Origin of the sequence: Mycobacterium sp. 852002-51057_SCH5723018 (genome assembly GCF_001667035.1) — a bacterium.
GTDB lineage: Bacteria > Actinomycetota > Actinomycetes > Mycobacteriales > Mycobacteriaceae > Mycobacterium.
Window position 1 is genome coordinate 1 of sequence record NZ_LZIR01000046.1, and the last position, 56514, is coordinate 56514.

The 56514-nt window shown below is 69.8% G+C and carries 55 protein-coding genes (1 of these 55 only partly in view); 22 read left to right on the forward strand and 33 right to left on the reverse strand.

Features of this window, described 5'->3' with window-relative positions; translation table 11 throughout:
* From lgt to A5764_RS10735, 6 genes are all read right to left on the reverse strand, one after another.
* Positions 1–1106: prolipoprotein diacylglyceryl transferase (gene lgt, locus A5764_RS10710; protein WP_067112804.1), on the reverse strand; the 1106-nt coding region annotated here is incomplete at its 3' end.
* Complete coding sequence (trpA, locus tag A5764_RS10715; protein ID WP_067112807.1) at positions 1103–1918, reverse strand: tryptophan synthase subunit alpha; 816 nt, start codon at positions 1916–1918, stop codon at positions 1103–1105. The genes lgt and trpA, both read right to left, overlap by 4 nt.
* On the reverse strand, positions 1915–3186 hold the full coding sequence (gene trpB, locus A5764_RS10720) for a tryptophan synthase subunit beta (protein ID WP_067112810.1): 1272 nt from the start codon (positions 3184–3186) through the stop codon (positions 1915–1917). Before trpB ends, trpA begins: the two co-directional genes overlap by 4 nt.
* A 49-nt stretch (positions 3187–3235) precedes the next feature.
* Positions 3236–4054 (reverse strand): indole-3-glycerol phosphate synthase TrpC, encoded by an 819-nt coding sequence (trpC, locus tag A5764_RS10725; RefSeq protein ID WP_067112813.1) that lies wholly within the window; start codon positions 4052–4054, stop codon positions 3236–3238.
* Positions 4055–4151: 97 nt separating this feature from the next.
* Positions 4152–4829 carry a TIGR02234 family membrane protein gene (locus A5764_RS10730; RefSeq protein WP_067112816.1) on the reverse strand — a complete coding sequence of 226 codons (678 nt, stop codon included), beginning with the start codon at positions 4827–4829 and terminating at the stop codon, positions 4152–4154.
* On the reverse strand, positions 4822–6360 hold the full coding sequence (locus tag A5764_RS10735; RefSeq protein WP_067112819.1) for an anthranilate synthase component I: 1539 nt from the start codon (positions 6358–6360) through the stop codon (positions 4822–4824). The genes A5764_RS10730 and A5764_RS10735 overlap by 8 nt, the downstream gene beginning before the upstream one ends.
* Positions 6361–6413: 53 nt before the next feature.
* On the opposite strand from A5764_RS10735, the gene A5764_RS10740 reads away from it, so the two are divergent.
* Entirely contained in the window at positions 6414–6878 is a 465-nt protein-coding gene (locus A5764_RS10740) for a peroxiredoxin (RefSeq protein ID WP_067112821.1), read from the forward strand.
* A gap of 26 nt (positions 6879–6904) precedes the next feature.
* Here the strand turns inward: A5764_RS10740 and A5764_RS10745 are convergent, their stop codons facing one another.
* The gene (locus tag A5764_RS10745) at positions 6905–7999 is read right to left on the reverse strand and encodes a calcium:proton antiporter (protein ID WP_067112822.1); all 1095 of its coding nucleotides are present in this window, start codon (positions 7997–7999) and stop codon (positions 6905–6907) included.
* Between the two features lie 97 nt (positions 8000–8096).
* Here A5764_RS10745 and A5764_RS10750 point away from each other — a divergent pair, with 97 nt between their 5' ends.
* Positions 8097–9683 carry a serine/threonine-protein kinase gene (locus tag A5764_RS10750; protein WP_067112823.1) on the forward strand — a complete coding sequence of 529 codons (1587 nt, stop codon included), beginning with the start codon at positions 8097–8099 and terminating at the stop codon, positions 9681–9683.
* Here the strand turns inward: A5764_RS10750 and hisI are convergent.
* The 8 genes from hisI to hisD are packed head-to-tail and all read right to left on the reverse strand — an operon-like array spanning position 9680 to position 16073.
* On the reverse strand, positions 9680–10027 hold the full coding sequence (gene hisI, locus A5764_RS10755) for a phosphoribosyl-AMP cyclohydrolase (protein WP_067112825.1): 348 nt from the start codon (positions 10025–10027) through the stop codon (positions 9680–9682). The two genes, A5764_RS10750 and hisI, sit on opposite strands and share 4 nt — an antisense overlap.
* Entirely contained in the window at positions 10024–10818 is a 795-nt protein-coding gene (hisF, locus tag A5764_RS10760; protein ID WP_067112827.1) for an imidazole glycerol phosphate synthase subunit HisF, read from the reverse strand. The genes hisI and hisF overlap by 4 nt, the downstream gene beginning before the upstream one ends.
* Position 10819: 1 nt before the next feature.
* Positions 10820–11620: an inositol monophosphatase gene (locus tag A5764_RS10765; RefSeq protein WP_067112829.1), complete on the reverse strand. Its 801-nt coding sequence runs from the start codon at positions 11618–11620 to the stop codon at positions 10820–10822.
* Between the two features lie 5 nt (positions 11621–11625).
* Entirely contained in the window at positions 11626–12369 is a 744-nt protein-coding gene (gene priA, locus A5764_RS10770; protein WP_067112832.1) for a bifunctional 1-(5-phosphoribosyl)-5-((5-phosphoribosylamino)methylideneamino)imidazole-4-carboxamide isomerase/phosphoribosylanthranilate isomerase PriA, read from the reverse strand.
* A gap of 2 nt (positions 12370–12371) precedes the next feature.
* A complete protein-coding gene (hisH, locus tag A5764_RS10775) occupies positions 12372–13001 on the reverse strand; it encodes an imidazole glycerol phosphate synthase subunit HisH (RefSeq protein ID WP_067112835.1) in 630 nt (209 codons plus the stop codon).
* The gene (gene hisB, locus A5764_RS10780; protein ID WP_067112838.1) at positions 12998–13630 is read right to left on the reverse strand and encodes an imidazoleglycerol-phosphate dehydratase HisB; all 633 of its coding nucleotides are present in this window, start codon (positions 13628–13630) and stop codon (positions 12998–13000) included. Before hisB ends, hisH begins: the two co-directional genes overlap by 4 nt.
* On the reverse strand, positions 13627–14763 hold the full coding sequence (locus A5764_RS10785) for a histidinol-phosphate transaminase (RefSeq protein WP_067112840.1): 1137 nt from the start codon (positions 14761–14763) through the stop codon (positions 13627–13629). Before A5764_RS10785 ends, hisB begins: the two co-directional genes overlap by 4 nt.
* Positions 14760–16073 (reverse strand): histidinol dehydrogenase, encoded by a 1314-nt coding sequence (gene hisD, locus A5764_RS10790; protein ID WP_369807303.1) that lies wholly within the window; start codon positions 16071–16073, stop codon positions 14760–14762. The genes A5764_RS10785 and hisD overlap by 4 nt, the downstream gene beginning before the upstream one ends.
* Before the next feature lie 80 nt (positions 16074–16153).
* Here hisD and A5764_RS10795 point away from each other — a divergent pair, with 80 nt between their 5' ends.
* Entirely contained in the window at positions 16154–16576 is a 423-nt protein-coding gene (locus A5764_RS10795; RefSeq protein ID WP_067113008.1) for a nitroreductase family deazaflavin-dependent oxidoreductase, read from the forward strand.
* Between the two features lie 106 nt (positions 16577–16682).
* On the opposite strand, the gene A5764_RS10800 is transcribed toward A5764_RS10795, so the two are convergent.
* On the reverse strand, positions 16683–17720 hold the full coding sequence (locus A5764_RS10800) for an alcohol dehydrogenase catalytic domain-containing protein (protein WP_067112846.1): 1038 nt from the start codon (positions 17718–17720) through the stop codon (positions 16683–16685).
* A gap of 40 nt (positions 17721–17760) precedes the next feature.
* Here A5764_RS10800 and A5764_RS10805 point away from each other — a divergent pair, with 40 nt between their 5' ends.
* Positions 17761–18327, forward strand: a complete 567-nt coding sequence (locus tag A5764_RS10805; protein WP_067112849.1) for a TetR/AcrR family transcriptional regulator — start codon at positions 17761–17763, stop codon at positions 18325–18327.
* On the opposite strand, the gene A5764_RS27390 is transcribed toward A5764_RS10805, so the two are convergent.
* Positions 18217–18771, reverse strand: a complete 555-nt coding sequence (locus A5764_RS27390; protein WP_156664614.1) for an SRPBCC family protein — start codon at positions 18769–18771, stop codon at positions 18217–18219. The two genes, A5764_RS10805 and A5764_RS27390, sit on opposite strands and share 111 nt — an antisense overlap.
* A 91-nt stretch (positions 18772–18862) precedes the next feature.
* Between A5764_RS27390 and A5764_RS10815 the strand changes: the two genes are divergently transcribed.
* Positions 18863–19720: an AraC family transcriptional regulator gene (locus tag A5764_RS10815; protein WP_082951641.1), complete on the forward strand. Its 858-nt coding sequence runs from the start codon at positions 18863–18865 to the stop codon at positions 19718–19720.
* Here A5764_RS10815 and nadC read toward each other — a convergent pair.
* From nadC to nadA, 3 genes are read right to left on the reverse strand one after another with little or no spacing between them, the layout of a single operon-like run.
* Positions 19657–20511 (reverse strand): carboxylating nicotinate-nucleotide diphosphorylase, encoded by an 855-nt coding sequence (nadC, locus tag A5764_RS10820; protein WP_197501308.1) that lies wholly within the window; start codon positions 20509–20511, stop codon positions 19657–19659. The genes A5764_RS10815 and nadC overlap by 64 nt on opposite strands.
* A 2-nt stretch (positions 20512–20513) precedes the next feature.
* The gene (locus A5764_RS10825; RefSeq protein WP_156664615.1) at positions 20514–22115 is read right to left on the reverse strand and encodes an L-aspartate oxidase; all 1602 of its coding nucleotides are present in this window, start codon (positions 22113–22115) and stop codon (positions 20514–20516) included.
* On the reverse strand, positions 22115–23173 hold the full coding sequence (gene nadA / locus A5764_RS10830) for a quinolinate synthase NadA (RefSeq protein WP_067112877.1): 1059 nt from the start codon (positions 23171–23173) through the stop codon (positions 22115–22117). Before nadA ends, A5764_RS10825 begins: the two co-directional genes overlap by 1 nt.
* A gap of 48 nt (positions 23174–23221) precedes the next feature.
* Here nadA and A5764_RS10835 point away from each other — a divergent pair, with 48 nt between their 5' ends.
* Together A5764_RS10835 and A5764_RS10840 are read left to right on the forward strand one after the other, a co-directional pair.
* The gene (locus A5764_RS10835; protein WP_067112880.1) at positions 23222–23932 is read left to right on the forward strand and encodes an NUDIX domain-containing protein; all 711 of its coding nucleotides are present in this window, start codon (positions 23222–23224) and stop codon (positions 23930–23932) included.
* A gap of 190 nt (positions 23933–24122) precedes the next feature.
* Positions 24123–25463 carry a lipase family protein gene (locus tag A5764_RS10840; RefSeq protein WP_067112883.1) on the forward strand — a complete coding sequence of 447 codons (1341 nt, stop codon included), beginning with the start codon at positions 24123–24125 and terminating at the stop codon, positions 25461–25463.
* On the opposite strand, the gene A5764_RS10845 is transcribed toward A5764_RS10840, so the two are convergent.
* From A5764_RS10845 to bioB, 3 genes are read right to left on the reverse strand one after another with little or no spacing between them, the layout of a single operon-like run.
* A complete protein-coding gene (locus A5764_RS10845; protein WP_082951640.1) occupies positions 25458–26057 on the reverse strand; it encodes a DUF2567 domain-containing protein in 600 nt (199 codons plus the stop codon). The genes A5764_RS10840 and A5764_RS10845 overlap by 6 nt on opposite strands.
* Before the next feature lie 38 nt (positions 26058–26095).
* The gene (locus A5764_RS10850; protein WP_067112889.1) at positions 26096–26323 is read right to left on the reverse strand and encodes a hypothetical protein; all 228 of its coding nucleotides are present in this window, start codon (positions 26321–26323) and stop codon (positions 26096–26098) included.
* A 26-nt stretch (positions 26324–26349) separates the two neighbouring features.
* Positions 26350–27399, reverse strand: a complete 1050-nt coding sequence (bioB, locus tag A5764_RS10855) for a biotin synthase BioB (RefSeq protein WP_067112892.1) — start codon at positions 27397–27399, stop codon at positions 26350–26352.
* Positions 27400–27532: 133 nt separating this feature from the next.
* Here bioB and A5764_RS28220 point away from each other — a divergent pair, with 133 nt between their 5' ends.
* The 4 genes from A5764_RS28220 (at position 27533) to A5764_RS10870 (ending at position 31480) form a co-directional block, all read left to right on the forward strand.
* Positions 27533–27766 carry a hypothetical protein gene (locus A5764_RS28220; RefSeq protein WP_156664616.1) on the forward strand — a complete coding sequence of 78 codons (234 nt, stop codon included), beginning with the start codon at positions 27533–27535 and terminating at the stop codon, positions 27764–27766.
* A gap of 106 nt (positions 27767–27872) precedes the next feature.
* Complete coding sequence (locus tag A5764_RS10860; protein ID WP_231989675.1) at positions 27873–29729, forward strand: hypothetical protein; 1857 nt, start codon at positions 27873–27875, stop codon at positions 29727–29729.
* Between the two features lie 3 nt (positions 29730–29732).
* Complete coding sequence (locus A5764_RS10865) at positions 29733–30119, forward strand: hypothetical protein (protein ID WP_067112895.1); 387 nt, start codon at positions 29733–29735, stop codon at positions 30117–30119.
* A gap of 68 nt (positions 30120–30187) precedes the next feature.
* Positions 30188–31480, forward strand: a complete 1293-nt coding sequence (locus tag A5764_RS10870; RefSeq protein ID WP_369807304.1) for a hypothetical protein — start codon at positions 30188–30190, stop codon at positions 31478–31480.
* Here the strand turns inward: A5764_RS10870 and A5764_RS10875 are convergent.
* From A5764_RS10875 to A5764_RS10890, 4 genes are all read right to left on the reverse strand, one after another.
* Positions 31477–31983: a 2'-5' RNA ligase family protein gene (locus A5764_RS10875; RefSeq protein WP_067112897.1), complete on the reverse strand. Its 507-nt coding sequence runs from the start codon at positions 31981–31983 to the stop codon at positions 31477–31479. The genes A5764_RS10870 and A5764_RS10875 overlap by 4 nt on opposite strands.
* Complete coding sequence (gene bioD, locus A5764_RS10880) at positions 31983–32663, reverse strand: dethiobiotin synthase (RefSeq protein ID WP_067112906.1); 681 nt, start codon at positions 32661–32663, stop codon at positions 31983–31985. The genes A5764_RS10875 and bioD overlap by 1 nt, the downstream gene beginning before the upstream one ends.
* A 9-nt stretch (positions 32664–32672) precedes the next feature.
* On the reverse strand, positions 32673–33818 hold the full coding sequence (locus A5764_RS10885) for an 8-amino-7-oxononanoate synthase (protein WP_067112908.1): 1146 nt from the start codon (positions 33816–33818) through the stop codon (positions 32673–32675).
* 733 nt (positions 33819–34551) lie between these two features.
* Positions 34552–35853 (reverse strand): adenosylmethionine--8-amino-7-oxononanoate transaminase, encoded by a 1302-nt coding sequence (locus tag A5764_RS10890; protein ID WP_067112910.1) that lies wholly within the window; start codon positions 35851–35853, stop codon positions 34552–34554.
* A gap of 61 nt (positions 35854–35914) precedes the next feature.
* On the opposite strand from A5764_RS10890, the gene A5764_RS10895 reads away from it, so the two are divergent.
* The 7 genes from A5764_RS10895 (at position 35915) to A5764_RS10925 (ending at position 47071) form a co-directional block, all read left to right on the forward strand.
* Positions 35915–36370 carry a hypothetical protein gene (locus A5764_RS10895; protein WP_067112912.1) on the forward strand — a complete coding sequence of 152 codons (456 nt, stop codon included), beginning with the start codon at positions 35915–35917 and terminating at the stop codon, positions 36368–36370.
* A 327-nt stretch (positions 36371–36697) separates the two neighbouring features.
* Positions 36698–37462, forward strand: a complete 765-nt coding sequence (gene ripD / locus A5764_RS10900) for an NlpC/P60 family peptidoglycan-binding protein RipD (protein ID WP_067112915.1) — start codon at positions 36698–36700, stop codon at positions 37460–37462.
* A gap of 125 nt (positions 37463–37587) precedes the next feature.
* Positions 37588–39738, forward strand: coding sequence for an acyltransferase family protein (locus tag A5764_RS10905; protein WP_067112923.1), 2151 nt, complete (start codon positions 37588–37590; stop codon positions 39736–39738).
* Between the two features lie 46 nt (positions 39739–39784).
* Entirely contained in the window at positions 39785–42007 is a 2223-nt protein-coding gene (glgX, locus tag A5764_RS10910) for a glycogen debranching protein GlgX (protein ID WP_067112925.1), read from the forward strand.
* Positions 42008–42010: 3 nt separating this feature from the next.
* The gene (gene treY / locus A5764_RS10915; RefSeq protein WP_067112927.1) at positions 42011–44311 is read left to right on the forward strand and encodes a malto-oligosyltrehalose synthase; all 2301 of its coding nucleotides are present in this window, start codon (positions 42011–42013) and stop codon (positions 44309–44311) included.
* Positions 44304–46112 carry a malto-oligosyltrehalose trehalohydrolase gene (gene treZ / locus A5764_RS10920; RefSeq protein ID WP_067112928.1) on the forward strand — a complete coding sequence of 603 codons (1809 nt, stop codon included), beginning with the start codon at positions 44304–44306 and terminating at the stop codon, positions 46110–46112. The genes treY and treZ overlap by 8 nt, the downstream gene beginning before the upstream one ends.
* Before the next feature lie 56 nt (positions 46113–46168).
* On the forward strand, positions 46169–47071 hold the full coding sequence (locus tag A5764_RS10925; RefSeq protein WP_067112931.1) for a class I SAM-dependent methyltransferase: 903 nt from the start codon (positions 46169–46171) through the stop codon (positions 47069–47071).
* Here the strand turns inward: A5764_RS10925 and A5764_RS10930 are convergent.
* On the reverse strand, positions 47068–47739 hold the full coding sequence (locus A5764_RS10930) for a response regulator transcription factor (RefSeq protein WP_067112933.1): 672 nt from the start codon (positions 47737–47739) through the stop codon (positions 47068–47070). The two genes, A5764_RS10925 and A5764_RS10930, sit on opposite strands and share 4 nt — an antisense overlap.
* Positions 47740–47831: 92 nt before the next feature.
* Here A5764_RS10930 and A5764_RS28845 point away from each other — a divergent pair, with 92 nt between their 5' ends.
* Positions 47832–47987 carry a DUF6131 family protein gene (locus A5764_RS28845; protein ID WP_197501311.1) on the forward strand — a complete coding sequence of 52 codons (156 nt, stop codon included), beginning with the start codon at positions 47832–47834 and terminating at the stop codon, positions 47985–47987.
* 35 nt (positions 47988–48022) lie between these two features.
* A complete protein-coding gene (locus tag A5764_RS10935; protein WP_156664617.1) occupies positions 48023–48562 on the forward strand; it encodes a mismatch-specific DNA-glycosylase in 540 nt (179 codons plus the stop codon).
* A gap of 59 nt (positions 48563–48621) precedes the next feature.
* Here the strand turns inward: A5764_RS10935 and A5764_RS10940 are convergent, their stop codons facing one another.
* Together A5764_RS10940 and A5764_RS10945 are read right to left on the reverse strand one after the other, a co-directional pair.
* Entirely contained in the window at positions 48622–49872 is a 1251-nt protein-coding gene (locus A5764_RS10940; RefSeq protein WP_067112936.1) for an HNH endonuclease signature motif containing protein, read from the reverse strand.
* Between the two features lie 192 nt (positions 49873–50064).
* On the reverse strand, positions 50065–51378 hold the full coding sequence (locus A5764_RS10945) for an aminotransferase class I/II-fold pyridoxal phosphate-dependent enzyme (RefSeq protein ID WP_067112940.1): 1314 nt from the start codon (positions 51376–51378) through the stop codon (positions 50065–50067).
* A 40-nt stretch (positions 51379–51418) separates the two neighbouring features.
* Between A5764_RS10945 and A5764_RS10950 the strand changes: the two genes are divergently transcribed.
* Positions 51419–52093 carry a pyridoxamine 5'-phosphate oxidase family protein gene (locus A5764_RS10950; protein WP_067112948.1) on the forward strand — a complete coding sequence of 225 codons (675 nt, stop codon included), beginning with the start codon at positions 51419–51421 and terminating at the stop codon, positions 52091–52093.
* Here the strand turns inward: A5764_RS10950 and A5764_RS10955 are convergent.
* From A5764_RS10955 to A5764_RS10965, 3 genes are read right to left on the reverse strand one after another with little or no spacing between them, the layout of a single operon-like run.
* A complete protein-coding gene (locus tag A5764_RS10955; RefSeq protein WP_067112956.1) occupies positions 52050–52973 on the reverse strand; it encodes a phosphatase PAP2 family protein in 924 nt (307 codons plus the stop codon). The two genes, A5764_RS10950 and A5764_RS10955, sit on opposite strands and share 44 nt — an antisense overlap.
* A gap of 30 nt (positions 52974–53003) precedes the next feature.
* A complete protein-coding gene (gene ilvA, locus A5764_RS10960) occupies positions 53004–54284 on the reverse strand; it encodes a threonine ammonia-lyase (protein ID WP_067112958.1) in 1281 nt (426 codons plus the stop codon).
* A 32-nt stretch (positions 54285–54316) separates the two neighbouring features.
* Complete coding sequence (locus tag A5764_RS10965; RefSeq protein WP_067112960.1) at positions 54317–54754, reverse strand: nitroreductase family deazaflavin-dependent oxidoreductase; 438 nt, start codon at positions 54752–54754, stop codon at positions 54317–54319.
* A gap of 238 nt (positions 54755–54992) precedes the next feature.
* On the opposite strand from A5764_RS10965, the gene A5764_RS10970 reads away from it, so the two are divergent.
* Positions 54993–56514 carry the 5' portion of a LuxR family transcriptional regulator gene (locus tag A5764_RS10970; protein ID WP_067112963.1) on the forward strand. Its footprint extends 1286 nt past the window's final position, so the window shows 1522 of its 2808 coding nt (coding positions 1–1522); it begins with the start codon at positions 54993–54995; the stop codon falls past the right edge of the window.

A 56514-nucleotide genomic window follows, 5' to 3' on the forward strand; every position in this document is an offset into this window, starting at 1 on the left:
GCCTCGTCGGCATCCCCCTCGTCGGCGTGAGGCTGGTCGGGGTCTCCCTCCTCGGCTTCGGCCTCTTCGGCTTCGGGCTCCTCGGCTTCGGGCTCGGCGGCTTCAGCCTTGACGGCTTCGGGCTCCTCGGCTTCCGCGGAATCGGCCGACTCGTCGTCCGTTCCGGCCGAGACCACCTTGGTCGCCGCGGTTGCGGAGGCGACGGTCACCGGCTCGGGTACATACGAATCCTCGTCAACGTAACGGCCCCGCAGGCTCTCGGGGTCCTCGCGGCCCTTCGGCGCCAGCATGATGTACACCACCGCACCGATGAACACGAAAGTCGAAGTGAAGACGTTGATCCGGATGCCGGCGATCAGCGTGGCCGTGTCGTTGCGGAGCAGCTCGACGCCGAAGCGCCCGACGCAATAGGCCGCCACATAGAGCGCAAACAGCCGGCCGTGGCCGAGCTTGAACCGGCGATCCAAGTAAATCAACGCGGCGAAAACCAGGACGTTCCAGATCAATTCGTAGAGGAACGTCGGCTGCACCACGAACGCCACCTGCCCCGTGGAGACGCCGTCGAGCGAATGCGGGTCGACGTATCCGGACGGGTCTCGCCGGTAGAAGATCTCGAGACCCCACGGCACCGTGGTTTCCCGGCCGTAGAGCTCCTGGTTGAAGTAGTTCCCGAGCCGACCGATGGCCTGCGCCAACACGATTCCCGGGGCGATCGCGTCGCCGAAGGCGGGCAGCGGAATGTCGCGCCGCCGGCAGGCGATCCACGCGCCGACGCCGCCGAGGGCGACCGCGCCCCAGATGCCCAAGCCGCCGTCCCAGATCCGCAGCGCCGCACCGAACCCGGCGCCGCCCGGGCCCCAGTAGGTGCGCCAGTCGGTGGCCAGGTGATACAGCCGGCCCCCCACCAGTCCGAACGGCACCGCCCACAGCGCGATGTCGTAGATCACGCCGCGCTGCCCGCCGCGGGCCTCCCAGCGGCGGTCTCCGATCACCAGGCACACCACGATGCCGGCGATGATGAACAACGCGTAGGCGCGAATCGGCAGCGGCCCGAGATACCACACCCCCCGCGGCGGGCTGGGGAAATAGGCCAGCAGGTGGGTCACGAGGCGGCCGCCCGTTGCCGAACTCCGGTCGCCAGTTCCTCGGTCAGCGCGCGCAGGGCGGCCAGACCACCGCCGCCCAGCGCCGACACCAACGCGGATCCGACGATGACGCCGTCGGCGTAGCCGCCGATCTGCGCGGCCTGCTCGCGCGACCGCACCCCCAGGCCCACCCCGACCGGTATGTCGGACACCGCCTTGACCCTGCGCACCAATTCGGGCGCGGCGTGCGACACCGCATCGCGCGCCCCGGTCACCCCCATCGTCGACGCCGCGTAGACGAACCCGCGCGACGCCTCGACCGTGGTCACCAACCGCTGCGGCGTCGAGGACGGCGCCACCAGAAATATGCGGTCCAACCCATGCTCCTCCGATGCCGCCAACCACGGCGCAGCCTCGTCGGGGATGAGGTCGGGAGTGATCAGGCCGTGCCCACCGGCCGCCGCCAGGTCTCGCGCGAACGCGTCAACCCCGTAGCGCAGCACCGGATTCCAGTAGGTCATCACCACGGCACGCCCCCCGGCCCCGCTGATCGCCTCGACCGCGGCCAGCGTGTCGCGGACCCGCACTCCCCCGCGCAACGCGGCCTCGGTCGCCCTGGCGATGGTCGGGCCGTCCATCCCCGGATCCGAATACGGCACACCGACTTCGATGATGTCGCACCCGGATTCGACGAGGGCGATCATCGCATCGATGGACGTGGGCACGTCGGGGTAACCGGTCGGCAGGTAACCGATCAGGGCCGCACGATTGTCCTTGCGGCACGCATCGAAAGCGGGACCGAGCCGGTTTGCCGCGCTCTGTTCCACGGTCACTGCGCGTCCCCGTCGCCGGGCGAGAGCAGACCGAACCACTTCGCGGCCGTCGCGACGTCCTTGTCGCCGCGACCCGACAGGTTCACCACGATGACCGCACCACGCCCCAGCTCCACACCGAGCTTGAGCGCACCGGCCACCGCGTGCGCGGACTCGATCGCCGGGATGATGCCTTCGGTGCGGCACAACAGGCGGAAAGCATCCATCGCCTCGGTGTCGGTGATGGGCCGGTATTCGGCGCGCCCGCTTTCCTTCAGCCAGGCGTGTTCGGGACCCACCCCCGGATAATCCAAACCCGCTGAGATCGAATGGGATTCGATGGTCTGACCGTCCTCGTCCTGCAGCAGGTAGGAGAACGATCCCTGAAACGCCCCGGGGGAACCGCCGCTGAATGTGGCCGCGTGCCTTCCGGTTTCGACGCCGTCGCCGGCCGCCTCGAATCCGACCAGCCGCACGCCGGGGTCGTCGATGAACGGATGGAAGATCCCGATCGCGTTCGATCCACCGCCGACGCACGCCGTGACCGCGTCGGGCAGGCGGCCCGCCTGAGCCTGGATCTGAACGCGCGTCTCGAGCCCGATGATCCGCTGGAAATCGCGCACCATGGTCGGAAACGGGTGCGGGCCCGCCGCGGTGCCGAAGCAGTAATACGTGTTGTCGGCGTTGGTGACCCAATCGCGGAACGCCTCGTTGATGGCGTCCTTGAGCGTTTGCGAGCCGGTGTCGACGGAGACCACCTCGGCGCCCAGCAGCCGCATCCGGGCCACGTTGAGCGCCTGGCGTGCGGTGTCCACGGCGCCCATGTAGATCACGCAATCCAGCCCGAGCAACGCGCATGCGGTGGCCGTTGCGACGCCGTGCTGACCGGCCCCGGTCTCGGCGATCACCCGCGTCTTGCCCATCCGCTTGGCCAGCAACGCCTGGCCGAGCACGTTGTTGATCTTGTGAGAACCCGTGTGGTTCAGGTCTTCTCGCTTGAGGAAGAGACGCGCCGAGCCGGCGTGCTCGGACAGGCGGGCCGCCTCATACAGCGGTGACGGCCGGCCCGCGTAGTTGGCCTGCAGGTCGTCGAGGATGTCCAGAAAATCCGGGTTGACGCGTTCCTTCTCGTAGGCGGCGGTGACCTCTTCGATCACCGCCATCAGCGCCTCGGCGACGTACCGGCCACCGAACACGCCGAAATGACCACCCTGATCGGGATCGTGGCGGGTGGGTTCGGCAATTGCGGCACTCGAAAGCGGAAGCTCCGGGCGGGACAGCTCTACCATCACCAATGCTCAACGCGGGGACGGCTCATTGGGTTCAACGCTTCGAACGCTAGCGAGCCGGTTTCGGACAGGACGGGTGGGTGCCCGCGGTGACCAGATCGGCAACCGCCGCGCGCGGGTCACCGCTTTTGACCAGACCTTCGCCGACCAGCACGGCGTCGGCGCCCGCGCCGGCATACGCCAGCAGGTCGCCGGTGCCGCGGACCCCGGACTCGGCAATCCTGATCACGTTGCTGGGCAACCCGGGAGCGATGCGCGCAAAGCAATCCCGGTCCACCGAAAGCGTCGTCAGGTCACGGGCGTTGACGCCAATCACGTTGGCCCCCGCCTTGAGTGCGCGATCGGCTTCTTCCTCGGTGTGCACCTCGACAAGGGCCGTCATACCGAGCGATTCGGTGCGGTCCAGCATCGACGCCAGCGCCGACTGGTCCAACGCGGCAACGATGAGCAACAACATGTCGGCGCCGTGCGCGCGGGCCTCGTGGATCTGATAGGGCTGCACCACAAAGTCTTTGCGCAGCACCGGAATCGAGACGGCGGCGCGCACCGCGTCGAGGTCGTCGAGCGAGCCGTTGAAACGCCGCTCCTCGGTCAACACGCTGATGATGCGGGCGCCACCGTCTTCGTAGGCGCGGGCCAGCTTTGCCGGATCGGCAATGGTCGCCAGTGAACCCGCCGACGGGCTGGCGCGCTTCACCTCGGCGATGACGCCGATGCCGGGCTCGCGCAGGGCGGCCATCACATCCAGCGGCGGCGGCGCAGCGGCGGCGGCGGCCTTGATCTCGGAAAGGCTGATCAGCGCTTCGCGCGCGGCAACGTCGGCCCGGACTCCCTCGAGGATGGAGTCAAGCACGGATGCCGGACTCATGCCTGTGACTTCCTTCCCACTGCCATCCCGCTACCACCGTCGCTCAGCCGGTTTCGATGACGTCAATGAAGGGTAGCCGCCGTCAGCTGACGCCCGTTCACCGACCCTCGGTGTCTGACCCGCGCGCCCGATCGGTAGGGTCGCGGCCCTCGTCAAGCGCATCCCACATCATCCGCTCCGACATCTTTGGCGTCTCCGGCTCCTCCAGCATCGCCCCGTCGGCGCCTTCGCGTAGCGCATTCGATCGGCGAGTCGCGGGAGCCGCATATTTCGCGGCGCTCTCGCGGGCCGACCGCGTATCCGACGCCGACCGGAGCAACAGGACCGCCGCGACCAACGTGCACACCGCGGCGGCCACCGCGATGCCCGCTCCCCAATAGCGGCGCTCGCTTCCCACCAGCGACATCAGCGAGACATGCGCCAGCTCGGCGCCGCGCACCGCGACGTCCGGGATCACGAACAGGCTGATCCCCAAATAGGCCACCGCCAGGCTCGCCACGGCCAGCAGGCCCGCGAGCGCCCGCAGCGGCCAGCCGCGCACCGCGAGCGCCGCCACCGCTGCGGCCAGCATGAGCAGCGCCAACGGCAGCAACGCAGTCGACCACGTCGCGCCGGACAGGGTCACCTCCTTGGGCGGGCCCAGCCCGTCGAACGAGCGGATGACGACCCACGGCAGCCGCGACGCCGCCCAGAGCGCTCCGGCGGCGACCACCAGCAGCACCTGGGCGATCACGATCCTCAGCCGGCCGGGCCGAGCCGGACGGCCATCAACCATTGCTGCCCGAATCGGGTGCGGTGAGCGTCTCGGCGGCGGCGATGGCGTTGAGCACGGCGCGGGCCTTGTTGGACGCCTCGGTGTATTCGTAGGGGCCGTTGGAGTCGGCCACCACCCCGCCGCCGGCCTGCACGTACGCCGTGCCGTCACGCATCAGCGCGGTGCGGATGGCGATCGCGAAGTCGGCGTTGCCGGCGAAGTCGAGGTAGCCGACCACGCCGCCGTAGAGACCACGGCGGGTCTTCTCCACCTCTTCGATCAGTTCCATCGCCCGCACCTTGGGCGCGCCCGACAGCGTGCCAGCCGGGAAGCAGGCGGTCACCGCGTCCAGGGCGGTCCGGCCCTCGCCGAGCATCCCGGTCACCGTCGACACCAGGTGCATCACGTGGCTGTAGCGCTCGATGTGGCTGTAGTCCTCGACGCGCACGGTGCCCGGCGTGCAGACCCGGCCCAGGTCGTTGCGGCCCAGGTCCACCAGCATCAGGTGCTCGGCGCGTTCCTTGTGGTCGGCCAGCAGCTCCTTTTCCAGCAGCTGATCCTCTTCGTCGGTTTGCCCGCGCCACCGCGTGCCGGCGATGGGATGCGTCGTCGCCCGCCCGTCGGCGACGGTGACCAGCGCCTCGGGGCTGGACCCGACGATCGAAAAATCCATTCCCCCAGCGCTATTCGGAACGTGCACCAAGTACATGTAGGGGCTCGGATTGGTGGCACGCAGCATCCGGTACACGTCGATGGGCTCGACTTTGGTGTCCATCTCGAACCGCTGGGAGGGCACCACCTGGAACGCCTCGCCGGCGGCGATCTGCTCGACGAGGTAGTCGACGATCTTGCCGTATTCCTCGACGGTGCGCTGCGATCGGTGCCGGGGCTCGGGCCTGCTGAACGTGGCGACCGTCGACGGCAGCGGCTGGCCCAGCGCCGCGGTCATCACGTCCAGGCGGGCGACCGCGTCGTCGTAGGCCTCGTCGACCCGCTCGTCGGTGCCGTTCCAGTTCACGGCGTTGGCGATCAGCGTGATGGTGCCCTCGTGGTGATCGACGGCCGCCACGTCGGTGGCCAACAGCAGCAGCATGTCGGGCAGGCGCAGGTCGTCGACCGCCAGCTGGGGCAGGCGTTCCAGGCGCCGCACCAGGTCGTAGGCGAAGAAGCCGACCATGCCGCCCGACAGCGGCGGAAGCCCCGGCAGTGCCGCGGTGGCCAGCAGTTCGAGGGTGGCCCGCAGGGCCTGCAGCGGATCGCCCCCGGTGGGTGCGTCCTGCGGCACGGCGCCCAGCCACACCGCCTCGCCGTCGCGCACGGTCAGCGCCGAGGGGGCGCCGGCGCCGATGAACGACCACCGCGACCACGAGCGGCCGTTCTCGGCGGACTCCAGCAGGAACGTGCCCGGCCGGTTGGCGGCGAGTTTGCGGTAGGCCGACAGCGGCGTCTCACTGTCGGCCAGGACCTTGCGGGTCACCGGGACGACGCGGTGCGCCGCGGCCAGGTGGTGGAAGTCCTCCCGTGAGGTGGTGGCGGCGAGGTGGGCGTGCACTGAACCATCCTCGCAGATAGGCCGCTCATGCCCCGCGGCGTAGCCTGACGCCCATGAAACCTGGTGACACCGTGGCCGACTTCGAACTTCCCGATCAGACCGGAACGCCCCGCAGACTCAGCGACCTGCTGGCCGACGGCCCCGTTGTCCTGTTTTTCTACCCCGCCGCGATGACGCCCGGCTGCACCAAGGAGGCCTGCCACTTCCGCGACCTGGCCGCCGAATTCGCCGCCGTCGGGGCCAACCGGGTCGGCATCAGCGCCGACCCCGTGGAGAAGCAGGCCAAGTTCGCCGACCTGCGCAAGTTCGACTACCCGCTGCTCTCGGACACCGAGGGCACCGTCGCCGCCCAGTTCGGGGTCAAGCGTGGCCTGCTCAGAAAACTGATGCCGGTCAAGCGGACCACCTTCGTCATCGACACCGATCGCAAGGTGCTCGACGTGATCTCCAGCGAGTTCAACATGGACACCCACGCCGACAAAGCGCTGAAAACGCTGCGGGCACGGTCGTCCGCCTAGCCACTTTCCTCTGCTCGGCGCACACGTCACGGGACCATCGCCAGGAACACATACGCGGCGAGCAGCACCAGATGCACCTCCCCCTGCAGCCGGGTGGCCCGGCCGGGCACCACGGTCAGCGTGCTGACCGCGACGGTCACCGCGAGCAACACCAGCTGGGTCGGGCCGAGTCCGAGCACCAGCGGACCTTTCAGCCAGATGCTCGCCGCCGCGATGGCCGGGATGGTCAAACCGATGCTGGCCATCGCCGAGCCGTAGGCCAGGTTCAGGCTGGTCTGGATGCGGCCCCGCCGCGCCGCACGCACCGCCGCCAGCGTCTCGGGCAGCAGCACCAGCGTCGCGATGACCACCCCGACGAACGTCTGCGGGAAGCCGGCCGCCGTCACCAGGCGCTCGATGGCCGGGGATTCCTCCTCGGCCAGTCCCACCACCGCGATCAGGGCGACCAGCAGCAGCGCGAGGCTGATCAGCGCCGACCGGGCGGTGGGCGGGTCCGCGTGGCTTTGGTCGTCGTCGAACAGCCTCGGTTGGCCCTTCTGCGCGATCGGCAGGAAAAAGTCGCGATGCCGCACCGTCTGGGTGAAGGCGAACAGCAGGTACACCAACAACGAGGCGACGGCGGCGAAGATGAGCTGACCGGGCGAGAACTCCTTGCCCGGGTGGCTGGTGGTGAACGCGGGCAACACCAGGCTCAGCGTCGCCAGCGTGGTGACCGTGGCCAGCGCCGCCCCGCTGCCTTCGGCGTTGAACACGGTCACGCCGTAGCGCCGCGAACCCCACAGCAGCGACAAGCCGGCGATCCCGTTGGTGGTGATCATCAGCGCGGCGAAGGCGGTGTCCCGGGCCAGCGTGGCCGCCTCGTTGCCGCCGGAGGCCATCAGCTCGACGATGAGGGCCACCTCGATGACCGTCACCGCGCCCGCCAGCACCAGCGACCCGAAGGGCTCGCCGACGCGGTGCGCCACCACCTCCGCGTGGTTGACCGCCGCCAGCGCCGCACCGATCAAAAACGCCGCCTGGAGCGCGACCACCAACGCCCCGGACGGCTCGCCCCACGTCACCGCCAACAGGACGACGGCGAGCACCGGCACCACCAGGGTCCAGGACACGCGTTTCACCATCGCCCGCCAATTCCAATCGAAGGCCCATTTGAGAGCGGCCGGCGCCCGCTCTCGCGATTACGCCGTTGCCGCAGTGACAGCTCAGTAGCATGCTCACATGCCGGAAAGCGATGCGCGCGGCGGAGGCCTCGCAGAGAGCCTTCAAGAGGGCCAGGTGTTCGCCGGATACACGATCATCCGGCGCCTCGGGACCGGCGGCATGGGCCAGGTGTATCTGGCCCAGCATCCGCGGTTGCCGCGCCGCGACGCCCTCAAGATCCTACCCATCGAACTTACCGGCAACGACGAGTTCCGCCAGCGCTTCAACCGCGAGGCCGACCTGGCCGCCAGCCTCTATCACGAGCACATCGTCGGCATTCACGACCGCGGGGAATACGAAGGGCAACTGTGGATCTCGATGGACTACGTCGAGGGTACCGACGCGGCGCAATTGCTGCGCAGCCACTATCCGTCGGGGATGCCGAAAACCGATGTGGTGCAGATCATTTCCGCGGTCGCCGACGCGCTCGATTACGCCCATGCGCGCGGGCTACTGCACCGCGACGTCAAACCGGCCAACATCTTGCTCACCGACGCCAGCCCCCGGCGCCGGATCCTGCTCGCCGACTTCGGCATCGCCCGCGAGCTGGGTGAGATCAGCGGCCTGACCGCGACCAACATGCTGGTGGGCACCACCGCCTACTGCGCGCCCGAACAACTGCAGGGCGCCGACCTGGACGGGAGGGCCGACCAATACGCGCTGGGCTGCACCGCGTTTGACCTGCTGACCGGGTCCGCGCCGTTTCGCCACTCGAACCCGGCGGTGGTCATCACCCAGCATTTGTCGGCGCCGCCACCGCACATCAGCGAGCGGCGACCCGAACTGGCGGACCTCGACGGCCCCATCGCCAAGGCCCTCGCCAAAGCTCCCGACGACCGCTACCCGACGTGCGCCGCCTTCGCGGCGGCGCTCGGCAGCCAGCTCACTACGGCCGCGGCCGACGTGACCGCAGGCCCGACGGAGGTCATCGCGGCACCGACCGAGGTTGTGGCGAAGCCGGCGAGCGCGCCGGTGACCGAGCCCGAGAGTACGCCGGCCTCGGCGCCCGAGGCCGGCGGCGGAACGCGGCGCACGGCGATAGCGGTCGCGGCGGTCGTCGCGGCCGCTCTGGTCGGCCTCGCGGTGTTGGTCGTGGTGCGCCTGCAGGGCGAGAACCACAAGCACCCGCACGCCGGGCGCGCGCCGTCGTCGTTGGCGGCACCGCCGAGCAGCCCGGCCCCGCCGCCGGCGCCAGCCCCGGCACCGTCGGCGACGGCGATCAAACTCTCCAGCCAGATCACCGACCAATCGGGTGTGCTCGGGGCCCTGGAGTACGACGCGGTGAACCGGGCCGTCACCAAGCTCTACAACGGGCGCGGCACCCGGCTGTGGGTGGTGTACGTCCAGAACTTCGGCGGGCTCAAGCCGTTCAGGTGGGCCGAGGACACCATGCGTGCCAACAACTTCACCGACAGCGACGCCATCCTGGCCGTCGCCACCGACGAGCCGGCCTTCTCCTTCCGGGTGCCCAACGCGATCATCACCGGAAAGGCCATCGATCTCGAGATGATTCGCCGTGACCGCATCTCGCCGGCCGTCTTCCGCCACGAATGGGCCCGCGCGGCCATCGCCGCGGCCCAGGGATTGGACGTTGCGCCGAGCTAGCCTGGTGGCGGCAGCAGCACGTCGGCGTCGAAGCAGCTGTGGTCGCCGGTGTGGCAGGCGCCGCCGACCTGGTCGACCGTCAGCAGCACGGTGTCGCCGTCGCAGTCCAGCCGCACCGAGTGGACGTGCTGGGTGTGCCCGGACGTCGCGCCCTTGATCCACTGCTGGGCGCGGGAGCGCGAATAGTACGTGGCTTCACGGGTTTCCAGGGTGCGGGCGAGTGCCTCGTCGTCCATCCAGGCGACCATCAGCACGTCGCCACTGCCGCGCTCCTGCACGACGGCGGTGACGAGCCCGTCGGCGTTGCGCTTCAGCCGCTTGGCGATCTCGGGATCGAGCGTCATCGGACGGTGATCTTTTCTGCCGCCATAGCGGCCTTCACCTGCCCGATCGTCAGCTCGCGGAAGTGAAAGACGCTGGCCGCCAATACCGCATCGGCACCGGCGGCGACGGCGGGCGCAAAATGTTCCACCGCCCCGGCCCCGCCGCTGGCGATCACCGGCACCGAGACGGCCGCGCGGACCGCGCGCAGCATCGGCAGGTCGAACCCGGCCTTGGTGCCGTCGGCGTCCATCGAGTTGAGCAGGATCTCCCCGACCCCGAGCTCGGCGCCGCGCGCCGCCCACTCGACGGCGTCGATCCCGGTGCCGCGACGACCCCCGTGGGTGGTGACCTCCCAGCCCGACGGCGTCGGCTTAGGCCCCTCGGGCCCGACTGGCACCGCGCGGGCGTCGACGGACAACACGATGCACTGCGACCCGAATTGGGTTGCCATTTCTGCCAATAGATCGGGGCGGGCGATGGCGGCGGTGTTGACCGAGACCTTGTCGGCGCCCGCGCGCAGCAACGTGTCGACGTCGGCGACCGTGCGCACCCCGCCGCCGACCGTGAGCGGGATGAACACCTGCTCGGCGGTGCGGCGCACCACCTCGAGCATCGTGGCCCTGCCCGACGACGACGCGGTCACGTCGAGAAAGGTGAGCTCGTCGGCGCCCTCGGCGTCATAGGCCGCTGCCAGCTCCACCGGATCGCCGGCGTCCCTGAGGTTTTCGAAATTGACGCCCTTGACCACCCGCCCGGCGTCGACGTCCAGGCACGGGATCACGCGAACGGCAAGGCCGGTCCCGCAGTACATCTCAGTAGTCCTCCGGTTCGCCGACGCCGCGCAGGATTTCCAGGATCTCGCCGTGTGCGCCGGGCGCCGCGGCCAGCACCGAATCCGAGGCGGTGGTCCATGGTTTGCCGGCCAGGTCGGTGACGATGCCGCCGGCGGAGCGCACCTGCGCAACGCCTGCGGCGTGGTCCCACACGTGGCCGCCGAAAGTTATTGCTGCGCCGAGGATTCCGTCGGCGACGTAGACCAGGTCGATTCCGGTGGACCCGTGCATGCGCAACCGCGACGACACCCGGCTGAGGCTTTCCAGGAACGCCATCCGGAATCGTCCTGGGTACCGGCCGCGGGAGTCGGCGCTGAACGTTCCGACCGCGACCAGGCTGTCGGCCAGCTCGGTGGTATCCAGCGCCGGTTGCGGGACACCGTTTTTCATCAGCGGCCCCCCGGCGACGGCGGTGTAGCGCTCGTCGATGAACGGCAGCCAGGTCAGGCCGGCCACCGGGTCGCCGTCGTGCAGCAGGGCCAGCAGCATCGCGGCCATCGGCGATCCGGCGGCGTAGTTGAACGTCCCGTCGACGGGGTCCAGCACCCACACCCACGGCGAGTCCACGTCTGTGCCGCCGAACTCCTCGCCGTGCACGCCGATCCCGGTGGTGGCCTGCAGCGCGGAGACGACCTGTCGCTCGATCGCGAGATCGATCTCGGTGGCGAAGTCGTTGCCCTTCTTGGCAACCGCCGACTCGGCCCGATGGCCCTCCAGGAATCGGGGCACGGCGGCGTCGAGGATTGTCGATGCCACCGACACCAGGGCGTTCAGCTCCATCGCATCTACGCCCTCACCGCGGCCAGGGCCTGCGGCAGGGTGAACCGCCCGGCGTAGAGGGCCTTGCCGACGATGGCGCCCTCGACGCCCCGGTCGGTGAGGGTGGCTAGGTTTGCCAAGGCGCGCAGGTCGTCGAGGCTGGATACGCCGCCCGACGCGATCACCGGGGCCTCGGCGCGGTCGGCCACGGCCGCCAGCAGGTCGAGGTTGGGTCCGCCGAGTGTGCCGTCCTTGGTGACGTCGGTGACGACATATCGCGAACATCCTTGGCCGTCAAGGCGTTCCAGTACGTCCCATAGGTCGCCGCCGTCGGTTTCCCAGCCGCGGCCGCGCAGCCGGTGCTCGCCGTCGGTGATCTGGACGTCCAGTCCGACGGCGACCTTGTCGCCGTGCTCGGCGATCGCCCGCGCGCACCACTGCGGGTTTTCCAGCGCCGCCGTGCCGAGGTTGACCCGCGCGCAGCCGGTGGCCAGGGCCGCGGCCAGCGATTCGTCGTCGCGGATCCCGCCGGAGAGCTCCACCTGCACGTCGAGCTTGCCCACCACCTCGGCCAGCAGCTCGCGGTTGGAGCCGCGACCGAACGCGGCGTCCAGGTCGACCAGGTGGATCCACTCGGCCCCGTCGCGCTGCCAGCCGAGCGCGGCGTCCAGCGCCGAGCCGTACTCGGTTTCGCTGCCGGCCTTGCCCTGCACCAGGCGCACGGCGCGGCCGTCGACCACGTCGACGGCCGGTAACAGGATCAACGGCATCGCTACAGTCCCCCGACCCAGTTGCTCAACACGGCCGCACCGGCGTCTCCGCTCTTTTCGGGGTGAAACTGGGTGGCCGACAGCGGCCCGTCCTCGACCGCGGCCAAGAACGGCACCTGATGGGTCGCCCAGGTCAGCACCGCCCCGGGCGATCCCTCCCAGCGCTGCGCGGCGTAGGAGTGCACGAAGTAGAACCGGGCCGGGGGATCCAGGTCGTCCAGGCCCCTGAACAGCTCGCTGCCCGGCCCGGGTTTCACCACGTTCCAGCCCATGTGCGGGATGACCGGGGCGTCCAGCCGGGTGACGGCGCCGGGCCACTGTCCGCAGCCTTTGGTCTCCACCCCGAATTCCACGCCGCGGGCGAACAGGATCTGCATGCCCACGCACACGCCGAGCACCGGGCGCCCGGCCGCCACCCGCTCGGCGATGATGCGTTCCCCCGCGATCTTGCGCAGGCCCGTCATGCACGCCTCGAACGCGCCGACCCCGGGCACCACCAGCCCGGTGGCGGCCGCAGCGGCGTCGGCGTCGGCGGTCACCTCGACCGACGCGCCGACCCGCTGCAGCGCGCGCTGCGCCGATCGCAGGTTGCCCGATCCGTAGTCGAGGACAACCACCGATTTCGCTGTCATAGAACACCTTTGGTCGACGGCACGCCCGACACCCGGGGGTCGGGCTCGACCGCCTGACGCAGCGCGCGCGCCACGGCCTTGTACTGCGCTTCGGTGATGTGGTGCGGGTCGCGGCCGTACAGGACGCGCACGTGCAGGGCGATGCGGGCGTTGGAAGCCAGTGTTTCGAACACGTGCCGGTTGACCACGGTGTGGTAGGGCACCGAGCTACCGGTAATCGTGGTGTGCTGCAGGTGATCCGGCTCGCCGGTGTGCACGCAGTAGGGCCGGCCGGAGACGTCGACCGCGGCGTGGGCCAGCGCCTCGTCCATCGGGATGAAGGCGTCCCCGAACCGGCGGATGCCCTTCTTGTCGCCGAGGGCCTGCCCGAGCGCCTGACCCAGCGCGATCGCGGTGTCCTCGATGGTGTGGTGGCCTTCGATCTCGACATCGCCCTTGGTGCGCACGGTGAGGTCGAAGCTGGCGTGGCTGCCCAGCGCCGTCAGCATGTGGTCGTAGAACGGGACACCGGTGTCGACCCGGACCTGCCCGGTGCCGTCGAGGTTGAGCTCCACGATGATGTCGGATTCCTTGGTGCGGCGTTCAATACGCGCGCGGCGCGTCGCTTTCCCGGTATCGGTGGTGGTCACGGTGCTCCTACGGGGCTGGTGGTGGCTGATGCCAGGTCGGTGGCGGCGATCTGGGCGCTGGCCCGTAGAAACGCGTCATTCTCTTCGGCTAATCCCGTGGTGGCCCGCAGGTAGCCCGGGATGCCGACGTCGCGGATCAGGATGCCTGCGTCGAGGTAGCGCTGCCAGGTGGCCGGCGCGTCGGCGAACTCCCCGAACAGCACGAAGTTCGCGTCGCTCGGGATCACTCGAAAACCCATGCCACTCAGGGCCGTCGACATCCGTTCGCGTTCGGCGATCAGCGCCGCCACGCTGCTCAGCGTGTCGTCGGCGTGCCGCAGCGCGGCCCGGGCCGCGGCCTGGGTGATCGAGGACAGGTGATACGGCAACCGCACCAGCAGCATCGCGTCGATCAGCGCCGGCGTGGCGACCAGGTACCCGAGCCTGCCGCCGGCGAACGCGAACGCCTTGCTCATGGTGCGGGTGACGACGAGCTTGGCGGGATAGTCCTCGACCAGCGAGACGGCGCTGGGCTGCGAGGAGAACTCGCCGTAGGCCTCGTCGACGATCAGGATGCCCGGCACCACGTCGAGCAGCCGGCGCAGATCCGGCAGCGAAACGGATTGTCCCGACGGGTTGTTGGGGCTGGCGATAAAGACCACGTCGGGCCGGCGTTCGGAGATGGCGGCGACGGCGGCAGCGGCGTCGAGGCCGAAGTCGTCGGCGCGGGCGGTTTGCAGCCATTCGGTGCGGGTGCCGTCGGCGATGATCGGGTGCATCGAGTAGGACGGGACGAACCCGATCGCGGTGCGCCCCGGACCGCCGAACGCCTGCAGCAGCTGCTGCAGGATCTCGTTGGAACCGTTGGCGGCCCAAAGGTTTTCGACGCCGAGCGGGGTGCCCGTTTGCGCGCTGAGGTAGGCGGCCAGGTCGCGGCGCAGGGCCACCGCGTCGCGGTCGGGGTAGCGGTGCAGGTCCGCGGCCGCCTCGGCCACCGACCGCACCACGTCGTCGACCAGCGCCCTGGTGGGCGGGTGCGGGTTCTCGTTGGTATTCAGCCGCACCGGGACCGCCAATTGCGGTGCCCCGTAAGGGGATTTGCCGCGCAGGTCGTCGCGCAGCGGCAGGTCGTTCAGCGTCGGCTTTTCGGTCATCGCTCGAACCTCCGCCGTACCGCCTCGCCGTGGGCCGGCAGGTCTTCGGCCTTGGCCAGCGTGACCACGTGTCCGGACACGTCCTTGAGGGCCGCCTCGGTGTAGTCCACGACATGGATGCCGCGCAGGAAAGTCTGTACCGACAGGCCGCTGGAATGCCGGGCGCTGCCCGCCGTCGGCAGCACGTGGTTGGAGCCGGCGCAGTAATCGCCGAGGCTCACCGGCGACCACTGCCCGACGAAAATGGCTCCGGCCGAACGTATTCGGCCGGCAACGCGCGGCGCGTCGTCGGTCTGGATCTCCAGGTGTTCGGCGGCGTAGGCGTTGACGACCTTGACGCCGGAGTCCAGGTCGTCGACCAGGATGATCGCTGACTGGCGCCCGCCCAGCGCGGCCGTCACCCGCTCGCGGTGCACGGTGGTCTGCAGCTGGGTGGCCAGTTCGGCGTCGGTGGCGGCGGCCAGGTCCTCGCTCGGGGTCACCAGCACGCTGCCGGCCAGCTCGTCGTGTTCGGCCTGGCTGATGAGGTCGGCGGCCACATGCGCAGGATTGGCGGTGTGGTCGGCCAGGATGGCGATCTCCGTCGGCCCGGCCTCGGCGTCGATGCCCACCCGTGAGCGGCACAGCCGCTTGGCGGCGGTGACGTAGATGTTGCCGGGGCCGGTGATCATGTCGACGGGCTCGAGTTCCGAGCCGTCGGTGTCGGTGCCGCCGTAGGCCAGCAGCGCCACCGCCTGCGCGCCGCCCACGGCCCACACCTCGGCGACCCCCAGCAGCCGGGCCGCGGCCAGGATCGTCGGGTGCGGCAGCCCGTCAAAGCGGGCCTGCGGGGGGCTCGCCACCGCCAGCGAGCCGACACCGGCGACCTGCGCCGGCACCACGTTCATCACCACGCTGGACGGGTACACCGCGTTGCCGCCCGGCACGTACAGGCCCACCCGCTCGACGGGAACCCAGCGCTCGGTGACCGTCGCGCCCGCGCCCAGCGTCGTGGTGACGTCGGTGCGGCGCTGGTCGGCGTGCACGGCGCGGGCACGCTCGATCATCACCCGCAGGGCTTCGACGACCTCGCGGTCCAGGGCGGCCAGCGCCGCCTCCAGCGCGGCCTCGGGCACCCGCACCGTCGCGGGCCGCACCCCGTCGAACGACGACCCGAACTCCAACGCCGCCTCGGCCCCGCGCTCGGCGACGGCCTGCACGATCGGCCGCACCCTGGGCAGCACGGACTCCACGTCGGCGCCGCCGCGGGGCAGCGCGGCCCGCAGCCGCGCGGCCGTCAGCTCCGCGCCCCGCAGATCAATGCGGGCCATCGGCGACGTTTGTGTGGGGTTCACGCTGTCCATTGTCCCAGAGCAGCTCAACTGGATATCGGACCGGTAGTGTGGCCGTCATGTCCGCGAAGGATCACCCGAACAACGCACCGGGCGTCCCGATGGTATTCCCGGTCTGGTTTGAGCGCTTGCAGGTCAAGTACCTCAACCGGGCGATCAAGCCGATCACGCGCTTTATGCCCGGGACCGCGACCATCAAGCACCGCGGCCGCACGTCGGGCACGCCGTACGAGACCATCATCACGCCGTACCGCAAGGGAAACGTGTTGGCGATCGCACTGGGCCACGGCAAGACCAACTGGGTGAAGAACGTGCTGGCCGCCGGCGAAGCGGACGTGGCGCTCAGCCGCAACCGCGTGGTGCACATCACCAATCCGCGGATCCTGCCCGCCGGCTACGAGGGCCCGGACGCTCAAAGCCTGCCGTTCATGGCGCGATTTCAGCTGCGCCGGATCGGGGTTTTCGTCAGCGACATCGCCTGACTTTCGCTCTGCGATTGGGTGTGCGCTGACGGCTTTGCGGGTGAACCCACGGCGGGTGTCGGCGATTTTCCGCCCACGATTCCCACGCAAAGCCCCAGGCGCACAGTCAGCCGGCCGATGCCCTGGTGAAGACCGTCTTGCCGGTCATCGTCGGCCAGGCCGAAGGAGCGTCGTCCCATGCGACGACGCGGTCGACGGCCGGCGACAGATCGCAACCGCCGGCCAGCAGCGCGAGCACCTGCGGGATGGCGGCGCGCGCGTTCACCCGTCCGGTGATGAAGCGCACGCCGCGGGTGTAGAGGTGCAGCATCGGCAAATCCACTGTGGGCTGGTAGTAGATGCCGGTGTCGGTGCACACACCGTCCGGCCAGGTCGCGCGCAGGGTGGCGGTCAACAGCGAGGGGTCGCCCGAGGTGTGCGCCGTGACCGGATAGGGAGCCCAGGATTTGTCCGGCTTGTCCCGATCGTGGGCGACCGCGCCGAGCTTCTCCGCCGCCGCGAGCCGCCGCGGATCGGTGTCGACATAGTCGACGTGGGCACCGAGCGCGGCGGCCAGCGCCGCCGCGTAGAGCCCGATCGACAGCCGCCCGACCACCAGGACGCGGCGGTCGACCGGATCGAGCGCGGCCAACTCGGCCGCGTAGGGCCCGACGGCCCGCCAGCCGTCCGGGATGTTGTCGGACAGCGACGCGATCGAGATGGGTTCGACGCCGTCGGGAAACGGGATGAGCATCGCGTCGGCGTACGGCACCAGCACCAGGTCGGACATGAAGCCGCCGCCGTCCAGGCCGGCGAGCGGGCCCAGCCCGTACATCGCCATCAATGGCACCGAGCCGCATGAGCCCGTGGCCCCGCGCCGGCATTCGCGGCAGTCGCCGCAGCTGATCTGAAACGGCACCACCACCCGGTCGCCGGCCCGCACGGCGCTGACGCCATCCCCGACCGCTACGACCTCGGCCAGCCCCTCATGGCCAACCGCGTACCCGGGCGGAAGCGGCGCCCCGCCGTGGGCGACCGCGACGTCGAGGTCGCAACAGGCCACCGCGAGAGGCCTGACCAGCGCCTGTTCCGGCGCGGTGAGCTGCGGTTCGGGCGCCTCGCGCCACCCGTATCGCCCGGTCTCTTCGTATGTCAGCTGCCTCATCTCAGCATTCTTGAGCGATCACTCAAGTAAAGTCAATAGCGTGCCCAGACCGGATCGCAGCCGCGCGGCGCTGATCGACAGCGCCGCCACCCTGTTCCGGCGCCAGGGCTACGCGGCGACCGGGCTCAACCAGATCCTCGAGGAGGCCGGCGTCAGGCCCGGCTCGCTGTATCACCACTTCCCCCTGGGCAAGCAGCAGCTGGCCGCCGCGGTGGTGGACAGCGAGGGGGCCGGCATCGAGCAGCTGCTGCGCCGCTTCCTGGCGACCGGCCGGCCGGTGGCCGACATCATCGATCGTTGGGTCGACCTGCTGGCGGCGGGCCTGGCCGGCGACCGGCGCGACGGCTGCCCCATCGAGCCGATCGCCACCGAGTCGGTGCACGCCAGCCCGCTGGTGCGGGAGGCGTCGGCACGGGCCTTCAACGGTTGGTGCGCCGCGGTCGAGGACCGACTGCGCTCCGACGGCTGGCAAGACAACGACGCGAAAGCGGTTGCATTAGCGGTCATTTCGTTGATCGAGGGGGCGCTCATCCTGTCCAGGATCGCCGGTGCTGCCGGTGCGCTCGACGCCGCCAAGCCCGCGGCGCGCACGTTGTTGAGCCGCTAGAGGCTTTCGCCGTGCGCCTGCCCCGGGGGCCGTTGCGGCCGTGTGGGCGCTTTCGAGCGTCCGCCGGATGATCGGGGCGGCCTCCTCCATGGCGGTCAGCAATGGCCCGGCCAACTCGTCGGGCAGCACGTCGCGCGACCAGACGAACCGGCAGCGCCCCGGGCCATCGGGCACGATCTGCATCGCCGTGTTGTCGTGTTCGGGGCACACCGTGTCGCCGATCAGCGAGTAGACGATTCGGCGCGCGGTCTGGTCGCGGGCGATCAGCCGCTCGCGAGCGACGCTGCCCTTGGCGAACGTCACCACCCGGATGTCGCCGTCGGCGTGTGACGACACCACGTGGCCGTGGGCCATGCCGACCGGTCCGTCCGCCCAGTCCCCGATGACCTCCCAAACCCGGTCGGCGTCGGTCTGGATTTCGAACTCGGTGCGTATCGATGCCATGACCCCAGCTTGGCGACCGGCCGCCGCGCGGTCTTGGACATTCTTGCGGGCGGCTGTCACACCCCGGCGGTAGCCTGGCGCCGTGCTGTCGATGGCGACCCTCGCCGTCCGGCCGCAGTTCAGCCTGCAGGCGTGGACGTGCCGACCCGACCGGCCGGGCTGGTCGGCGGCCGAGCGCCCGGACGACGGACGGCTGGTGTTGGTGAGGTCTGGCCGCTTCCGGCGGCGAGCGGCGGACGGGCCGGTCGACCTCGACCCGACCGTCGGATACCTCGGCGCGCCGGGGGACGAAGACCAGTTCGCGCATCCGTGCGGCGGGGACGCCTGTACCGCGGTGCGCTTGAGCGCGACGTCGTGGCGGCAGCTCGTCGGCGAGACGGGTGGAATGCGTCACTCGACCTTCTACGTCGACGCCGCGTTGGAACTCGCGCACCGGCGCCTATTCGCCACCGCCGACATCGACTACCGGCTGGCCGAGAACCTGCTGGGGCTCACCGTCACGGCGTTGCGGCGGGCCACCGACCGGCGCATGCCGCTGGCCGACCCGCCGGTTCCCGCGGACGCCCGGCTGGTGCAGCAAGCCCGCGCCGCCATCCACGACGACCACCCGGCGGCGCGCGGCTTGTTCCCACTCGCCGAGTTCCTGGACGCGTCACCATACCGATTGAGCCGCGCTTTCCCGAAGGAGCTCGGCGTGACGCTGACGACCTATCGCAACAGAGTCAGGGTCGGCCGAGCGCTCGAGCGGCTGCAGGCCGGCACGTCGACGTTGGCCGACATCGCCGCGGCGCTCGGGTTCGCCGACCAATCGCACCTGACTCGCGTGGTGCGAGCACATCTCGGCCATACACCACGGGCGCTGCGGTGCGCGCTGCGGACCACCGACTACATGTCCAGGCCGATGTCGAGCACGCGCACGGAGTGGGTCAGCGCGCCGACGGCCAGGTAGTCAACGCCGGTCGCGGCGTATGTGGCCGCGTTGTCCAGGCTCAGCCCGCCGGACGATTCGAGCAGCACCGCGGGCGCGCGGGCGTCCCGGCGCTGCACGGCCATCTGCGTCTGCCACACCGGAAAGTTGTCCAGCAGAATCAGTTCGGGCTTTTCGGGCAGCACCGCGTCGAGCTGCTCGAGCGAATCGACTTCGACCTCGCACGGCAGCTCGGGTGCGGCGTCGCGCACCGCGCGCAGCGCGTCGACCACCGAGCCCGCGGCCGCGACGTGGTTGTCCTTGATCAGCGCCGCGTCACCAAGCCCCAGCCGGTGGTTGACACCCCCGCCGACCCGCACGGCGTATTTCTGCAGCAACCGCAGGCCGGGCAGCGTCTTGCGGGTGTCGCGGACTTTGGCCTTGGTGCCGTGCACCGCCTCGACCCACGCCGCGGTCGTGGTGGCGATCCCCGACAGGTGGCAGATCAGGTTCAGCATGGTCCGCTCCGCGGTCAACAGGCCGCGGGTCTGCGCCAGCACCGTCAGCACCGACTCGCCGGGCTGCGGCCGCGCACCGTCCTGGACGCGATCGAGCACCTCATACCCGCCGGCGCCGAGCACCTCGTCGAGCACCAGCAACGCGACGTCCACTCCGGCGATCACGCCGGGCTCGCGCGGCACCATCGACGCCGTGGCCACCGCGCCGTCGGGCACCGTGGCCAGCGTGGTGACGTCGGGCCCGTAGCGCAGGTCCTCGTGCAGGGCGCGGCCAATAGTGTCCCGCGCGGCGTCGAGCTCGCCGTCGGACAGCATCGTCAACCCACCGCCGCCAGCGCCTCCACCTGCACCGAGCCCTCGGCCAGCCGGAGCACGCTGCTGCGGGCCTGTTCGGGCGCGGCGTCGGCGTACTCCGCGCGGTGGTGGCAACCGCGGCTTTCGTTGCGCGCCAAGGCCGCCGCGGTCACCGCGCGCGCGATCAGCGTCAGCGCGACGTCCTCGAAGTCACGCCGGCCGGCGACGTGGCGGACCGGCGCGCCGGACAGCTTGTCCGACAAACGGTTCAGGCCGGCGGCATCGCGCACCACCGAGGCGTCACGGCTCATCGCGCGCTGCAGCTCGGCGCGCGGCGGTGCCGTGCAGGTCGTCATCGGCTCCGGCGCCTTGAACGGCACGGCACGCGGCCGGCCGGCCAACGCCGCGTGCGCGGCCGCCGCCTTTCCCGCGCGGCCCCCGACCACCAGACCCTCCAGCAAGCTGTTGGATGCCAGGCGGTTTGCGCCGTGCATTCCGGTGCGGGCCACCTCGCCCGCGGCGAACAGGCCGGGCAGCTCCGTCTGGCCGTACACGTCGGTGACCACGCCGCCGCAGCTGTAGTGCGCGCCGGGAACCACCGGGATGGGTTGGCTGACCGGGTCGATGCCGGCGGCCCGGCACGCGGCGGTGACGGTGGGGAACCGCCCTTCGAAGCCCTCGATGCCGCGGGCGTCGAGGAAGACGCACGGATCGCCGGTGGTCCGCAGGCGCGCGTCGATGGCCCCCGCGACGACGTCGCGCGGCGCCAGGTCGCCCATCGGGTGCACGCCCGCCGTCACCGAATTGCCTTGCCGGTCAAGCAGTATCGCGCCCTCGCCGCGGATGGCCTCGGTGACCAACGGCCGCCGGCCGCCGGCAGCGCCGCCAGAAGCGGCAAAAAGCATCGTCGGGTGGAACTGGATGAACTCGAGGTCGCTGACCGCCACGCCGGCCCACAGCGCCAGCGCGATCCCGTCGCCGGTGGAGCCCTCGGGGTTGGTGGTCGCGCCGTAAAGGTGCCCGATGCCGCCGGAGGCCAGGATCACCGAGGGCGCGCTGACGATCCCGTACCCGTCCGCGTTGCCGACCAACACACCGGTCACCCGTTCTTGGCCCAAGGCGCCGTCGTGCAGCACGCGCAGCGCGACGTGGCCGGTGCGGATATCCAGGGTGGCCGCGGCGTTGTCGAGCGCACGCTGCACCTCGGCGCCGGTGGCGTCGCCCCCGGCGTGCACGATGCGGCGGCGCGAGTGGCCGCCCTCGCGTGTCACGTCCCAGCGGCCGGGCGCGGCCTCGTCGAAACGCGCTCCCGCGCCGACCAATTCGGACACCGCGCGATAGCCGTCGGCGACGATCGAGCACACCGCCTCGGGATCGCACAGGCCCGCCCCCGCGGCCAGCGTGTCGGCGACGTGGGCGTCGACGGAATCGTCGTTGTCCGGCAGCACCACGGCGATGCCGCCTTGGGCGTAGTGCGTCGCGGTCGCCCCGCGCGCCTGGTCCGCCTTGGACAGGACGACGACGCTACGGCCGGCGCGATGGGCGGCCAGCGCGGCGGCCAAACCCGCAACGCCGGTGCCGATCACGACGACATCGGCCGCATCGGTCCAAACGGGACGGCCCATCATTCACCGCCGCCCGGCTGGCCGATCTCGATCATGCGCTGCACGCTGCGCCGGCCCGCGGCCGCGATGTCCGTGTCGACGTGCACCTCGTCGGCGCCCTCGACCAGGCAGCGTAACAGGGCGGCCGGGGTGATCATCTTCATGTACTTGCACGAAGCGCGGTCGTTGACCGCTTGGAAGTCGACTTGCGGTGCCGCCCGGCGCAATTGGTGCAGCATGCCCACCTCGGTGGCGACCAGCACCTTGCGGGCGCGCGTTTCGTGGGCCGCCTCGAGCATGCCGCCGGTGGACAGGATCTTGACCCGCTCGGCCGGAAAGGCGCCCTCGCCCGCGAGATACAAAGCCGAAGTGGCGCACCCGCATTCGGGGTGGACGTAGAGTTCGGCATCGGGATTCGCACGGGCCTGGTCGGACAGCTCGTCACCGTTGATGCCGGCGTGCACGTGGCATTCGCCGGCCCACACGTGCAGGTTCTCCCGGCCCGTCACCCGGCGCACGTGGGCGCCCAGGAATTGGTCCGGGCAGAACAGCACCTCGCGGTCGGGGTCGATGGACTCGACCACCTCGACGGCGTTCGACGAGGTGCAGCAGATGTCGGTGAGCGCCTTCACGGCGGCCGTGGTGTTGACGTAGGAGACGACGACGGCGCCGGGGTGCTCGTCCTTCCAGGCGCGCAGCTCGTCCGGGGTGATCGAATCGGCCAGCGAGCAGCCGGCCCGCTGATCCGGGATGAGCACCGTCTTGTCCGGGCTGAGGATCTTGGCGGTCTCGGCCATGAAGTGCACGCCGCAGAACACGATGGTGTCCTCGGGCGCCTCGGCGGCGATCCGCGACAGGGCCAGCGAATCGCCGACGTGGTCGGCGACGTCCTGGATCGCGGGCAGCTGGTAGTTGTGGGCGAGCACGGTGGCGCCGCGCAACGTGGCCAGCCGGCGGATCTCGGCCGCCCACTGCTCATCGCCGTCCACTCCGGCGTAACCGGTCGGCGTGTTCGCAATACGGGCGGCCATGTCGGCCCCGCTTTCGGCGAGCGAGTCCATGCGATCCAAAACCGTCATGGGGCGGGTCCTTTCGCGCGGGGAGGTTTTCGACTTACAATCGAAAACATGCGCCATACTAGCACTGAACACGAGGTGCTTGCCGTGGTGTTTCAGGTTCCCCAGGTAACGGCCGCCCCCCGAACGCAAAAACCGCAGCTGAACGTCCTGTTATGGCAACGCGCGCGCGATCCGCAGCGCGGCGCCTGGTCCCTGCCGGGCGGGCGGCTGCGCACCGACGAGGACCTGACCACGTCGGTGCGCCGCCAGCTGGCCGAAAAGGTCGACCTGAAGGAGCTGGCCCACCTGGAACAGCTGGCGGTGTTCTCGGACCCGCACCGGGTGCCCGGCGCCCGCGTGATCGCGTCGACGTTCCTGGGCCTGGTGCCCTCCCCCGCCACCCCCGAGCTGCCACCGGACACCCGCTGGCATCCGGTGAATTCGCTGCCGCCGATGGCGTTCGATCACGGTCCCATGGTGGACCACGCCCGGGCCCGGCTGGTGGCCAAGATGTCGTACACGAACATCGGATTCGCTTTGGCGCCAGGGGAATTCGCGCTTTCGACGCTTCGCGACATCTACGGTGCCGCGCTCGGCTACCAGGTCGACGCGACCAACCTGCAACGGGTCCTGGCCCGCCGCGGCGTCATCACCCAGACCGGCACCATGGCGCAATCCGGGCGTAGCGGGGGCAGGCCCGCGGCGCTGTACCAGTTCACCGACTCCCGGCTGCGGGTGACCGACGAATTCGCCGCGTTCCGGCCGCCCGGCCAGCTGTGAGCGGGCTTTGAATGCCGCCGGCTGGGTATAACCGGACACGCCGCCCGTGACACGCCGGTAGATTGGGCGTCAACACCGACGCCGGTGAGCTGCACAGATCAACGAGAACTGGCTCACAACGCGGCGCTTACGTTTTGGCTACCGCCCGTTCATACGCGACAATGCCGGATGGCCAAGAAGGGACCGACGAATGGTTGAACTCGGCAATCTGGCGGGGACGCGTGGCGCGCAGTGGATCGCGCGGCCGCCGCACGAGGAATTGCGGCGCAAGGTGCGCCCGCTGCTGCCCTCGGACGACCCGTTCTACCAGCCGCCGCCCGGCTATCAGCACGCCGAGCCGGGCACGGTGCTGCGCTCGCGGGAAGTCGAGCTGGCGTTCCTGGGCCTGATCCCGCAGCCGGTCACCGCGATTCAGTTGCTTTACCGCACGATGGACATGAACGGCGAGCCGGAAGCCACGGCGACGACCGTGATCGTTCCGGCCGGACGCGCGCCCGGGCAGAGCTGCCCGCTGCTGTCCTACCAGTGCGCGATCGACGCGATGGCGTCGCGCTGCTTCCCGTCCTACGCGCTGCGGCGCAGGGCCAAGGCGCTCGGCGCGCTGAGCCAGTTCGAGTTCTTGCTGATCAGCGCCGCCGTCGCCGAAGGCTGGGCCGTCTCGGTGCCCGACCACGAGGGCATCCAGGGTTCGTGGGGCGCGCCCTATGAGCCCGGCTACCGCGTCCTGGACGGGATCCGGGCGGCCCTGAGCTCCGAGCTGCTCGCCCTGAACCCGTCGGCGCCCATCGGGTTGTGGGGCTATTCCGGCGGTGGGCTGGCCAGCGCGTGGGCCGCCGAAATGTGCGGCGAATACGCGCCCGAACTCGACATCGTCGGGGCCGTGCTCGGCTCGCCCGTCGGCGACCTCGGGCACACCTTCCGCCGGCTCAACGGGACCTTCCTCGCCGGCCTCCCCGCGCTGGTGGTGGCCGCGCTCGCCCACATCTACCCCGACCTCGACCGGATGATCCGGAAGCACACCAACGAGGAGGGGCGCGCCCTGCTCGACTCGCTGGAGAACATGACGACCGTGCAAGCCGTCCTGAAGATGGCCGGCAAGAACATGGGCGACTATCTCGACGAGCCGCTCGAAGAGATCCTGTCCACGCCCGAGATCACGCACGTCTTCGACAGCATCAAGCTGGGCGCGGCGGTGCCCACGCCGCCGGTGCTGATCGTGCAGGCGGTACACGACTACCTGATCGACGTGCACGACATCGACCAGCTCGCGCACGCCTATTCGGCCGGCGGCGCCAGCGTCACCTACCACCGGGACGCGTTCAACGAACACATCTGCCTGCACCCGCTGTCGGCCCCGATGACGCTGCGCTGGCTCACCGACCGGTTCGCCCGCCGGCCCCTGACCGAGCACCTCATCAGGACGACGTGGCCGACGATGTTCAACCCGATGACCTACGCCGGCATGGCACGACTGGCCAAGATCGCCGCCAAGGTGATCACCGGCAGGAAGATCCCGCACCGCCCGCTATGACACCGCGGCTTCCGGCGCCTCCGGCTCCATCGGCGCCGCGGGCGAGGGCCGACCGGTCACCGGAAGCGCCCCGAGGTCGTCGCGGGCATCGGCGGCCGCCAGCACGGCATACACCAGCGCCGCGATGCCGGCGGGCCACATCAACGTCACCGCCACCTGCAGCGGCCCGTGGGAGAAGAACACCGGCGGCGCCTGGATGACGTAGGCCACCGACGGCTTTCCCAACAGCGGCACCGCATCGAAGTCGACGGCGCCGTAGCCGAGCCGCACCAACAGCGCCCCGGTCCCCGCGGCGGCCGGCGCCGCCACCACCATGCCGATCGACAGCCCGGCGACCATCGCGGGCCCCCGGTGCGCGCGCCACTGCCACACCAGCGCCGCCGCCACCACCGCCAGCACCGTCAACAGGCCCAGCATCAGGCAGGGCGCGTCGAAGAAGTGCTCGGATTCGGCGCCCAGGTAGTCGTGGACGCGTTCGCCCGCGCGGGTGATGGCCACCACCGCGCGGATCGGCGGGGCGATCCAGGCCCACATGCCGCCGAGCGCCGCGCCGGTCACGGCCACGCCCAGTGCCGCAATGACGATCGCGCGCATCCGCGACCTGTGCGGTACGGATGCCTCAGGCCTCTGGGTCACCGCTGCGCCTCCAGGTCGGCCGAGTCAACCCGCCCGTGCCGCGAGCACTGTGCCCGCCACCCGTCGGGACGCACCTGAACCACCATCCGGCGCCCGCATTCCGCGCAGAACCGGGGCGGCTCGAGGCCCAGCTGCGCCGCCGTCGGCACGGCAGTGCCCCCCAATTCCCCGGTGTAGACGTTGTAGATGCCCGCGCTCACCGGAGCGCCCAGATCCCCAACCACGGTTTCTCAGTTTCTAACAAGCTGGCTTACAAACTCGCATTGAGCGCCTTGAGCGGCATCTGCAGATCCTCGAGCAGTTCGAGATCGGCTTCGGCGGGGCGGCCGAGGGTGGTCAGATAGTTCCCGACGATGACGGCGTTGATGCCGCCCAGGATGCCCTTCTTGGCGCCCAGATCACCCAGGGTGATCTCGCGGCCGCCGGCGAAACGCAACATCGTGCGCGGCAGCGCCAGCCGGAACGCGGCCACCGACTTGAGCGCCTCGCTGGCCGGCAGCACCTCGAGGTCGCCGAACGGCGTGCCGGGACGCGGGTTGAGGAAGTTCAACGGCACCTCGTCGGGCCCGAGTTCGGCCAGGTCGGCGGCGAACTCCGCGCGCTGCTCCAGCGTCTCGCCCATGCCCAGGATGCCGCCGCAGCAGACCTCCATGCCGGCGTCGCGCACCATCGACAGCGTCTCCCAGCGCTCCTCCCAGGTGTGGGTGGTGACGACGTTGGGGAAAAACGAGCGGGCGGTCTCCAGGTTGTGGTTGTAGCGGTGCACGCCCATCGCCGACAGCCGCTCCACCTGCTCGGCCGTCAGCATCCCCAGCGAGCAGGCGATGTTGATCTCGACCTCGTTGCGGATCGCCTCGATGCCGGCGGCCACCTGGGTCATCAGCCGCTCGTCGGGTCCGCGCACCGCGGCCACGATGCAGAACTCGGTGGCGCCGGACTTGGCGGTCTGTTTGGCGGCCTCGACCAGGCTGGGGATGTCCAGCCGGGCGCTGCGCACCGGCGACGAGAAGAGCCCCGATTGGGAGCAGAAGTGGCAGTCCTCCGGGCAGCCGCCCGTCTTGAGGCTGATGATTCCCTCGACCTCGACCTCGGGGCCACACCAGCGCATCCGCACCTCGTGGGCCAGCGCCAGCAGCTCGTCGAGGCGGTCGTCGGGCAGCTGGAGCACCCGCAGCACCTGTTCCCGGCTCAAACCCTGCCCAACTTCGAGCACCTGCTGCCGCGCCACCTCCAGGATGTCGGCTTCGTAGTCGGCTTCGTGGTCGGCTTCGGCTGTCGGTCGAGTTGCCGCTTGAGTCACCAGGTGCTCCCCTGCATGTCTGTCCGCGGCCGCGCGGCCGCGCCTGCCACGTCGTCATGGCAGCCTGAATAAAACGGTGTTCAAAGTAGGGTAACGGCCGCACAACATGGGGCTACGGGGGTATCCCAGCACAATGACTGTTTCGGAGCCTGTTTCCCAGCTTGTTGCCCAGACGCGTCCGAACGTCGAGTACCTGGCCCACGTTGACTACGTCGCCCATCACATGCTGCTGCTGGCGATCCCCGCCTTCCTGCCCGCGATCGTCGTCGTCGCCGTGATCCTGTACGTCGCGCTCAAAGACCGCCGCAATGGCGGCAAGCCCGACGCTGCGCGCAAAGGCGGCGCCGCCGACGAAAAGCGTGATTGACGAGCGCCGAATGGGGGCATTACCAACTCGGTCGCCAACTTACCTTGAAGTAAGGAGCGATGGTCGGATGAAATGTCCCGGGACGACCCGGCGCGGTTGAGAGGGCATGACGATGAGTTCAACGCAAATGGTGTATCTGGCCGAGCCGGCGGCGCGCGGCGCCGGCCTCAACCAGGTGATCGGACTGTCGATCGCGGCGGTCGTGATAGCCGCGGTGATGCTGTGGGTCGGCCACGCCCATCGCACTCACCGGATCCGGTGGTTGACCCGGATCGCCGACAAGTTCGGCGAGAAATTCCACCGCCCCAATTGGGTGGCCCTGCCGGTCCTGGTCTTCACCACCTCCATCATCTGCGCGTTGTTCGGATTCATCTGGGATGTCAGCTGGCACATCGGCAACGGCCGCGACCCGGGCCCGTTGGCCAACCCGGCGCACTACTTCATCATCATCGGCCTGTTCGGGATCTTCGTGGCGGGCATGTTGGCGGTCGTGCTGCCGTTCGAGAAGCCGGGCCCGGCCGCGGTGCGCATCACGGGTGACTGGTACGCGCCGGTCGGCGGCGTGCTGATGGCGGGTTGCGGCCTGTACGCCATGATCGGTTTCCCACTCGACGACATCTGGCACCGGATCTTCGGACAGGACGTAACACTCTGGGGCCCAACGCATCTGATGATGATCGGCGGTGCCTGCTTTTCGCTCTTCTCGGTGCTGATGCTGGAACGCGAGGGCGAGGCGCAGGAGGCCGCGGCGGCCGGCGAGGTGTTCCACGGCGCGTTCATCACCTTCCTGCGCTACCTGTCCTTCGGCGGATTGTTCATCGGCTTGTCGGTCTACCAGATCGAATTCGACTTCGGCGTCCCACAATTCCGGCTGGTGTTCCAGCCGATGTTGATCGCCGCGGCGGCCGCGCTGGCGGCCGTCGCCGCCCGCATCACCATGGGCCGGGGCGCAGCGATTATCGCGGCCCTCTTCGCGATCGGCCTGCGCGGCGTGGTCGCGCTGGTGGTCGGGCCCATCCTGGGCGCCCCCATCAACTGGTTCCCGCTGTACCTGGGGCCCGCGCTCGTCGTCGAGCTGGTGGCGCTGACTCCGCTGATCAAGCGTCCGATAGCGTTCGGCGCCGTCTCGGGCCTCGCCGTCGCCACCGCCGGGCTCTGGCTCGAGTCGCTGTGGATCGGCGCGGTGTACCACTACCCGTGGCCGACGAGGATATGGGGCGAGGCGCTGGCAATGTCGGTGCCGGTGGCCGTGTTGACCGGCGTGTGTGGCGCGATGTTCGGCATGGTGCTCACCGCCCAACGCCTCCCCGGGCGCCGGCTGGGCATCGCGGCCGTGGTGCTGACCGTGCTGGTGATCGGCGGCGCGGTGGCCAACGGGCTGCATATCGTCGTGCCGCGACAGAACACCGCCACGGTCACTTTGACGGACCAGCCCAGCCCTCCGGGTCAGCGCATGGTGTCCGCGGATGTGCAGCTCACCCCGCCCGGCATGGTCAGCGACGATCCGGACTGGCTGACGACCCTGTCCTGGCAGGGACGGATGGAGAACCAGCGCGGCCTGGTCATCGACCGGCTCAGCAAGGTCGGCCCGGGCCATTACCGGTCCACCCAGCCGATCCCGGTCTGGGGATCGTGGAAGACGCTGCTGCGGGTCCAGGACGGTTACACGTTGACGGCCGTGCCGATTTACGAACCGGCCGACGACGCCATCCCCGCGCCCGAGGTTCCCGCGTTGGCGTCCAGCACCCGGCCGTTCGTCCTGGAGGTCACCATCCTGCAGCGCGAACGCGACCAGAACTCGCCGGCCTGGTTGTTCACCGCCGGCGGGATCGTGGTGCTCATCCTGACGCTGATGGTGATCTCGGCCCTCACCTGGGGTGCCGGGCGCCTGAACAACGCCGAGGGCGCGCCGGAGCCGGTTGAGGACAAACAGCCCCTGCCGGGCGCTCCTAAGGCGGCTTAAGGGATGAGGTTTCCTAGCACCCTCGCCATCGTGTGGGTGGTGGCACTCATGTGGGCCCTGATCGGGTGCGGCGGTGCGCACAACCAGACCCAGGGCCAGCCGCAAGGCCAGTCCCCCGCCGGGGGCCCGGTCGTCGACGTCACCATCGCCAAGGGACAGGTCACCCCCACCAACACCACGCTGCAGGCCAAGGTGGGCCAGCCGATCACCCTGCGGGTCACCAGCGACGCCGCCGACGAGCTGCACGTGCACTCCACCCCCGACCACAAGTTCCAGGTCGCGGCCGCACCCAACCAAACCTTCCAGTTCAGCGTCGACGTCCCCGGCAACGTCGAGGTGGAGCTGCACCATCTGGACCGCACGATCGCGACGATCCAAGTCCAACCGTGAGCGCCCGCGGCGCGACGGTGGTGCTCGCGCACGGTCTCGGCGGTTCCGGCGACCTTCCGGTGCCGTACATGTACGCGATGGTCGGGGCCGCCTGGGCGCTGACGTTCACGTTCGCGCTGGTGGCGTTCGCGTGGCGGCGACCGCGGTTTGACCCGCTCAAGCCGGGCCACCCGCTGCCCGGGTGGGTGACCGCGCTGGTCGACGCGCGCGCGACCCGCTGGATCGCCGCCGGGGTGGCGCTGGTTTTCGCGGTGTGGGTGGTGCTCGCCGGGGTGTGCGGTCCCCAGTCGGAGTCGAACGGCCTGCTCGGCGCGTTCTATGTGCTGCTGTGGGTCGGGCTGGTGGCGCTGTCGCTGGCGTTCGGCCCGGTGTGGCGGGTGATCTCGCCGATGCGCACGGTCTATCTGCTGCTGCGGCGCGGCACACCGCAGCGCCTCGGCCGGCCGAGGCTGCCCTATCCCGAGGGGTGGGGATACCGCCCGGCCGCGCTGGGCCTGTTCGCCTTCGTGTGGATGGAACTCGCCAGCCCCAACTCGGCATCGCTGCCCTGGGTGAAGACCTGGCTGCTCGTATACGCCGTGGCGATGCTGGTCGGGGCGTGGTTGTGCGGGCAGCGCTGGCTGGCACGGGCCGACCCGTTCGGTGCGTACAGCATGGCGGTGTCGCGGCTGTGCCCGTTTCGCCGCAACCCGGACACCGGGAAGATCGTGATCGGCAACCCGCTGGACCATCTGCCGTCGCTGCCGGTGCGGCCCGGCGTCGTGGTGATGCTGGCGGTCCTGCTCGGGTCGACCGCGTTCGACAGCTTCTCCGGCTCGCCGACGTGGCGCGGGTTCGCCGATCGGCTCACGCGTGGCTCGGGGCTGTCACCGACGCTGTCGTCGTCGGCGCTGCGGACCGTCGGGCTGATCGTGTTCATTTCGGTTGTGGCCGTGACCTTTTCGCTGGCCGCGCGCGCCACCGGCGGCGTCGACCGTGAGCAACGCCGCGCGCTGCCCGGCCAGATGGCGCATTCGTTGATCCCGATCGTGGTGGGCTACATCTTCGCGCACTACCTGACCTACCTCGTGGAGCGCGGACAGCAGGCCGTCTTCGCGCTGGCCGACCCGTTCGGCCGTGGCTGGAACCCGCTGGGGCTGGCACATCAGCACGTGGCGTATGTGCTCTCCATGCATCCGCCGGTGCTGGCCGGGATCAAGGTGGCGTGCGTGGTCACCGGGCACATCGTGGCGGTGGTCGCCGCGCACGACAAGGCGCTTCGGCTGCTGCCGGCGGGCCACCAGCTCACCGGGCAGCTCACCATGATGCTGGTCATGGTGGGCTACACGTTCACGGGCCTGTACCTGCTGTTCGGCGGTTAGAGCAGGTATTCGACCTTCTTGTTGCCGTCCCAGCGGCGCAGGCCGGCGAAGTGGCCGTCGATCTGCGAAGGCCGGCCCGCGATGCGCAACGCCCGGCCCAGGTGATGGCCGCCGACGCGGCGGGCCAGCGTGACGTGCGCGGTCCACTGACCGGGCAGGCTGTTGGCCATCGGCGCCGGCGCCAGGTGCGGCAGGCAGAGCCGGTGCACCTCGGCGTGCAGGACCAGCAGCTCGCCCGTGGGCACGATGAGCCGCGCGAAGACGACGCTGGCCCGGCCGAACAGCACCGGCGCGCCGACCGCGCAGCGCAGCGGCAAACGTCGGGCGACCGGTCTCAGCAGCTCGTCGACGTCCGGGTCGATGCGTTCGGCGACGACCAGGGTCACGTGCGGGCGGCTGGCCGGCGCCTGGCTCGGGATGCCGGCGCCGGCCAGGCCCTCCCAGATGTGGCGGATCGCCGCCTCGGTGTCGGGGTCGAAGACCAGCTCTATCGAATGCACCATCAGCGGGCCAACGAGGTCACCCAGTCGCGGTCGAACGCGGCGGCGCTCATGGCCGCGAAGCCGGCGGAGTCCAGCGCCGCGGCCCCGGCCGGCAGCGCGGCCCGCACCGGCGCGAGCCCGGCCAGCGCGGACCGGTTGGAGGCCTCCACCAACCCGGGCTCGTCGGGCCAGCTGCCGATCACCAGGCCCGCGCACGCAACACCTTGCGTCGCAAGCGCTTCCCGCGTGAGGGCGGTGTGGTTGAGGGTGCCCAGCTCCGCGGCGACCACGACCAGCGCGGCGGCGCGAAGCTCGACCGCGAGATCGCGCAGCGTGACGCCCCCGTCGGCGAGTTCCACCAGCAGCCCGCCGGCCCCCTCGACCAGGGTGAGCCGGCCCGGGCGGTCCAGCCCGCGGATGAGCCCCACCAGCTGGCCGGCGGTGGGCAGCGCCGCCCCGGCCTGCTCGGCGGCGGTCGCGGGCGCCAGCGGCCGCGGGTACCTGGCCAACGCGGCCAGCTCGGTCACCCCGGACAGCCGCGCCACCTCGGCGAGGTCGTCGTCGCCGACATCGGTGCCGGTCTGAACGGGTTTGCACACGGCCACGTCGATGCCGGCCTGGCGGGCGTGGCTGGCCAGCGCCGCAGTGACGACCGTCTTACCGACCCCGGTGCCGGTACCCGTGACGACCAGGACGGTCAACGGCGACCCTCAGAACGATCCGGCGAGCACATCCGTCAGCACCCGGCGCGCGGTCTCGAGTTCGGCGGCATCCAGCGACGCGCGCGCGGTGAGCCGCAGCCGCGACGTCCCGGCGGGCACGGTCGGCGGGCGGAAGCAGCCCACCTTCACGCCGGCGTCCAGGCAGGCCGTCGCGGCGGCCAGCGCCACCGCCGGGTCGCCGAGGATCACCGACACCACCGCCGACTGCGGCAGGTCGGGAACGTCGCAGACCTCGGCAAGGAAACGCGCGTGCCGCAGCACCGCCTCCGGCCGCCACGCCTCGTGGCGAAGCACGGCCAGGGCTGCGCGCGCGGCGCCCACCGCGGCCGGCGCCAGCCCGGTGTCGAAGATGAACGTCCGGGCCGCGTCGATCAGGTGGGCGCGCACCGCTGCGGGTCCGAGCACCGCGCCGCCCTGGCTGCCGAGCGCCTTGGACAGCGTCGTGGTCATCACGATGTCGGGCGCGCCCGCCAGCCCCGCCTCGTGCAGCAGCCCGCGCCCGCCGCCGCGCACGCCGAGGCCATGGGCCTCGTCGACGACGAACAGCGCCCGGTGGCGGCGGCACACCTCGTGCAGGTCCCGCACCGGGGCCAGCGCGCCGTCGGCGCTGAACACCGACTCGGTGATGACGACGGCGCGTTCCTCGTCGCGCGAGGCGAGGGCGGCGTCGACGGCGGCGACGTCGCGGTGCGGCGTCACCACCACCCGGGCCCGCGACAGCCGGCAGGCGTCCACCAGCGACGCATGGGACAGGGCGTCGGACACGAGCAGCGAACCCGGGCCCGACAGGCCGACGACGGCCCCCAGGTTCGCGGCGTATCCCGAGGAGAACAGCAATGCCGAGGCCGCGCCGGTGAACTCGGCGAGCTCGGACTCGAACTGCTGGTGCAGCTCGGTGTCGCCGGTGACCAGGCGCGACCCGGTGGCCCCGGCCCCCCACATGCGCAGCGCCGCAACGCCGCCCTCGATCACGTCGGGGTGCTGGGACAGCCCCAGGTAGTCGTTGGACGCCAGGTCCAGCTCGGTCGCCACGGCCGGGCGCGGCCGCAGCGAACGGCGCAGCCCGGCCTCGCGGCGTTGCCGCTCCACCGCGTCCAGCCAGGCCAGCGGTGACGCCTCGATCGGTGTCTTCATCGAGGCTCAGCCTAACGAGGCGTGCGACATCGACTATCGCGGAGGTGATAGGTCACAATCTGTTACCCGGTCTTTCAAAGTCGCTCAAGTTCGGGTTCTGGCCATCGGCCGACCGCGAACGACCGGCCGGAGCGGCGCTCTGGTTTGGCGGGGAACTGCGAGCCGTGGCCGCACATGTCTCGGTGGTAGTGGGTCGCGTCGAACTAGATGGCGATTTCATTGTGATGGCGCTTCCTCTCACAACCTGAGGCGGGCCGACGACCGTTCTCGTCGTCAACCCTTGCACTGGGGCAGGAAACCTGGCCCATAACCGCAGTCCAGCGGTCCCTGTTCCACCTGCCCGTGTGGCGCCTGCGGGTTATCGTGCCAGGAGAAGTGCCAGTCGTGGCAGGCGGTCATGTCCCAATCCCCTGCTACCTGACCGGGCAGAGGTTGCCCTGGGCACCAACACGCGTAGCTCGTGCAACCTGGGGGGAAGGCGTGGGCGGTGCCTGCTGCCAATGCGATTCCGGCCACCGCGGCGACGCACGACACCACCGAGCCAGCGATGGTCCGCTTCAGGGAGTAAGGGGTGTTCACGGTTTTCCGTTCGATTGTCGATTCAGATTTTGGAGCCATTAGTATGTCGCCGCCCGCTTGCAGAATTCTTGCGTTCCCCGGGCCCGCAGCACGTTTTACCCTGAGCAAGGGTTCAACCCGTGGGCTGACCGGTGAAATAGGCGCTGAACTGGGGTCAGACGCGACGCGCGACCTCGACCATCGCCGAGGTGATCTGCGCGATCTCGTCGGTCGAGCAGACGTAGGGCGGCATCGCGTAGACCAGGTTGCGAAACGGGCGCAGCCAGACGCCGCGGTCCAGCGCCGCCGGGGTGGCGACCGCCAGGTCGACCGGCCGGGCGCATTCGATGACGCCGATGGCACCGCACACCCGGACGTCGATCACGCCGGGCAGGGCCCGGGCGGCTTCCAGCCCGTCGGCCAGCCCGGCGCCGATCCCGGCGACCCGTGACCGCCAGTCCTGGCCGAGCAGCAGCTCGACGCTGGCCACCGACACCGCGCAGGCCAGCGGGTTGGCCATGAAGGTGGGCCCGTGCATCAGCGCGCCGGCCTCCCCCGAGCTGATGGTGTGCGCGATGCGAGCGGTGCACAAGGTCGCGGCGAGGGAGAGGTACCCGCCGGTCAGCGCCTTGCCGACGCACATGATGTCCGGGCGCACGCCGGCGTGGTCGGCGGCGAACAGCTCGCCGGTGCGGCCGAAGCCGGTGGCGATTTCGTCGAAGATCAGTAGCACGTCGTGCCGGTCGCAGGCGTCGCGCAGGTCGCGCAGGTAACGCGGGTCGTGGAAGCGCATCCCGCCCGCGCCTTGCACGACGGGTTCGACCACCACGGCCGCCAGCTCGTCGGCGTGCCGCGCCAGTTGCGCCTCGAACGCCGCGGAGTAGGCGGCGTCGTAGTCGCGGGGAACCTGCGGGGCGAACACCTGGCGGGCCAGGATGTCGGTCCACAGGGAGTGCATGCCGCCGTCGGGGTCGCAGACGCTCATCGGCGTGAAGGTGTCGCCGTGATAGCCGCCCCGCCAGGTCATCAACCGGTGCTTGCCAGGCCGGGCGAGGCTGCGCCAGTACTGCAGCGCCATCTTGACCGCGACCTCGACTGACACCGAGCCGGAGTCGCTGAAGAACACCGTCTCCAGACCCGCGGGCGTGATGTCCACCAGCAACTGCGCCAGCCGGGCCGCGGGCTCGTGGGTCAGCCCGCCGAACATGACGTGGTTCATGGTGGCGAGCTGGCTGGCCAGCGCCGCATCCAGATCGGGGTGGCCATGCCCATGGATCGCGGTCCACCAGGAGCTCATCGCGTCGAGCGCCTGGATGGGCGCGCCGTCGCGAATCAGCGTCAGCCAGGCGCCGCGCGCGGCGACCGCCACCACCGGCGGCACGGCTTCGCGGCCGATGGTGCTGTAGGGGTGCCACAGGTGCGCGGCGTCGATCGCGCTGATTTGCCCGGGCGTCAGCCCGGCCCTGGCCGGCGGCATAGAGATCGAGGGTAAAGCAGTCGGCTCGCACAAATCGCGGCCATCGGGAAGCATCGACGGCATGGCATCGCCGCACCGGCCCGACGATCCTCACCCGAGCAATCCGACGGTCTCCCCGCCGGCGCCCGCGCGCCTCCATCACTCCCAGCACCAGCCACCGCGGGTGCTTCGAGTGCGCATCGCCGCCTGGGACGTCGCCTCCACCGTCGTCCTGTTGGCGTTGCTGCTCTACCTGGCCACCGCGACGAACTGGCCGACGAGGATGTTCGGCTTCCTGGCGAACGTGTGCGAGGGAGATACCTGTGGACCGGTGCCCTTCGGGGTCGATTACTACATCCATCCCGTGGTGTGGGGCGGCATCGGCGCCGCGATCGCCGCGGCCGGCATCGGCCCCTTCGTTTCCCTCTTGAAGGGCTGGTACATGTCCTTCTGGCCGGTCTTGTCCCTCGCGGTGCTCATGGTCGCGTCGGTGGCCGGCTCCATCCTGACCGCGTTCAGCTCGCGGTACTGGCTCTGAGCGAGTGGAGGTCACGCTGACGCCGATCTTGGCGTAGTGACCGAAATCACACCTAGGGCACCGGATAGGGCCCGCCAGTCACCCTGCGGTCACGTTCCTGCAAAAAATCCTCTGCGCAGGCCAACAGCTATTCTCCGCCGGTCCCTTCTGTTGTAGAAGTTTCTGTAGTGACTGGTGTGAATTCAGACGGTTGACAGGCTGGTTTCACGCCACGCGTCATGCAGCGACGTTCGGCCCCGACGGGGAGGCCACGCGTCGCCCGCAATAGCGGCCGATGCGCGAAGTCACCGCGACTGACGCCCCAGGACCCCGAGGAGTGGGAATCCAATGAAACGCATCTACGCCTTCGCGGTCGGTGTCGCGATGCTGGTGGCCCCGTTGGCCACCGCCGGCATCGCGGCGGCCGACCCCATCACCAGGACGATGGACTACCAGCAGGCCACCGACATCGTCGTCATGCGCGGTCTGTCGCAGCGCGGCGTGCCGTTCTCCTGGGCCGGCGGCGGTGTCAACGGCCCTAGTCGCGGCAAGGGCACGGGCATCTACACCGTCGGGTTCGACGCCTCGGGCCTGATGCAGTACGCCTACGCCGGCGCCGGCATCAAGCTGCCGCGTTCCTCCGGCGAGATGTACCGGCTGGGCCAGAAGGTGATGCCGCAGCAGGCGCGCCGCGGCGACCTGATCTTCTACGGTCCGGAAGGCAGCCAAAGCGTCGCGATGTACCTCGGAAACAACCAGATGCTCGAGGTCGGCGACGTCGTGCAAGTGTCGCCGGTGCGCAGCAACGGCATGACCCCCTACCTGGTCCGGGTGCTCGGCGCCCAGCCGATGCCGGCGCAGCAGGCGCCACTGCAGCAGGCCCCGGTGCAGCAGGCGCCGGCCCAGCAGGCACCGCTGCAACAGGCACCCGCCCAGCAGGCACCGTTACAGCAGGCCCCGGCCCAGCAGGCACCGCTACAGCAAGCGCCGGCCCAGCAGGCACCGCTGCAACAGGCGCCGGCCCAGCAGGCACCGCTGCAGCAGATGCCGTTGCTGCAGCCGCCGACGCAGCAGGCACCCGTCCAGCAGGCTCCCGCCGTCATCTCGCGGTAACCTCCCCGGGCTCTGCCGCCCTAGCGAAGGCCTCCCCGCACAGGCCCCAACAGGCCCCAACACGCGCCACTCGCTCCCTCGTGCACGGCTGCGGGCGGCGGGTTTGGGTAAATTAGCGATCGACCATGCAGAGCCTCTCACCTCCTCGATCGCCGGTCGCCGCTGCGAAGCCGGCCGCTACGGGAGCGCGCTCGACAGGGTTCTATCGCTACGACCTCGACGGCCTGCGCGGCATCGCCATCGCGCTGGTCGCCGTGTTCCACGTCTGGTTCGGCCGGGTTTCCGGCGGCGTCGACGTGTTCCTGGCGCTGTCCGGGTTCTTCTTCGGCGGCAAGATCCTGCGCGCCGCGCTCGACCCGGCGGTGTCGCTGTCGCCCGTCGCCGAGGTGATCCGGCTGGCGCGCCGCCTGCTTCCCGCCCTGGTCGTGGTGCTGGCCGGCTGCGGGCTCCTGACCATCCTGGTGCAACCAGAGACCCGCTGGGAGACGTTCGCCGACCAGAGCCTGGCCAGCCTGGGCTATTACCAGAACTGGGAACTGGCCAATACCGCGTCCGACTACCTGCGGGCCGGCGAGGCCGTCACCCCGCTGCAACACATCTGGTCGATGTCGGTGCAGGGCCAGTTCTACATCGGCTTCCTGCTGCTGATCGCCGGCTGCGCCTACGCCTTCCGGCGAGCGCTGCGCGCTCACCTGCGGACCATGTTCGTGGTGCTGCTGAGCGCGCTGACGGTGGCGTCGTTCGTGTATGCGGTCGTCGCCCATCAGGACGACCAAGCCCTCGCCTACTACAACAGTTTCGCCCGGGCGTGGGAGTTGCTGCTGGGCGCGCTGGTCGGCGCGGTGGTGCCCTACGTTCGCTGGCCGACGTGGCTGCGCACGGCGCTGGCCACCGTCGCGCTGGCCACGATCGTGTCGTGCGGGGCCCTGATCGACGGCGTCAAGGAATTTCCCGGCCCGTGGGCCCTGGTGCCCGTCGGGGCCACCATGCTGATGATCCTGGCCGGAGCCAACCTGTGTCCTGGCGCCGCCGGTGAGCGGCTGCCGCTGCCGAATCGGCTGCTGGCGACCGGGCCGCTGGTGGCGCTGGGCGCCATTGCGTACTCGCTCTATCTCTGGCACTGGCCGCTGCTCATCTTCTGGCTGTCCTACAGCGGCCACCGGCACGCCAACTTCGTCGAAGGCGCGGCGGTGCTGCTGCTGTCGGGATTGCTGGCCCACCTGACCACCCGGCTGGTCGAGGACCCGCTGCGCTACCGGGCCCCGTTCCCGGCGCCGGCGCCGACGATGCCGTGGTGGGTGCGCCTGCGCCGGCCGACCATGGCGCTGGGATCGATGGTGGTGCTGCTCGGCGTGACGCTCACCGCGACCTCGTTCACCTGGCGCCAGCACGTCACGGTGTTGCGGTCGGCGGGCAAGGAGCTCAGCGTCCTCAACCCGCAGGACTACCCCGGCGCGCGCGCCCTCACCGAACGGGTGCGGGTGCCCACGCTGCCGATGCGGCCCACCGTCTTGGAGGTCAAGCACGACCTGCCGGACACGACCAGGGACGGCTGCATCAGTGACTTCGTCAACCCCGCGGTGGTCAACTGCACCTACGGCGACCTGCGCGCCACCCGCACCATCGCCCTGGCCGGCGGGTCGCACGCCGAACATTGGCTGCCCGCGCTGGAGCTGCTCGGCGCTGTGCACCACTTCAAGGTCGTGACGTACCTCAAGATGGGGTGCCCGCTGTCCACCGAGGAAGTGCCGCTGATCATGGGCAACAACGCCCCATATCCGCAGTGCCGCGAATGGGTGCGACGGACGCTGGACAAGCTGGTCGTCGATCGTCCCGACTACGTGTTCACGACGACGACCCGGCCCTGGAACATCAAGACCGGCGACGTCATGCCGGCGACCTACATCGGGATCTGGCAGACGTTGTCGGACAACAACATACCGATCCTGGGCATGCGGGATACGCCGTGGCTGGTCAAGAAGGACAAACCGTTCGACCCCGCCGACTGCCTGGCCAAGGGCGGCAGCGCGCAGTCGTGCGCGATCAAGCGCTCCGACGTGCTGTCGGATCGCAATCAGACCCTTGACTTCGTCGCGCAGTTCCCCCTGCTCAAGGTCCTCGACATGTCGGACGCGATATGCCGCACCGACGTCTGTCGCCCGGCCGAAGGGAACGTGCTGATCTATCACGGCGCCCATCACCTGTCCCCGACCTACGTGCGGACCATGGCGGACGAATTGGGCCGCCAGATCGCGGCGAACACCGGCTGGTGGTGACCCGGTAACCCGGCGGGCGTGACCCCGGCACGGATAAAGTGCAGTGATGCCGACCGACCATCCAGCCTCAGCAACAGGCTCCGAAAAAGGAAAGGCCGCACCGGATAACGGCAGGTCCCAGCCGCGACTTGCCACCATCTGGCCGGGCACTCCGTATCCGCTCGGGGCGACCTATGACGGTGCGGGCACTAACTTCTCGCTGTTTTCCGAGATCGCCGAGAAGGTCGAGCTATGCCTGATCGACGGCGGCGGGGGCGAGACAAGAATCACCCTCGAAGAGGTTGACGGCTACGTCTGGCACGCCTACCTACCCAACATCACCCCGGGGCAGCGCTACGGATTTCGCGTCCACGGGCCGTGGGACCCGTCGGCCGGCCACCGGTGCGACCCGAGCAAGCTGCTGTTGGATCCGTACGGCAAGGCCTTCCACGGCGATTTCGACTTCGGGCAGGCGCTGTACTCCTACGACCTGAAGGCCGTGAAGCCGGGCAGTGACGGTGCCGATCCCGGGACTCCCCCGATGCTGGACTCGCTCGGGCACACCATGACCAGCGTGGTGAGCAACCCGTTCTTCGACTGGGGGTCCGACCGCGCGCCGCTCACCCCGTACCACGAGACCGTCATCTACGAGGCCCACGTCAAGGGCATGACCCAGAACCATCCCGCCATCCCCGAAGAGCAGCGGGGCACCTACGCCGGGCTGGCCCACCCGGTGATCATCGAGCACCTCAAGTCGCTCAGCGTCACCGCCATCGAGCTCATGCCGGTTCACCAGTTCATGCACGACTCACGGCTGCTGGATCTGGGATTGCGAAACTACTGGGGCTACAACACCTTTGGCTTCTTCGCCCCGCACAACCAGTACGCCGCCAACCGCCGCTCGAGCGTCGCCGAGTTCAAATCCATGGTGCGCAGCTTCCATGAGGCCGGCATCGAGGTGATCCTCGACGTGGTCTACAACCACACCGCCGAAGGCAATCACCTCGGCCCGACGATCAACTTCCGCGGCATCGACAACGCCGCCTACTACCGGCTCGTCGACACGGACCTGCGGCTCTACAAGGACTACACGGGCACCGGCAACAGCCTCAACGCCCGGCACCCGCACGTGCTGCAGCTGATCATGGACTCGCTGCGGTACTGGGTCACCGAGATGCACGTCGACGGGTTCCGCTTCGACCTGGCCGCCACGCTCGCCCGCGAGCTGCACGACGTCGACCGACTGAGCGCGTTTTTCGACCTGGTGCAGCAGGATCCGGTGGTCAGCCAGGTCAAACTGATCGCCGAGCCGTGGGACGTCGGTGAGGGCGGCTATCAGGTCGGAAATTTCCCGGGTTTGTGGACGGAGTGGAACGGGAAGTATCGCGATACTGTGCGCGACTACTGGCGGGGCGAGCCCGCGACCCTGGGCGAGTTCGCTTCCCGGCTGACCGGGTCGTCGGACCTGTATGAGGCGACGGGTCGGCGCCCCAGCGCCAGCATCAACTTCGTCATCGCCCACGACGGTTTCACGCTCAACGACCTCGTCTCGTACAACGAAAAGCACAACCTGGCCAACGGTGAAGACAACCGGGACGGGGAAAGCCACAACCGATCCTGGAACTGCGGCGTCGAAGGACCCACCGACGACCCCGACATCATCGAGCTGCGCTGCCGCCAGATGCGCAACTTCTGGGCGACCTTGATGGTCAGCCAGGGCACGCCGATGATCGCCCACGGCGACGAGTTCGGGCGCACCCAAAACGGCAACAACAACGTCTACTGCCAGGACTCCGAATTGTCCTGGATGGACTGGTCTTTGGCGGACAAGAACGCCGACCTGCTGTCATTCGCCCGCAGGGTGAGCACCCTGCGCAAGAACCACCCGGTGTTTCGCCGCCGCCGCTTCTTCGAAGGCGAGCCGATCCGCAGCGGCGACGAGGTCCACGACCTCGTGTGGTTGACCCCGGGCGGGCAGGAGATGACCCACGACGATTGGGGCAAGAGCTTCCACAAGTGCGTGGCGGTGTTTCTCAACGGCGATGCGATCAGCGCGCCGAACGCCCGCGGCGAGCGGGTGGTCGACGACTCATTCCTGTTGTGCTTCAACGCCGATGACCAACCGGTCGAGTTCGTCATGCCGCCGGTCGATTACGCCCAGGAGTGGACGGTGGAGCTCGACACCAACCATCGTGCCGGCTTGAAAGAAGCAGGCGGCCAGCTGGTGAACGCCGAAGAGAAGGTCTCGCTGCCCTCGCGTTCGCTGCTGGTACTCCGTAAGACCATGTGACACATGGCCTTACCCGTCCTTTCCACCTACCGGCTGCAGCTGCGTGGTGAGTCCAGCGGCTTCGGGTTCACCCTCGACGACGCGAAGGGCCTGCTCGATTACCTCGACGACCTCGGCGTGACCCACGTCTACCTGTCCCCGATCATGACCGCGGCCCGCGGGTCCACCCACGGATACGACGTCACGGACCCGGCGACGATCTCGCCCGAGCTGGGCGGTCCCGACGGCCTGGCCCGGCTGTCGGCGGCGGCCCGCGCGCGCGGCATGGGCCTGGTCATCGACATCGTGCCCAACCACGTCGGCATCGACTCACCGCAGCAGAACCCGTGGTGGTGGGACGTGCTGCGGCAGGGCCGGGATTCGCCGTACGCGGCGTTCTTCGACATCGACTGGGACCTCGACGAGGACGGCCGAATCGTGCTGCCCATCTTGGGTTCCGACGACGACGTGGCCGATCTGTTGGTCGACGGTGACGTCCTGCGGCTGGGCGATCTGGCCCTGCCGATCGCACCCGGCACCGGCGAGGGAACCGGCCCGCAAGTCCATGACCGCCAGCACTACCGGTTGGTGGGCTGGCGCAACGGGATCTGCGGTTATCGCCGGTTCTTCTCGATCACGTCGCTGGCCGGGCTGCGGCAGGAGGACCCGGCGGTGTTCGACGCCAGCCACGCCGAGGTCGGCCGCTGGTTCAGCGAGCGCCTGGTGGACGGCGTCCGCATCGACCACCCCGACGGGTTGTCCGACCCCTGCGGGTATTTGGCCCGGCTGCGGGAGCTGACCGGCCCGGACGCGTGGATCGTCATCGAGAAGATCCTGGCCGTCGACGAGGCGCTCGAGCCCACGCTGCCGGTCGCCGGCACCACCGGCTACGACGTGCTGCGGCAGGTGGGCGGGGTGTTCATCGACCCGGGCGGCGAACCGGCGCTCACCGCGCTCGTCGGCTCGGCCGGCATCGGCTACCAGGCCATGCCGAAGCTGCTCGCGGAACTCAAGACCCGCACCGCGACCCAAACCTTGGCCAGCGAGCTGGCCCGGCTGCGGCGCGCCGTCGTGGCCGCGGCGGGCGCCGATCACCGGCTGCTGCCCGAGGCGGTCGCCACACTGCTCACCCACATCGGGGTCTACCGCTGCGACTACCCCGGCCTGGCCGCCATGCTGCCCACGGCCCTCGCCGAAACCCAGGCCGCCGCACCGCATCTGGGGCCTGCGCTGCAGGTGCTCGCGGCGGCGCTGGCCCGTGGCGGCGAGCCGGCCACCCGGCTGCAGCAGCTGTGCGGAGCGGTGACCGCCAAGGCCGTCGAGGACTGCTTGTTCTACCGCGACGCCCGGCTGGTGTCGCTCAACGAAGTGGGCGGCGAACCGCACCGCTTCGGCGTCGGCCTCGCGGAGTTTCATCAGAGCGCCGCCGACCGCGCCCGACTCTGGCCGCACACGATGACCACGCTGACCACCCACGACACCAAACGCGGGGAGGACGTGCGGGCCCGTATCGGCGTGCTCTCCCAGGTGCCGTCGCTGTGGACGGAATTCCTGGCCCGCTGGGAGATCAAGGCTCCTTCCCCCGATCCGGCGACCGGACAGTTCCTATGGCAGAACATCTTCGGCGTGTGGCCGGTGTCGGGTGAGGTCACCGGCGAACTGCGGGCGCGGCTGCACGCCTACGCCGAGAAGGCCATCCGGGAAGCGGCCTGGCACACCTCGTGGAACGACCCGGACGCCGCGTTCGAGGGCGCGGTGCACAACTGGCTCGATTCCGTCCTCGACGGGCGGGTGGCCGGTCAACTGACCGAGCTTGTCGCCCAACTCAATCCGCATGCCGCGAGCGACGCGCTGGGTCAGAAGCTGCTCGCGCTGACCGTGCCCGGGATTCCCGACGTCTATCAGGGCACCGAACTGTGGGACGACAGCCTGGTCGACCCGGACAACCGGCGCGCAGTGGACTACGCCGCCCGCCGGGCCGCGCTGAAAGAGTTGCAGCATCCCAAGATCCGCGTCGTCACCACGGCACTTAGGGTGCGGCGCTCCCATCCGGACACCTTCCTGCGCGGCGACTACGTCCCGGTGCTCGCCGACGGCGAGGCCAGCGACCACGTCGTGGCGTTCCGCCGCGGGGACGACATCCTGGTCGCGGTGACGCGCTGGACCGTCCGGCTGGCCGAAAAGGGTTGGGGCAATACCGTGTTGCCGCTGCCCGAGGGCACCTGGGTGGACGCGCTCAGCGGCGCGATCGCGGACGGGCCGACGTCGGCCGCTCAATTGTTCGCCGACCTGCCCGTCGTGCTGCTGGAGCGCCACAGTGACTGAATTCCGGGTGTGGGCGCCTAAACCCTCCCTGGTGCGGCTCGACGTCGACGGCCGGACGCACGAGATGACGCGCTCCGACGACGGCTGGTGGCATGCCGACGTCGAGGCGCCGCCGGGCGCCCGGTACGGATACCTGCTCGACGACGACCCGACCGTGCTGCCCGATCCCCGCTCACCGCGGCAACCCGACGGCGTGCACGCCCGCTCGCAGCTGTGGGACCCGGCCGCTGTCAAAGGATTCGCGTGGACCGACGCCGACTGGCCCGGCAAGTCCCTGGAGGGCGACGCGAGCGCGGTGATCTACGAGTTGCACGTCGGGACGTTCACACCCGCGGGCACCCTGGACGCCGCCATCGAAAGACTGGACTATCTGGTCGATCTCGGCACCGATTTCGTCGAGCTGATGCCGGTCAACTCCTTCGCCGGCACCCACGGCTGGGGATACGACGGCGTGTTGTGGTACAGCGTGCACGAGCCTTACGGCGGCCCCGACGCCCTGGTCCGGTTCGTCGACGCGTGCCACGCTCGCGGCCTGGGCGTGCTGATCGACGCGGTGTTCAACCATCTCGGCCCGTCCGGGAACTACCTGCCGCGTTTCGGGCCCTACCTGTCGTCGGCGAGCAACCCGTGGGGCGAAGGCATCAACATCGCCGACGCCGACTCCGACGAGGTGCGCCACTACATCATCGGCTGCGCGCTGCGCTGGATGCGCGACTTCCACGCCGACGGCCTGCGGCTGGACGCCGTGCACGCGCTGGTCGACACCACGGCCATCCACATTCTCGAAGAGCTCGCCACCGAAACCGACTGGCTGTCACGACAGGTGGGCCGCCCGCTGTCGCTGGTCGCCGAGAGCGACCTCAACGACCCGCGGTTGATCACCCCGCGCGAGCGCAGCGGGTACGGGCTGACGGCGCAGTGGGCCGACGACATCCATCACGCGATCCACACGGCGGTGTCCGGCGAGCGCCAGGGATACTATGCGGACTTCGGCGCCCCGTCTCGATCGATGGCCACGCTGGCGGAGACGCTGCGGCACGGCTACTTTCACGCCGGCACCTATTCGTCGTTCCGGCGCCGCCGCCACGGGCGACCGCTGGACACCACCGAGGGCACGGGGATCCCGGCCACCCGGCTGGTCGCCTACACCTGCACCCACGATCAGGTCGGCAATCGCGCCCTCGGGGACCGACCGTCGCATAACCTGACCGGCGGCCAGCTGGCGATCAAGGCCGCCCTGGCGCTCGGATCTCCTTACACCGCAATGCTTTTCATGGGAGAGGAATGGGCGGCGTCGACGCCGTTCCTCTTCTTCAGCTCACATCCCGAACCCGAGCTGGCCCGCGCCACCGCCGAGGGGCGCAAGGCCGAATTCGCCGACCACGGCTGGAGCGCCGACGAGATCCCCGACCCGCAGGACCCCCAGACCTTTGCGCGCTCCAAGCTGAACTGGGCCGAGGTCGACTCCGGCGAGCACGCCCGGCTGCGCCGCGTGTATCGGGATCTGATCGCCCTGCGGCACAACGACCCCGACATGGCCGACCCCTGGCTCGACCACCTCACCGTCGACTACGACGAAGACGAACGCTGGATCAGCGTGTGCCGCGGCAGGCTGCGCATCGTGTGCAACCTCGGCGCCGAGCCGGCGAAGGTGCCCGTCGCCGGCGAGGTCGTCCTCGCGTGGGACGAGCCGAACGTCGGCGCCGACAGCACAACGCTGCCCGCGCATTCGTTCGCCATCCTGTCAGTGCGCGAGCAGACGTTCGCGGCGGATGACCGATCCCGGACGGGCGTACAGTAGGCAGTATCACCTAGATGACCTAAGTAATGCGCGGCTGCGCGGAGAGGGGTGCGCGGATGGCCCGTACCGAGAATGACACCTGGGATCTGGCGTCCAGCGTCGGCACGACCGCGACGGCCGTCGCCGCGTCGCGCGCGATGGCGTCCCAGGGCCCGGATCCCCTACTGGACGATCCGTGGGCGGACCCGCTGGTGCGCGCGGTGGGCATCGACACCTTCATCAAGCTGATCGATGGCGAAAGCGGGCCCAGCGAGGACGATCCCCTGCTCAACCGTCGGGCCATGAACGAGCAGATCACCGTACGCACCCGCTTCTTCGACGACTTCTTCGTGCGGGCAACCGGTTCGGGCATCGGGCAGGCGGTGATCCTGGCGTCCGGCCTGGACACCCGCGCCTACCGCCTGCCGTGGCCGGCCGGGACGGCGGTCTACGAGATCGACCAGCCCGAGGTCATCGAGTTCAAGACGCGGACGCTGGCCGGCCTGGGCGCCGAGCCGACCGCCCAGCGCCGCACCGTTCCCATCGACCTGCGCGACGACTGGCCGTCGGCGTTGGCAGCCGCCGGGCTCGACCCCCGGCAGCCCACCGCGTGGAGCGCCGAGGGCCTCCTGGTCTACCTGCCGCCCGACGCCCAGGACCGCCTGTTCGACAACATCACGGCCCTGTCCGCGCCCGGCAGCCGGATCGCCACCGAGCACATGGACATGCGCAGCGCGCCGGCGGACTGGGCGCAACGGCTCACCGAGCGGTCCCGTCGCATCGGCTCCAACATCAACCTGGCCGAGTTGTTCTACACCGGCGAACGCAACACCGCCGCGGAATACCTCGCCGCGCACGGTTGGCGGGTAGACATCCGGACCACCGAGCAGGCTTACGCCGCAAACGGTTTCGCGTTGCCCAACGACGAGCTGGCCTCGTTCGGCGCCGGCTCGGGCTACCTGACGGCCACCTCGGGTTAAGGGCCGCCGCGCCAGTGTTCGATGCGGTGATGGTCGGGAGTGAACCCGTGGTTCACGCCCCACAGCACGGCCTGGGTGCGGCTGGTGACGCCGAGCTTACGGTAGATGTTGCGGATGTAGGACTTCACCGTGTTGGGGCTCAGGTAGGTCAGCCGCGCGACGTCGGCGTTGCTTTTGCCCTGGGTGATCAAGGCCAGGATTTCCGCCTCGCGGTCGGTGAGCCCCTCACCGCGCCCGGGCCAATCCAGGCCGGGCGCGCTGCGGGCGCGCGGGACCGCCTCACTGATGATCTCCTGGCCGGAGTGCACGGCCTCCAGCGCGGCGACCAGCTCGCGCGCGGGCAGGGTCTTGGATAGGTAGCCGTGCGCGCCCTGCCGCCGCGCGCTTTCGACGAGGTCGGGGTGAAAGTTCCAGGTGTAGACCACAACTCGCTGTGCCCGGGGATTGGCGACCAGGACAGCGATCTCTTCGTGGTCGGATTCGGGCTGGGCGAACGAGTCGTACAGGACAATGTCGACGGTGTCCGCGACGGGCATGGTCGAGTCGAGTTCCGCGATCACGACGCGGTCGCGGTAGGGGTCGAGCATGTTGGCCACGCCCTTCACGACGACGTCGTAGTCGTCGACCAGCGCGACCCTGATCGGTCCGCGAGAAGGCGACGGTGGCATGTTGGGAACATTACCTACCTAAGGGTGTATCGCTACCCCCCTTAAGGGTGGTCGACTTAGTACGTCAGCCATCACTGAACGGAGGGCTCGTCATGATCATTCTTGGCATCATCCTGCTGATCGCGGGGTTCCTGCTCAAGATCAACATCCTGTGGACCATCGGGATCATCCTGGTCGTCATCGGGGCGATCCTGTGGATCCTCGGTGCCAGCGGTCGCGCGGTCGGCGGTCGCCGGCACTGGTTCTGATCGCGCGGCATAAGGTCCGGTTCGGCCGCGACGAATTGAAACAGTTCAGCGGCAAGACCGTGCCGGACCTGATCTCGGGCCAAGTCCGGCTGCTGTTCGTCGGGATCAACCCGGGCTTGAGAACCGTTGCGGTGCAGGCTCATTTCGCTCCCCGCGGCAATCGGTTTTGGCCGGCGCTGTTCCGGGCCGGCATCACCGATCATCTGATCGACGCCTCGTCCGGGTTTACCGCCGCCGACCGGGAGTACCTGTTGAATCGCGGAATCGGCATCACGAGCCTCGTCGATCGGGCGACGGCGGGCGCGAACGAACTCACCAGCGGCGAGTTGGTCGAAGGCCGACGGAAACTGGACGCAGTGGTTCAGAAGTACGCGCCCCGGGTGGTCGCAGTCCTGGGAATCACCGCCTACCGTGACGCCTTCAACGACCGCCAAGCCAAGCCGGGCAAGCAGGCGTCGCCCTATCCCGCAGCCGAGTTGTGGGTAGTTCCCAACCCGAGCGGGCGCAACGCCCGCGCGTCACTAGAGGGCCTCGCGGCCGCCTACGGCGAAGTCGCCCGAGCCGCCGGCATCTAGCAGCAGGTATCGCGCACGAATCCTCGATGCCTCAATCCTTTTGGGCTCTTGTCATCGACTCAGTTGCTTGTCGGTGGTGGCTGCGGCTGGAACGGTTCGTACCACCACCAGTCGGCGCGCTCGCCGGTGGGACCGGGGCACGGGGGAACAGCCGGCGGGGGATGGTTGGGAGGACGCGCGAGCGATCCCGCGCGCAGCCGTCGACCGGCGCCGTCGGTGACGATGAGTTCCTCGGCGCATCCGGCGATGGTGATGACGCCGCGGTGGTGCAACCGATGGTGATACGGACACACCAAAACCAGGTTGAACAACTCCGTGGGGCCGCCGTCTTCCCAATGCCGAATGTGGTGGGCGTGCAGACCGCGGGTGGCCCCACAGCCCGGCACCGCGCACGTGCGATGGCGATGCTCCAGCGCGCGGCGCAACCGCCGGCTGATCACCCGGGTCGCCCGCCCGGCACCAATCGGCTCGCCCTGCCGTTCGAACCACACTTCACAGGTGGCATCACAGCTCAGGTAGCGGCGGTCCGCATCGGATAGCAGCGGACCCACATGCAGCCCCGCGGCGCGCTGCTCAACATCGACATGCACCACCACCGTGGTGTGAGCCCCGTGTGGCCGCCGAGCCGCCTCGGCGTCCCAGCCCGCCTCCACCAGGCGCATAAACGCCGCCACGGTGCTAGGCAACGGGGGGCCATTCTCCGAGGTGCGCTCGCCATTGCCGTGATCCTGCTTCCACTCGGCGAACAGCGCCTCACGATGAGACGCCAAGGCGGCGTCGAACGTCGCCGCGTCGTCGTGAGGAAGTTTGATCCGCCAACAGCTGAACTCCTCGTCGGAGGTCTTGGTGATCGATGCCTCGGGCTCGGGCCCACGTTCGGATTGCGGTCGCGGCTCCAGCTTGACCGCGGTGCGCAGCTGAGTGACCGTGGCAACCCGCGCCAACTGCGCGTAATGCTCATCCGATCCCCTACCGCCCCCCGCCGCAATCACGCCGACCTGATCCAGCGACAGCCGGCCCTCGCGCATGCCCGCCGCACAGCGCGGGAACTCCGCCAGCCGGCCCGCGATCGTGGCGATCGTGTGCGCGTTGGCCGGCGAACACCCCGTCTTCCAGGCCACCAACGCCGGCACCGACCGCGCCCCGGTGATCCCGCCCAGCTGGTCGCGATCAATCTCAGCGACGATCTCCACGATGCGCCCATCAATCGCATTGCGCTGACCACACAACTCCGCCAACTCCTCAAACAACACCTCAAGACGCTCGCGAGGACTCACCCCCACAGCGCCAACAGATGCGGTCAAAGACATAACCTCATCATCGCAGCCGGCTACGACAAGTTTCGGCCGTCACCATGCGCCAAGCGGCACAGCCTGATTGGCCACCAAACGCGTGCTCGCGCCGGAGCCGGCCTGATATCAACGGCACCGTTGTGCCGCTGACGCTCAACGAAATGACCAGGGCCGCTGGTCGAGAGACACCAACATGCACCTCGCGGGCAGCTACACGCTGGGACGCCCGATAGCCCGCACCGCCTGGGCGACAGCGTCGGCGAGCGGGTCGATCTCGTCGTCGCTCAAATCGGCTATGGTGACGCGCATTCCGGGTGACGTGCGAATCCGGAAACGCGTTCCCGGCGCCGCGGCCCAACCCGCGCCGAGCAGCCGGGTGATGGCGACGGTCTCGTCGGGCACCGGAATCCACACGTTGAGCCCGGACCGGCCGCGGGCGGCCACGCTTCGCTCGGCCAACGCGGCGCACAACCGGGTCCGGTTGCCGGCGTATCGCGCCTCCGCCTCGCCGACAAGCCGTGACGCCGCCGCGTCCGACCACAGGCCGACCGCGATGTCCTGCAACAGGTGGCTCACCCAGCCCGGGCCCAACCGCAGGCGCCCGTGCACGCGCTCGACGGTGCGACGGTCCCCGACCAGCACCGCGACGCGCAGGTCGGGCCCGTAGGCCTTGGACGCCGAGCGCACGAAGGCCCAGCGGCGGGTCGATCCGGCCAGCGACTGCAGCGGCGCGCCGGCGATGCCCGCGCAGTGATCGTCCTCGACCAGCAGCACATCGTCGGCGTGACCGGCCAACAAGCCGCGCAAGGCCTCCGCGCGAGCCGCGGAGAGCGCCGCGCCGGACGGGTTTTGCGCGCGATTCGTGATGAGCACCCCGCGCACCCCCCGACCGAGCGCCCGGTCCATGTCGGCGACCAGCGGCCCGTCGTCGTCGACGCGCACCGGCTCGGCCGAAAGACCAAGCGCGGCAAGTAGATCCAGCAGGTTGGCCCAACCCGGGTCCTCGACGGCCACCCGGTCCCCCGGGCGCAGGTGCGCGGCCAGGGCCCGCTCGATGCCGTCCAGCGCTCCGCTGGTCACCGCGAGGTGATCGGCCGGGATGCCGTCGTCGCGGAGCGCCCGACGGGTGAACTCGGCCAGCTCCGGCGACACGGCCGGCTCCCCGTACAGCACCGGCCTGGGCCGCGGGATCCGGGCGAAGCCGATCGGCAACAGCGCCGGGTCCGGGTTGCCGGTCGACAGGTCGCGCACGCCGGGCGGGACGTCAAGCCCGAGCAGCGAGCGGGGGGTGGTCGCCGGGCGGTGCCGGACCCGGGTGCCGCGCCGCCCGGCGGTTTCGATCGCCCCGCGATCGCGCAGCAGGCGGTACGCCGCGGCCACGGTGTTGGCGTTCACCCCGAGTTGGCCGGCCAGTTCGCGGATCGGCGGCAAGGCATCGCCGGGTGCCAGGGCGCCGCGGGAGATGGCCTCCTCGACGTTGGCGGCTATGGATTCCGCGCCGGTCCCCGTATATTGTACTGGCATGAGGATAATTATGTACTAGGACAATATTTAAGGCAATCGCTTGGAATCCGCATACCGCCCCACTGCCCGCACCACGCCCACCCGCTACCGGGAGCGCGCCAGCTACGACCGCGAAACCGTGCACCAGATCCTCGACGAAGCGCTGGTCTGTCACCTGGGCTACCTGAAATCCGGCAGGCCGGTCGTGTTGCCGACGACGCACGTCCGCCTCGGCGAGACGCTCTACCTGCACGGTTCCACCGGCGGCGGCCCGCTGCTTGCGGCCAAGGCGGCCGAAGAGTCGGGCCGGGGTCTGCCCGTCTGCGTCACCGCCACCCTCCTCGACGGGCTGGTGCTGGCCCGCGCGGCCGTGCACCATTCGGTGAACTTCCGCTCGGTGGTCGTGGTGGGCGAAGCCCGGGTCGTCGATGATCCGGCCGAGAAGCTGCGGGCCCTGCGCGGCCTGCTCGATCACATCCGGCCCGGGCGCGCCGCCGACTGCCGGGCCCCGAACGAGCGCGAGCTCGCCGCGACCGGGGTGCTCGCGCTGGACCTCGTCGAGGTCTCGGCCAAGGTGCGCGCAGGCGGCCCGGTCGACGATCCGGAGGACGGCGCGCTGCCGCACTGGGCCGGCGTGGTGCCGCTGAGCCTGACGGCCGCAGCGCCGGTGCCGGCCGACGACCTGGACGCCGCTACCCCACTTCCGTCCTACCTGGCGCCGCGCCGCCGGCCCTAGCGCGCGCTCGACGGGTGTTGTCCCACCACGATCCGACCAGCATCACGATCCCGGCCCAGGCCATGCCCAGCAGCCAGCCGGCCACGACGTCGCTGACGTAGTGCACCCCCAGATAGACCCGCGAGAACCCGATCACGGCGGCCAGGCCGATCAACACGGTCCAGGCGATCACTCGCCCGGTCCACGAGGCGATCAGCCAGCGGGTCAGCATCCATGCCGAGAACAACGCGATCGCGGTGGCGCCGGCTGCGTGTCCGGAGGGAAACGAATATCCGTCCTCGGCCAGCACGGCGAAAGAAATGTGGGGACGGTTCCGTATCACCAGTGCTTTGGCGATGACGATCACCAGCGCGATCCCGCTGACCCCGACCAGAGCGAGCACCACGGGTAGCCACGTTCTGCACCGCCAGACGACCGCGGCGCAGGTCAGGGCGGCGAGGGCGGCCAGGGGTACGGGGCCCCCCGCCTCGGTGGCCCCCCGCAGCGCCGAGGTCAACCACAGGTCCCGATGGGTGGCGACCCACGCGGCCGCCGGTTGGTCGATACCGGCGATGCCGTCGCCCTCGAGCACGTCCTCGAGGACGGCGGTGAAGCCGGCCGCCAGCGCCACCACGACGGCTGACCCGGCGAGCAGGGCGATGCCGGCGACCTCGTACGCGGGCAATCGGTGCGCCCATCCCCTGGCGCTGACCCGCTCGCGTGCCCACGCCACCACCCGGCCGAAAAGCGCGACTTCGCACAGCCTCGCCCACAGTCGGCTTGCCAGACCCTCATGCCGAGCGACCCAGATCGCACCCGCGGCAAGCAGCACGACGAACGCCAGGCTGCCGGCGCTGAGCGCGCCGAAACCCGGTGTACCGATTCCGTCCGGCTGGCCCATGTTTGAAATCCAACGGCGAAAGGTCAACGCCTACAGCAGGTAACGGTATGCCGGCGAGCCGGGCTCGAGGGCCTCGACATGGAGTTCCGTCCCCCGCATCCGGGCGAGCAGGCCATCGAAATCGGCGGCCGACCCCAGCTCGATGCCGACCAGCGCCTCACCGGTCTCCCGGTTGTTGCGCTTGACGTACTCGAACAAGGTGATGTCGTCGTTGGGCCCGAGCACGTCGTCGAGGAACCGGCGCAACGCACCCGGTTCCTGCGGGAAGTCCACCAGGAAGTAGTGCTTGAGGCCGAGGTGCACGAGCGAGCGCTCCAGCACCTCGCCGTAGCGGGACACGTCGTTGTTGCCGCCGGAGATGAGGCAGACCACGGTCGAGCCGGGCTCGATGTCGGCCTCGAGCAGGCCCGCCACCGACAACGCGCCTGCGGGCTCGGCGATGATGCCCTCGTGTTGGTACAGGTCGAGCATCGCGGTGCACACCGCCCCCTCGTCGACCGCGGTGATCGACACCATGTCCCCGGCGGCGGCCAGCGCGCCATAGGTCAGCGTTCCCGCCCGTTTCACCGCGGCACCGTCGACGAACTGGTCGACGTGGTCCAGCGTCACCGGCTCGCCGGCGGCCAGCGCGGCCATCATCGCCGCGGCGCCGGCCGGTTCCACGCCCAGCACCGAGGTGTTCGTCGTGCGCTCGGCCAGGTAGGTGGTGATGCCGGCGACGCAGCCGCCCCCGCCCACCGGGACCACCACCACGTCGGGCTCGGCATCGAGCTGGTCCAGCAGCTCGACCGCGATGGTGCCCTGGCCGGCCATGGTGCGCAGGTCGTCGTATGGCGGCACCAGGGTGGCGCCGGTGCGCTCGACGTCGGCCAACGCCGCCTCGGCGGCCAGGTCATAGGTCGATCCGCCCACGATCAGCTCGATGAACTCCCCGCCGTGGTAGCGGATCCGGTCACGCTTTTGCTTCGGCGTCTTGGCCGGCACGTAGACGCGGCCGTGCACGCCCAGCGTGCGGCACGCGTACGCGAAACCCTGCGCGTGGTTTCCCGCCGACGAGCACACGACCCCGGCGGCCAGCTCCTCGCCGGACAGCTGCACCAGCAGGTTGTAGGCGCCGCGCAGCTTGTAGGAGCGCACCACCTGCAGGTCTTCACGCTTGAGGTAGACCTGCGCGCCGGTGATCGCCGACAGTCGGTCGCTCAACTGCAACGGCGTGGGCGTGACCACCGAAGCGATCCGCTGGGCCGCCGCGTCGATGTCGGCCGCGCACAACGGCGACCTATTCGGGCTCTGGCTCAGTTCAGCGGACACCGATCAATGGTGCCATGCCGGCCAACTGGGAATTAGCTGACCGGGGTCAGCACGAACACCGGAATCTGGCGGTCGGTCTTTTTCTGGTATTCGGCGTAATCAGGCCAGGCCTCGACGGCACGCTCCCACCAGGCGGCCTTCTCGTCGCCGAACACCTCGCGGGCATCGTAATCGCGGGTGACGCCGCCGTCCTGCAGCTCGACCCGCGGGTTCTTCTTGACGTTGTAGTACCAGACGGGATTCTGCGGGGCCCCGCCGAGCGAGGCGACGATCGCGTACTCGCCGTTGTGCTCGACGCGCATGAGCGGGGTTTTGCGGATCTTGCCGGTCTTGGCTCCGACCGTGGTCAGCAGGATGATGGGCTTCCCCTTCATGTCCGCTGCCTCGGTACCTCCGGATTCGGCGTACTTGTCGGCCTGTTCGCGGGACCAATCCCAGGGGCTGGGTGCGTATTCACCTGTAAGCGGCATAGCCACCACTCTACGACCGGAGTTCGCCGGCGACCCCACGAGTGCGGACAACTTCGGGCGCGCGGCACGTTCGGGTCAATCGCGGTCTCGGGCAGGCGGTCTCGCACAAAGCCCGGCCCAGATTGCGGAATGACGCCGGGCGCAGCCTGGAATTTGAGTACCGTCTACCCGTGTCCCTTCGGCGGGAAAAGCCCAAGTCTGACGCCCTCGATTCCGCGCCGCCCCCGGGCCGGGTGCCATGAAGCCTGAGCTGAAGGTCGCCCGACGGGCCGAGGAGCTGGCGCTGGCCGATTTCCTGGCCTCGGCGCCCGGCGCGACGTCCGCGCTGGTGATCGAGGGCGATCCGGGGATCGGTAAGACGACACTGTGGCTCGACGCGGTGGGCCGGGCACGCGAGCGCGGCTTCCGAGTGCTTACCAGCCGGGCGGCCGCCGCCGAATCGGTGCTGGCCTACAACGTATTGGCCGACCTGCTCAGCTCCGTCGAGGACTCGATATGGGAAGACCTACCGCCGCCGCAGCAACAGGGCCTCGATGCCGCTCTGTTGCGCCGCCGCAGCGAAGCGCAGAACACAGACGCACGCGCGGTAGCGGCGGCCTTCTTAGCCGTGATCACCCGCCTCGCCGCCCAGCGCCCGGTGCTGATCGCCATCGACGATCTTCAGTGGCTGGACACCTCCAGCGCCAACGCGGTGTCCTTCGTGGCGCGAAGGCTTCCCCGGAATGCGGTCTTGCTGTGCACCACACGCACCGAGGACGGGGTGGCGCGGCTGCAGCTTCCGAGTCCCGATGCTGTGCACCGAATCCGAGTGCAGCCGTTGACGGTTGGCGAATTGCACCAGGTTCTCACGCTTCGACTCGGTGAGGGGGTTCCTCGACCTACTTTGCTGCGCATTCACGAGGTCGCCGGCGGAAACCCCTTCTTCGCATTGGAACTGGCCCGCGAAATCCGCACCAAACGCACCGCCGAGTTGACCTTGCCCGGGAGCCTCAGCGACCTGGTGAATGCCAGGATCAGCCGGCTCGGCGTCGGCGCCGAAGACGCATTGCTCGCGATCGCCAGCTTGCCCGATCCGACCGTACAGCTGGTGGCCCACGCCACCCGCACGACACCCGATCGTCTGATCGAGTCGCTCGTCGACGCCGAAACGCAGGCGGTGCTGGAGATCGACGGAAACCGAATCCAGTTCACCCACCCGATCCTGGCGCGCGGTGTCTACACCAGCGCCTCGCCGCGGCGCCGCCGCGACATGCACCGGCGGCTGGCCGAATTGGTCGACGAACCAGAACTACGGGCCCGCCACCTCGCCCTCTCCGACACCACCGGCGAACCACACACCATCGAAGCCCTCGACACCGCAGCCGAAATCGCCCGCAGTCGCGGGGCCCCCGCGGCCGCGGCCGAGCTGTTGGAGCTGGCCAAAGGCCTGGGTGCTGACGACCCGTCTCGCCGGATCCGCTGTGCCACACACTATTTCGATGCGGGCGATCCAGGGAATGCACGCATGATCCTGGAAGCCGTAGTCGAAGAACTCCGGGCGGGGCCACTCCGCGCCCAGGCATTGCATCAGCTCGGATTGGTTCGCCTCTACGACGACAGTTTCATCGAGGCGGCCGAGCTGCTGGAACGGGGGCTGGGCGAGACCGGCACCGATGCCGGCCTGGCGACACGAATCCTGGTCAGCTTGTCGTTCGCTCTGATCAACGCCGGAAAACCCGAGCGAGGCTACGACTATGTCCAACGTGCGGTGGCCGAGGCCG

Coding starts and splice junctions, on each gene's coding strand:
- A5764_RS10965 (WP_067112960.1), bottom strand. CDS start 54,754: ATGCCGCTTACAGGTGAATACGCACCCAGCCCCTGGGATTGGTCCCGC.
- hisD (WP_369807303.1), bottom strand. CDS start 16,073: ATGGCCCGCATTGATCTGCGGGGCGCGGAGCTGACGGCCGCGCGGCTG.
- glgX (WP_067112925.1), top strand. CDS start 39,785: ATGCCGACCGACCATCCAGCCTCAGCAACAGGCTCCGAAAAAGGAAAG.
- A5764_RS28845 (WP_197501311.1), top strand. CDS start 47,832: ATGATCATTCTTGGCATCATCCTGCTGATCGCGGGGTTCCTGCTCAAG.
- priA (WP_067112832.1), bottom strand. CDS start 12,369: ATGCCGTTGATCCTGTTACCGGCCGTCGACGTGGTCGACGGCCGCGCC.
- A5764_RS10750 (WP_067112823.1), top strand. CDS start 8,097: ATGCCGGAAAGCGATGCGCGCGGCGGAGGCCTCGCAGAGAGCCTTCAA.
- A5764_RS10825 (WP_156664615.1), bottom strand. CDS start 22,115: ATGGGCCGTCCCGTTTGGACCGATGCGGCCGATGTCGTCGTGATCGGC.
- A5764_RS10955 (WP_067112956.1), bottom strand. CDS start 52,973: ATGGGCCAGCCGGACGGAATCGGTACACCGGGTTTCGGCGCGCTCAGC.
- A5764_RS10765 (WP_067112829.1), bottom strand. CDS start 11,620: ATGGAGCTGAACGCCCTGGTGTCGGTGGCATCGACAATCCTCGACGCC.
- A5764_RS10940 (WP_067112936.1), bottom strand. CDS start 49,872: ATGTCTTTGACCGCATCTGTTGGCGCTGTGGGGGTGAGTCCTCGCGAG.
- A5764_RS10890 (WP_067112910.1), bottom strand. CDS start 35,853: ATGCCGCCGGCCAGGGCCGGGCTGACGCCCGGGCAAATCAGCGCGATC.
- treY (WP_067112927.1), top strand. CDS start 42,011: ATGGCCTTACCCGTCCTTTCCACCTACCGGCTGCAGCTGCGTGGTGAG.
- A5764_RS10930 (WP_067112933.1), bottom strand. CDS start 47,739: ATGCCACCGTCGCCTTCTCGCGGACCGATCAGGGTCGCGCTGGTCGAC.
- A5764_RS10740 (WP_067112821.1), top strand. CDS start 6,414: ATGAAACCTGGTGACACCGTGGCCGACTTCGAACTTCCCGATCAGACC.
- A5764_RS27390 (WP_156664614.1), bottom strand. CDS start 18,771: ATGGCATCGATACGCACCGAGTTCGAAATCCAGACCGACGCCGACCGG.
- A5764_RS10800 (WP_067112846.1), bottom strand. CDS start 17,720: ATGAGGCAGCTGACATACGAAGAGACCGGGCGATACGGGTGGCGCGAG.
- nadC (WP_197501308.1), bottom strand. CDS start 20,511: ATGCTGTCCGACGGCGAGCTCGACGCCGCGCGGGACACTATTGGCCGC.
- A5764_RS10905 (WP_067112923.1), top strand. CDS start 37,588: ATGCAGAGCCTCTCACCTCCTCGATCGCCGGTCGCCGCTGCGAAGCCG.
- nadA (WP_067112877.1), bottom strand. CDS start 23,173: ATGACGGTTTTGGATCGCATGGACTCGCTCGCCGAAAGCGGGGCCGAC.
- hisF (WP_067112827.1), bottom strand. CDS start 10,818: ATGTACTGCGGGACCGGCCTTGCCGTTCGCGTGATCCCGTGCCTGGAC.
- A5764_RS10785 (WP_067112840.1), bottom strand. CDS start 14,763: ATGACCGAAAAGCCGACGCTGAACGACCTGCCGCTGCGCGACGACCTG.
- A5764_RS10840 (WP_067112883.1), top strand. CDS start 24,123: ATGGTTGAACTCGGCAATCTGGCGGGGACGCGTGGCGCGCAGTGGATC.
- A5764_RS10860 (WP_231989675.1), top strand. CDS start 27,873: ATGACGATGAGTTCAACGCAAATGGTGTATCTGGCCGAGCCGGCGGCG.
- A5764_RS10870 (WP_369807304.1), top strand. CDS start 30,188: ATGTACGCGATGGTCGGGGCCGCCTGGGCGCTGACGTTCACGTTCGCG.
- A5764_RS10745 (WP_067112822.1), bottom strand. CDS start 7,999: ATGGTGAAACGCGTGTCCTGGACCCTGGTGGTGCCGGTGCTCGCCGTC.
- A5764_RS10835 (WP_067112880.1), top strand. CDS start 23,222: ATGCGCCATACTAGCACTGAACACGAGGTGCTTGCCGTGGTGTTTCAG.
- A5764_RS10865 (WP_067112895.1), top strand. CDS start 29,733: ATGAGGTTTCCTAGCACCCTCGCCATCGTGTGGGTGGTGGCACTCATG.
- trpC (WP_067112813.1), bottom strand. CDS start 4,054: ATGAGTCCGGCATCCGTGCTTGACTCCATCCTCGAGGGAGTCCGGGCC.
- A5764_RS10845 (WP_082951640.1), bottom strand. CDS start 26,057: ATGCGCGCGATCGTCATTGCGGCACTGGGCGTGGCCGTGACCGGCGCG.
- hisH (WP_067112835.1), bottom strand. CDS start 13,001: ATGACAGCGAAATCGGTGGTTGTCCTCGACTACGGATCGGGCAACCTG.
- A5764_RS10945 (WP_067112940.1), bottom strand. CDS start 51,378: ATGCCAGTACAATATACGGGGACCGGCGCGGAATCCATAGCCGCCAAC.
- ripD (WP_067112915.1), top strand. CDS start 36,698: ATGAAACGCATCTACGCCTTCGCGGTCGGTGTCGCGATGCTGGTGGCC.
- A5764_RS10815 (WP_082951641.1), top strand. CDS start 18,863: ATGGCGACCCTCGCCGTCCGGCCGCAGTTCAGCCTGCAGGCGTGGACG.
- A5764_RS10795 (WP_067113008.1), top strand. CDS start 16,154: ATGTCCGCGAAGGATCACCCGAACAACGCACCGGGCGTCCCGATGGTA.
- A5764_RS10885 (WP_067112908.1), bottom strand. CDS start 33,818: ATGAAGACACCGATCGAGGCGTCACCGCTGGCCTGGCTGGACGCGGTG.
- A5764_RS10730 (WP_067112816.1), bottom strand. CDS start 4,829: ATGGTTGATGGCCGTCCGGCTCGGCCCGGCCGGCTGAGGATCGTGATC.
- A5764_RS10895 (WP_067112912.1), top strand. CDS start 35,915: ATGGCATCGCCGCACCGGCCCGACGATCCTCACCCGAGCAATCCGACG.
- A5764_RS10875 (WP_067112897.1), bottom strand. CDS start 31,983: ATGGTGCATTCGATAGAGCTGGTCTTCGACCCCGACACCGAGGCGGCG.
- trpB (WP_067112810.1), bottom strand. CDS start 3,186: ATGGTAGAGCTGTCCCGCCCGGAGCTTCCGCTTTCGAGTGCCGCAATT.
- hisI (WP_067112825.1), bottom strand. CDS start 10,027: ATGACGCTCGATCCCGAGATCGCCAAGCGGCTGAAGCGCAACGCCGAC.
- A5764_RS10925 (WP_067112931.1), top strand. CDS start 46,169: ATGGCCCGTACCGAGAATGACACCTGGGATCTGGCGTCCAGCGTCGGC.
- A5764_RS28220 (WP_156664616.1), top strand. CDS start 27,533: ATGACTGTTTCGGAGCCTGTTTCCCAGCTTGTTGCCCAGACGCGTCCG.